The organism is Paenibacillus glucanolyticus NBRC 15330 (assembly GCF_004000885.1).
Lineage (GTDB): Bacteria > Bacillota > Bacilli > Paenibacillales > Paenibacillaceae > Paenibacillus_AQ > Paenibacillus_AQ glucanolyticus.
In genome coordinates, this window is the sequence record NZ_BIMC01000015.1 from 57,672 (window position 1) to 115,342 (window position 57,671).

Annotated in this window: 44 protein-coding genes; 35 read left to right on the forward strand and 9 right to left on the reverse strand. The window is 37.6% G+C overall.

The annotated features are described in order from the left end of the window. Positions 1-346: 346 nt before the first annotated feature. Positions 347-1,165, reverse strand: a complete 819-nt coding sequence (locus PGL02S_RS19945; protein WP_127502923.1) for a type II toxin-antitoxin system PemK/MazF family toxin — start codon at positions 1,163-1,165, stop codon at positions 347-349. Positions 1,166-1,684: 519 nt separating this feature from the next. Here PGL02S_RS19945 and PGL02S_RS19950 point away from each other — a divergent pair. Together PGL02S_RS19950 and PGL02S_RS19955 are read left to right on the forward strand one after the other, a co-directional pair. Then, positions 1,685-2,371, forward strand: a complete 687-nt coding sequence (locus PGL02S_RS19950) for a hypothetical protein (protein ID WP_063477507.1) — start codon at positions 1,685-1,687, stop codon at positions 2,369-2,371. 53 nt (positions 2,372-2,424) lie between these two features. Beyond that, complete coding sequence (locus tag PGL02S_RS19955; protein WP_063477506.1) at positions 2,425-2,661, forward strand: hypothetical protein; 237 nt, start codon at positions 2,425-2,427, stop codon at positions 2,659-2,661. Between the two features lie 49 nt (positions 2,662-2,710). Here the strand turns inward: PGL02S_RS19955 and PGL02S_RS19960 are convergent, their stop codons facing one another. Next, a complete protein-coding gene (locus tag PGL02S_RS19960) occupies positions 2,711-3,100 on the reverse strand; it encodes a hypothetical protein (protein WP_063477505.1) in 390 nt (129 codons plus the stop codon). Positions 3,101-3,585: 485 nt separating this feature from the next. Here PGL02S_RS19960 and PGL02S_RS19965 point away from each other — a divergent pair, with 485 nt between their 5' ends. Next, positions 3,586-4,941, forward strand: coding sequence for a hypothetical protein (locus tag PGL02S_RS19965; protein WP_063477504.1), 1,356 nt, complete (start codon positions 3,586-3,588; stop codon positions 4,939-4,941). Positions 4,942-5,065: 124 nt separating this feature from the next. Here PGL02S_RS19965 and PGL02S_RS19970 read toward each other — a convergent pair. After that, a protein-coding gene (locus PGL02S_RS19970) for an IS3 family transposase (protein WP_127502937.1) occupies positions 5,066-6,138 on the reverse strand; the annotation gives its coding sequence in 2 pieces (ribosomal slippage) (positions 5,066-5,937 and positions 5,937-6,138; 1,074 coding nt in all). Between the two features lie 357 nt (positions 6,139-6,495). On the opposite strand from PGL02S_RS19970, the gene PGL02S_RS19975 reads away from it, so the two are divergent. The 4 genes from PGL02S_RS19975 to PGL02S_RS28545 all read left to right on the forward strand — a co-directional run bounded on the left by PGL02S_RS19975 (position 6,496) and on the right by PGL02S_RS28545 (position 9,112). After that, positions 6,496-6,873, forward strand: coding sequence for a hypothetical protein (locus tag PGL02S_RS19975; RefSeq protein ID WP_063477502.1), 378 nt, complete (start codon positions 6,496-6,498; stop codon positions 6,871-6,873). Between the two features lie 259 nt (positions 6,874-7,132). After that, the gene (locus tag PGL02S_RS19980; protein ID WP_306085059.1) at positions 7,133-7,321 is read left to right on the forward strand and encodes a hypothetical protein; all 189 of its coding nucleotides are present in this window, start codon (positions 7,133-7,135) and stop codon (positions 7,319-7,321) included. A gap of 528 nt (positions 7,322-7,849) precedes the next feature. After that, positions 7,850-8,743: a hypothetical protein gene (locus PGL02S_RS19985; RefSeq protein WP_063477500.1), complete on the forward strand. Its 894-nt coding sequence runs from the start codon at positions 7,850-7,852 to the stop codon at positions 8,741-8,743. 96 nt (positions 8,744-8,839) lie between these two features. Further along, positions 8,840-9,112, forward strand: a complete 273-nt coding sequence (locus tag PGL02S_RS28545; protein ID WP_063477499.1) for a hypothetical protein — start codon at positions 8,840-8,842, stop codon at positions 9,110-9,112. Positions 9,113-9,184: 72 nt separating this feature from the next. Here the strand turns inward: PGL02S_RS28545 and PGL02S_RS19995 are convergent, their stop codons facing one another. The 4 genes from PGL02S_RS19995 to PGL02S_RS20010 form a co-directional block, all read right to left on the reverse strand. Further along, on the reverse strand, positions 9,185-9,496 hold the full coding sequence (locus PGL02S_RS19995; RefSeq protein ID WP_063477498.1) for a hypothetical protein: 312 nt from the start codon (positions 9,494-9,496) through the stop codon (positions 9,185-9,187). A 366-nt stretch (positions 9,497-9,862) separates the two neighbouring features. Further along, the gene (locus PGL02S_RS20000) at positions 9,863-10,234 is read right to left on the reverse strand and encodes a hypothetical protein (protein WP_063477497.1); all 372 of its coding nucleotides are present in this window, start codon (positions 10,232-10,234) and stop codon (positions 9,863-9,865) included. Between the two features lie 145 nt (positions 10,235-10,379). Beyond that, positions 10,380-10,781: a hypothetical protein gene (locus PGL02S_RS20005; protein WP_063477496.1), complete on the reverse strand. Its 402-nt coding sequence runs from the start codon at positions 10,779-10,781 to the stop codon at positions 10,380-10,382. A 989-nt stretch (positions 10,782-11,770) separates the two neighbouring features. Next, a complete protein-coding gene (locus PGL02S_RS20010) occupies positions 11,771-12,043 on the reverse strand; it encodes a hypothetical protein (RefSeq protein ID WP_063477494.1) in 273 nt (90 codons plus the stop codon). Positions 12,044-12,412: 369 nt separating this feature from the next. Between PGL02S_RS20010 and PGL02S_RS20015 the strand changes: the two genes are divergently transcribed. The 4 genes from PGL02S_RS20015 (at position 12,413) to PGL02S_RS20030 (ending at position 17,728) form a co-directional block, all read left to right on the forward strand. Further along, positions 12,413-12,754 carry a hypothetical protein gene (locus PGL02S_RS20015; RefSeq protein WP_063477493.1) on the forward strand — a complete coding sequence of 114 codons (342 nt, stop codon included), beginning with the start codon at positions 12,413-12,415 and terminating at the stop codon, positions 12,752-12,754. A 158-nt stretch (positions 12,755-12,912) separates the two neighbouring features. After that, on the forward strand, positions 12,913-14,175 hold the full coding sequence (locus PGL02S_RS20020) for a replication initiator protein A (RefSeq protein ID WP_063477492.1): 1,263 nt from the start codon (positions 12,913-12,915) through the stop codon (positions 14,173-14,175). A 558-nt stretch (positions 14,176-14,733) separates the two neighbouring features. Beyond that, complete coding sequence (locus PGL02S_RS20025; RefSeq protein ID WP_063477491.1) at positions 14,734-16,281, forward strand: hypothetical protein; 1,548 nt, start codon at positions 14,734-14,736, stop codon at positions 16,279-16,281. Positions 16,282-17,026: 745 nt separating this feature from the next. After that, positions 17,027-17,728: a hypothetical protein gene (locus PGL02S_RS20030; RefSeq protein WP_063477490.1), complete on the forward strand. Its 702-nt coding sequence runs from the start codon at positions 17,027-17,029 to the stop codon at positions 17,726-17,728. A 44-nt stretch (positions 17,729-17,772) separates the two neighbouring features. Here PGL02S_RS20030 and PGL02S_RS20035 read toward each other — a convergent pair whose 3' ends face one another. Further along, positions 17,773-18,195, reverse strand: a complete 423-nt coding sequence (locus PGL02S_RS20035; RefSeq protein WP_174806178.1) for a hypothetical protein — start codon at positions 18,193-18,195, stop codon at positions 17,773-17,775. An 821-nt stretch (positions 18,196-19,016) separates the two neighbouring features. Between PGL02S_RS20035 and PGL02S_RS20040 the strand changes: the two genes are divergently transcribed. From PGL02S_RS20040 to PGL02S_RS20060, 5 genes are all read left to right on the forward strand, one after another. Continuing rightward, entirely contained in the window at positions 19,017-22,001 is a 2,985-nt protein-coding gene (locus tag PGL02S_RS20040; RefSeq protein WP_255308656.1) for a type IV secretory system conjugative DNA transfer family protein, read from the forward strand. Between the two features lie 164 nt (positions 22,002-22,165). Beyond that, positions 22,166-23,077 (forward strand): S1 RNA-binding domain-containing protein, encoded by a 912-nt coding sequence (locus tag PGL02S_RS20045; protein ID WP_063477486.1) that lies wholly within the window; start codon positions 22,166-22,168, stop codon positions 23,075-23,077. Positions 23,078-23,080: 3 nt separating this feature from the next. Further along, the gene (locus PGL02S_RS20050) at positions 23,081-24,226 is read left to right on the forward strand and encodes a replication-relaxation family protein (RefSeq protein WP_063477485.1); all 1,146 of its coding nucleotides are present in this window, start codon (positions 23,081-23,083) and stop codon (positions 24,224-24,226) included. 404 nt (positions 24,227-24,630) lie between these two features. Next, a complete protein-coding gene (locus PGL02S_RS20055; protein WP_063477484.1) occupies positions 24,631-25,944 on the forward strand; it encodes a CHC2 zinc finger domain-containing protein in 1,314 nt (437 codons plus the stop codon). Positions 25,945-26,043: 99 nt separating this feature from the next. Continuing rightward, a complete protein-coding gene (locus PGL02S_RS20060; protein WP_063477483.1) occupies positions 26,044-27,297 on the forward strand; it encodes a hypothetical protein in 1,254 nt (417 codons plus the stop codon). Positions 27,298-27,803: 506 nt separating this feature from the next. Here PGL02S_RS20060 and PGL02S_RS20065 read toward each other — a convergent pair. Then, positions 27,804-28,862 carry a hypothetical protein gene (locus tag PGL02S_RS20065; protein WP_063477481.1) on the reverse strand — a complete coding sequence of 353 codons (1,059 nt, stop codon included), beginning with the start codon at positions 28,860-28,862 and terminating at the stop codon, positions 27,804-27,806. 266 nt (positions 28,863-29,128) lie between these two features. Between PGL02S_RS20065 and PGL02S_RS20070 the strand changes: the two genes are divergently transcribed. The 19 genes from PGL02S_RS20070 to PGL02S_RS20160 all read left to right on the forward strand — a co-directional run bounded on the left by PGL02S_RS20070 (position 29,129) and on the right by PGL02S_RS20160 (position 56,434). Then, positions 29,129-30,088, forward strand: a complete 960-nt coding sequence (locus PGL02S_RS20070) for a PIN domain-containing protein (protein WP_063477480.1) — start codon at positions 29,129-29,131, stop codon at positions 30,086-30,088. A gap of 3 nt (positions 30,089-30,091) precedes the next feature. Further along, positions 30,092-30,529, forward strand: a complete 438-nt coding sequence (locus tag PGL02S_RS20075; RefSeq protein WP_164762883.1) for a 5'-3' exonuclease H3TH domain-containing protein — start codon at positions 30,092-30,094, stop codon at positions 30,527-30,529. A gap of 421 nt (positions 30,530-30,950) precedes the next feature. Beyond that, positions 30,951-31,343: a hypothetical protein gene (locus PGL02S_RS20080; protein ID WP_063477478.1), complete on the forward strand. Its 393-nt coding sequence runs from the start codon at positions 30,951-30,953 to the stop codon at positions 31,341-31,343. Continuing rightward, positions 31,340-31,894 (forward strand): hypothetical protein, encoded by a 555-nt coding sequence (locus PGL02S_RS20085; RefSeq protein WP_063477477.1) that lies wholly within the window; start codon positions 31,340-31,342, stop codon positions 31,892-31,894. Before PGL02S_RS20080 ends, PGL02S_RS20085 begins: the two co-directional genes overlap by 4 nt. Positions 31,895-32,341: 447 nt before the next feature. Further along, on the forward strand, positions 32,342-32,689 hold the full coding sequence (locus PGL02S_RS20090; protein WP_063477476.1) for a hypothetical protein: 348 nt from the start codon (positions 32,342-32,344) through the stop codon (positions 32,687-32,689). A gap of 1,010 nt (positions 32,690-33,699) precedes the next feature. Further along, positions 33,700-34,152: a hypothetical protein gene (locus PGL02S_RS20095; protein ID WP_063477474.1), complete on the forward strand. Its 453-nt coding sequence runs from the start codon at positions 33,700-33,702 to the stop codon at positions 34,150-34,152. 187 nt (positions 34,153-34,339) lie between these two features. Beyond that, entirely contained in the window at positions 34,340-34,579 is a 240-nt protein-coding gene (locus PGL02S_RS20100) for a hypothetical protein (RefSeq protein WP_063477473.1), read from the forward strand. A gap of 17 nt (positions 34,580-34,596) precedes the next feature. After that, positions 34,597-35,115, forward strand: a complete 519-nt coding sequence (locus tag PGL02S_RS20105) for a hypothetical protein (protein WP_063477472.1) — start codon at positions 34,597-34,599, stop codon at positions 35,113-35,115. A gap of 154 nt (positions 35,116-35,269) precedes the next feature. After that, a complete protein-coding gene (locus PGL02S_RS20110; RefSeq protein WP_063477471.1) occupies positions 35,270-36,694 on the forward strand; it encodes a DNA cytosine methyltransferase in 1,425 nt (474 codons plus the stop codon). A 27-nt stretch (positions 36,695-36,721) separates the two neighbouring features. After that, the gene (locus PGL02S_RS20115) at positions 36,722-38,155 is read left to right on the forward strand and encodes a DNA cytosine methyltransferase (protein ID WP_063477470.1); all 1,434 of its coding nucleotides are present in this window, start codon (positions 36,722-36,724) and stop codon (positions 38,153-38,155) included. A 639-nt stretch (positions 38,156-38,794) separates the two neighbouring features. Next, the gene (locus PGL02S_RS20120) at positions 38,795-43,693 is read left to right on the forward strand and encodes a fibronectin type III domain-containing protein (protein WP_127502927.1); all 4,899 of its coding nucleotides are present in this window, start codon (positions 38,795-38,797) and stop codon (positions 43,691-43,693) included. Between the two features lie 322 nt (positions 43,694-44,015). Further along, positions 44,016-44,846 (forward strand): hypothetical protein, encoded by an 831-nt coding sequence (locus PGL02S_RS20125; RefSeq protein WP_127502929.1) that lies wholly within the window; start codon positions 44,016-44,018, stop codon positions 44,844-44,846. Positions 44,847-45,243: 397 nt separating this feature from the next. After that, complete coding sequence (locus PGL02S_RS20130) at positions 45,244-50,013, forward strand: S-layer homology domain-containing protein (protein WP_127502931.1); 4,770 nt, start codon at positions 45,244-45,246, stop codon at positions 50,011-50,013. Between the two features lie 180 nt (positions 50,014-50,193). Further along, positions 50,194-50,631, forward strand: a complete 438-nt coding sequence (locus PGL02S_RS20135) for a hypothetical protein (RefSeq protein ID WP_063477468.1) — start codon at positions 50,194-50,196, stop codon at positions 50,629-50,631. Positions 50,632-50,677: 46 nt separating this feature from the next. Next, positions 50,678-51,145: a hypothetical protein gene (locus PGL02S_RS20140; RefSeq protein WP_063477467.1), complete on the forward strand. Its 468-nt coding sequence runs from the start codon at positions 50,678-50,680 to the stop codon at positions 51,143-51,145. Positions 51,146-51,420: 275 nt separating this feature from the next. Next, positions 51,421-52,965: a DNA cytosine methyltransferase gene (locus tag PGL02S_RS20145; protein WP_063477466.1), complete on the forward strand. Its 1,545-nt coding sequence runs from the start codon at positions 51,421-51,423 to the stop codon at positions 52,963-52,965. A 263-nt stretch (positions 52,966-53,228) separates the two neighbouring features. Then, positions 53,229-53,855 (forward strand): hypothetical protein, encoded by a 627-nt coding sequence (locus tag PGL02S_RS20150; RefSeq protein WP_063477465.1) that lies wholly within the window; start codon positions 53,229-53,231, stop codon positions 53,853-53,855. Positions 53,856-53,933: 78 nt separating this feature from the next. Next, entirely contained in the window at positions 53,934-54,185 is a 252-nt protein-coding gene (locus PGL02S_RS20155) for a hypothetical protein (protein WP_063477464.1), read from the forward strand. A 14-nt stretch (positions 54,186-54,199) separates the two neighbouring features. Continuing rightward, positions 54,200-56,434 (forward strand): phosphoadenosine phosphosulfate reductase domain-containing protein, encoded by a 2,235-nt coding sequence (locus PGL02S_RS20160; RefSeq protein ID WP_164762884.1) that lies wholly within the window; start codon positions 54,200-54,202, stop codon positions 56,432-56,434. Positions 56,435-57,671: the final 1,237 nt, after the last annotated feature.

Below are 57,671 nucleotides of genomic sequence, written 5' to 3' on the forward strand. Positions count from 1 at the left end.
GTTATCTTGCAATTCTATAGAAGAAAATATTTAGAGGGCATGCTCAATTTGTGTTTCTATGGAAGCATTTATTTGATTTTTTTGGGTATAAATACTGAAAAAAATATGATCACTAATATGGGCTTCTTTATTTTACTTCTTTCAACAATGGGATTGGCAATCTATGCATTTTTAAACTTAAGAAAACGATTAAAGCGACAACCACAATAATAAAAGCCCGAATCCGAGGATCCGAGCTTTTGTAGTCCATTGCGGACTTTGATATATACCTTTCGGCAGGCGCTCATTGCGAGCTTGAATAATTACATTTTACCTTTATGTAGTAACTTCGTCAAGAGCACTTATGCTATTTTTGTCCTGCAGCAGCAGTGCGTTGAAGGCTTAGTAACTCATGAATCCCTATTTCAACAGTTTCTTCCCTGGAAGGATCACCCGAAAATAAACCCTTCAGATAGCCTTTCCTTTGAGTAGTATTCATTCCTCGAATCTTAACAAGCTCAATGACTGTCCAATTTGAATCATCGGCAGCTTTACACAAGAGCTGATCATCTACGAGAACATGTTGAACAGGGCGGTTTAGTAGGTATCTGTAAACCGATAATTTTGTCGTAGGGAAACGAAAACCAATGGATGAATCTAGAACATCTCTTAAAAGTGGTTCTTTGAGATGATACTTACGAAAGATATCATTCAACTTTTGAAGCTGGATGCTATCAAGACATAAGGGAACCCTTTTTCCTTGATCCGTTTTCTTCGTCAAAATATGGACACTTCTACGAGATATACTCTGTGGTTGATTCACTTTGGCGATACTGTCTTTCTCTTCTCCAGGAGGGTTCAAAGCGTCGATAACCCCCAGGCTAAATGGCGCTGCTTTTCCCGATCTATCTTTACTAGTTAGCGGGATTACAATAATATGCTCACTTTTACGGTCAGCAGCCCATATAACTGCAAAATGTCTCTTATCCAGAGTACTCCCTTGACCCACAAAATCGCAATCAATTACTTGGCCTTTTGTTAATACTGGCTTGTATTCTTTCGTGTTCATATCTTGTGTAAGAGATCGAAGTTCAATGTTGACAATACGATGGAATCTCCCAACAAGCATGGTTTTAAGTGGTTCAGTAATCGCGTGAATTCTTCTTTTTAGACTCTCTATACTCAATCACACCTTATTCATTTATTACTTATATTATATCACCTTACGGGAATTCACGTTCGTATAGTCATAAAAAACTCTTTAGAAAAGTCTGTACAATTCAATGTTAGTTGCAGTTTAATGATTGTTACTGTTCATATGTCTCTTGCAAAAAAAAAGGGAAGCATGTTACTATGTATTAAATATTACTTTATTGGTGGTTCTGGCACGCGCCGAAGAACCTTTAAGATTAGCGTTTCTCCGAGAGTATGTTCAACCTATTTTAGGTTGAATTCGCATTAACTGCGAACATGTTCTGGGAGAAGCGCTTTTTTGCGTTTCTATCACAACCCAAAATCATTAAAAAGGAGTGTTTAGTAGCATGCACCGACCATTAGTGGCTGTCCCAATTACTGGACAATTTAAGCCAAACATCCTCATCCAATGTATCTATCTAGCTTTATGTAGGATGTCATTTGTAGCGAATAAAGTAATAAATAGATAAGGTTTGCAAGAATTTATAGGAATTTGAGGAGGCTTCAACTTATGAGTGAGAACATGATGAACAAGATTTCAGCTGGATCTATTATCGTTACTAAAGATAAATGTCGATACCTTGTAGTAACTTCAGAGGTGAAGGATTCTGTGAGGATGGGCCCTTTTCTGAACTACAAGCTTATCAATATTGGATCCTGGACACTAAGTGAACCAAGCTTTTCATGTCCAAGCCGGCTTATTGAATGGATCAGCACGAAACATAAGAGCTCTATTGTATCAGTGATCCCAGAAAATGAACTATTGCCAGCTATACCTTGGTCGCATAATAACGATTATGTAACTGAACAGGGCCCATTTGTTGTCGTTTCTGAAGTTGATGAGAAATATGAATTTCTTTGCAATAGTATCGGTGATTTTACAAATAACTTTGAGGATGCGCTTTTATTTTATACGAAAGAAGAAGTTCCTCTCAACAGAGCGGGAGAAAGCATTCGTAGATTTGCTGACTTTCTTCCGATACGAAAAGTTAGCATCCAATCTAATAATTACTGCTTCAATTTCGAAACGAACGCAGACGAAGCAGTATTAGAATCAATTATGGAGTATCTGACCTGTAAGGTTATTGGTTATTCCGATGATGACATTGTTCCCGAACTTCAACAGAGGGGATATTATGCAAAAGTGATTTCAGAAATACTCATAAAACCAGATCAAATACTATCGTCAGATTGGTAATAAGTTTGATGATAGTGGAGTTTGTTCATTAATATTATATAAGGAGAGTACATATGTTTATAGCATCCTATAAAGGCCATCATTGTTGTGTAAGAGAGCATATTGAAAGTTCAACTCCTGAAGAAGCAGCTATGATTATTGCACTGAAAGCATATAATCTCAATCAACCTAGTCTAGTAACTGGACTTTTTCGAGGTATCAAAGTCAGACCCCTTGGCAGTAAGAAAAAATCAGCAGTTTATACGGTTGGAGTGAACTCCGCTGGGCAACAAAAGGTTCTTCCAACATAGTAAAATAGACAAAACAAAAAGAGACCGGATCTTCTTCCGGTCTCTTTTTTTAAATTTTAATAGATATTTTTTCTTCATAGATCTGTGTAACATCTTCTATTGAAATCGATTTTTCGAAGCAGTATTTTGCAATTTGAGTAAAGCTAAAATTGTGAGCAATCGTGACGTTAGATGTAATTATCTGAAGCATGTTAAAATCCTGACTTCGAACCATAAACTTTTCACCCATGAATACTACTAATGTTCTAATGTGATAGGCTTCATGAATGTCCGTTTTGGGTACTCTCTTTGTGTAAACCCCAACATCATATTTATGAGGAACAAAACCATGTTGAGTAGACTGCTTATCATAACATAATAAATTTGCCCAATCCCTGCCTTTTTTCCCTAGACAGTATTCAATACCTTTATAAACTGCATATTTTCCTTCACGTACCATGTATACCAGCCTTTCAATTATCTAAGAAGTATGTAAATAAAAATGACCACGTTTAAAAAAAATTAGCGATACAACATAACTTGAACAAAAAACACCACTGAATAAGCCTAATTGGCTACTCAGTGGTGCTTCCACATTGAAGGTATAGTTTAATTTCTTTTAATATGATTTAATATCGGAACTAATTATACTTTGATCGTATCGATTTCTAGACGAGCAGTCAATCAACCTAAATAATAAGAAATGAGCCATTGATAGTCACAACTAGACAAGACCTTATATTGTTGTATCGAAACGAGTATGCTAATATTATCTCTATAAGTACTCAAATTAAATGGTCTCGGCATGCGCTATAAAGACCTTTCCAGAACAAAACACTTCTTTTAGTGATTTAGCAACTTTCGTTGGAAACTCAACGATTGTTTGAATCCTAAATAGAAGTGTTTTTTTTATGGGCACAATAATAATAAACGGAGGACTTCATTATGATGAATGCATTAAACACGAGTCAATGGGAACAAAATTTTGGAATGAGAATAGATCCTGATTCAAGTTCCTATACGATTTCTGTTACTAAATTCTTAGAGGAAGCACATAAAATAATTACTAAAATCACAGGGATAAAAGCAGAGTTATGTATTGAGAACGGAAGAGATAACGCTTTGATATTGGTATTAAAGAAACCATACATAGCTGTGAACGGACCCGATAAAAGACCATGGCCAATTTTTGAATTGTTTAGGGATCATCACAAGCTTCCCATTGAATGTGGCAATGAATTTGCAAATGAGATTATCGGATGTTTGTTTAATACATCTAGATTTCACATTAACAATACAAAACTTTGTGATATTGGGGAAAGTATGACCTTCACTATTACAGCAAAACCTAGAAGGAGATACTTCATCGTGATTAATCCATCAAGTGACTACTACCTTTATGCTTTTCATCAGGAGTATGGCATTAATTCAAATGATTCCATGTTGTTACTCAGGGATGAACAACCTGAACCTATAAAGCTTTGGGAACAAGATGCACTTGAAATTCCAAAATACGATTATGACTATTTGGTTGCCGAAGAGACTAAAAACAACAACTCTCACAACAAATGTGCTTTTTCAATAGTAGAAAAACATTTGAAAAATCGTCTTTACAGATATTACATGGATATCAATGAGAAACATGAACGATACCGCTCTATTTACATGGTCTCCCCGTTACAGAAATATCCGGATATCACTCTCAACGCATTTGATGAAATCGAGGGAACCCCTGTGAAACTGGAGGGAAGTGAGGAAGAGTACTTAAACCTTACTTATGAAGACTACTCGGAGTTATGGCAGGTGGCTTCTCAAAACGGTTTTATGAGTGAGCTTTACATTACAAAAGCATCCCGAATCATTCATAAACAAAAGCCTGTTTACCAGGACATAGGAAGAGAGCAGCTACAAAACCTCCTCTTGCTATATCCACTTTGGGATCGATTTATAGTTAACACTGATAAGGGAATGGCTTTGGAGGCATTTATAGATTATCTTAATAATTGTGGTTGTGACCAAAATATTGATACCGTAATGTTCAGGTTATCAGCGAACCAGTCTGAATTGGACTTTGCACTCAAGTATGTGAAAGATCATGTCTTAATACAGTTACCTCATACGAAAGAGAAAAATTATCTTATGACTAAAGAGCAGACTACATGCATGGGATACTTAAAGAGTGTTATATCTGATCTCCATGAGCAATGTGTCAATGACTTAGAATTTAATGATTGGCTAAGTGAAAAAAGAATATTTGCCGGCAGTCTCAATGAACTTCTCAATGAACTTACAGAAATTTAAATTCAATTAAGAAAATCGTGAGATAAACTTATGTTAAAGTGGTAACTTAGAAATCGTGGATCGTTTACGGGAGTTGGATTATCGCGTTAAGCAGCATATGCTCGTTTGGATTGTCAACAGAAAATCAAACAACATTTTTAAGGGCTTCATAGCGATACTGGACAGGCGTCATATAGCCTAAAGTTCCATGAATACGATGTTTATTAAACCAGTTGACGTAATCATATAATTCCACTTCTAACTGTCGAAGGCTTTGGAAGTTCATTTGGTTTACGAACTCGGTTTTCATGATTTTGTAGGTAGCTTCAGCGACCGCGTTGTCATAAGGACAGCCTTTCATGCTGAGTGAACGGCCAATATTAAACGTCTGTAGAAGCTCATCCATCTTTTGATTCTTAAACTCGCTGCCACGGTCGGTATGGAACCATTGAATCTGACGCAGATCGCCCTTGACCGTCGCAAAGGCGCGGGAAATCAATGCAGCGTCCTTATTTGGACCTGCACTATGGCCAATGATTTCTCGATTAAACAGATCCATTAGCACACAAATGTAATGCCAACGGTTCTGAACTTTTACATACGTCAGATCGCTGACGACGAAGCGTTTGATTACCGATTGCTCAAACTCACGATCTAGCACATTTACCGTAGTTGCTTCGTTACACGCCGTCTTATGAGGCTTGTATTGAGCTGTTGTGTACGTAGAGACTAGGCCTTGCTCTTTCATCATCCGGCCTATTCGACGTCTGGACACAACGAATCCGCGCTCATTCAGCTTCACTTTAATCTTGCGCGTACCATAGGCCTTACGATTCTTGTGGAATATCTCCACCACAGCTGCGGTGACCTCATTTTCATTTACTTGCTCTTTGGCTTCATAATAGAACGTACTTCTTGCGATTTGCAGGACGTCACACATTGCTGATACCGAGTATTTATCACGGTTGTTCTGGATGATAGCTACTTTCGTCCCATGATCAGCGCGGCTTGCTTTAAAATGTCGTTCTCCATTTTAAGGCGCTGGTTCTCTTTTCGTAAGGCAATGAGTTCATTTTCTTCTGCAGAGCGATTGTCCTTCTCTGAGAACGAACCTGAGGCTTGAGATTGCTTAATCCAACGGTCCAAGGAAGAAGCTGTGAGGCCATATTCCTCTACAATTTCGGCTCTGGGTTTCCCGTTTTCATATAGCTCCACCATTTTTTTCTTGAATTCTGATGTAAATGTCCGTCGTTCTCTTGGCACTGTAGATCCGCTCCTTTAATCTTATCTGCTTATTCTACAAGCCCTTATCTTTATTGTCCAACTAAGTGTAGCCGATCCACGTTTCCCCATACAGGAAAATGGTGATTTCTGACTTGATTAACCCCGGCACTCCGTTCCAGAGTGCCAGGGTTAATCAAACCTTAAGGGAAAGAAGCTATCCTAAATATTTCAATGCTTTATTTATCATGCTATAGTTTGTTAATACAATTGAGTTAACTTAACTTACTTAGGTTAGCAATCTTATACATCCTTTAAAAGATGAAATTAAATACGGACTAGTGAGGTCTTCTTATGGAAAATCCAAATCAATTGTTCTCAATAAAAAAACCATGTAACAATTGTCCTTTTCTGATTGAAAATGACCTGAATTTAAAACCAGGGAGATTGGAAGAAATTATACGGAAATTACATGATAATATTCCATTTCATTGTCACAAAACCATTGACTACAGCAAAGAGAGTATTGAAGATCAAGTTGAAAATGCAAGCTATTGTGGTGGATCTATGGTATACCTGAAGAAATGTAACAATACTAATGTGCCTATGCGCTTAGGCCAATTGCTTGGTTATTTAAATCCAGATGAATTAAGAGGAGAAGAAATTGTAATAGAACCTTTAGGATTAGATGTATATGTCCGACCCAAACAAAATGATCAAGGAAATGACTAATCGCTAATGGAGCGGGAAACACTTTATTTCTACAAATCAAATAAGAAATTTAAAATGCCTAAACCATGTTTAATAATTGTGGTCACCAAGGGTATTACTAAAATTTCCACACATGTAACTAAGTAAAGAAAGCTCATCTGTGAAAGGAGGAGCTTTCTTTTTTATTAAAAATAAAAGCATGATAAACAACTTGTTATAAGAACATTTGTTCTGTTATAATATAAGAACAGGAGTTCCTATATGTAAAGGAGGTATGAAGATGAATAAGTATATTGGACAAAAGTTAGAAATTGTTTATGTGGATAATACTGGGAAAATAACACAGCGTAGGATTGGGGTTAAAAATATCATTGGTCAATTTATTTATGCAACTTGTCTAAATACCGGTAGACCACGTACATTTCGCTTAGATCGAGTTCTTGCGTGGCAGCCAGCGAATGTAGCATAATTACATACACGAAAGAAAATAATTCCCCACAACTTTCTCTTTTTTTCATGCTAAAATAGAAATGTAAATTACTTTTCTTTTTTTGTTCCTAGCATGCGCTTAAGGAACGTTCTTAATTAGAATCACACTTTAACAATAGTGGACTCAAATACCGCAGGGTACATTCCGTCAAAAACGGTTTGTTTGGGTCTTTATTGTTAAGGTGTGATTTTTTTGTGCCTTATTCACAACCCATCATAAGGTTCCCCTAGTCCAATGAGGAGGTTATCTTAAGAAAATAAATCACCAAGAATTTTAGCTTGTAGATAAAATGGAAGAACAGATCATAAACCATTATTAAGAAGGATTATAACTTAATCTATATTAAACCGAAGCGGGATGAGTTCTCCATGAGCAGCAGTTTCTCTATAGATTATGTTAAAGGAGCTGTCTTTTCTGTTTATACAGAAAGGCAGCTCCTTTCTTGTTTCTCGAAGGTGAACTCGTATTGCTACAATTGAAAGAAAAGACAAGGTGGAATACTGAAGGATGATAATATTCAATCGTTTAGGTCTTATAAAACGGAATAATTTAATGATAATCGCTTTTTTGCCTATTGTTCTAATCTTATACCTAATTGCATTAATACTTTATGATTACTCTAAATCTTACATTAATTTCGAATGGTATTGGGGATTGTTATTGCTATTTGGTCTCTGGGGCGGGTTAATTACCATCCTGGGACTCAAAGGATGGAAGCTCATATACTGGTGCAGCATTCCTGTTTTTCTTGCAAGTATGTTTGTAACCATTATTGATCATGGTACACCGTCAAGTGGAGTTACATCAGTGTTATTCATTACTCTATGTGCGCCTGTAAGCACGATAATTGGCGTGGCTCTTCAAATCGCAAGCCGTATACTGAATGGTTCCAATTCTGCATCTGAAAAAAAGGAACCGAGGAAATTTTGGATTGGGAATAATGAAAGTTTAACTATAAAACACTTGTTTTTATCGATACCATCTAAGCATAGTAAACTCATCTATGTTCAAGTTTTATGGGTGAGTTCTTTAATGGCTATCATCATTAATTTAATCTCGGTTGCGAAAATTCATGACGAAACAACTTTTATAAAAGACTTATTACTAAGTGTCATTCAAGCTTTAATTATAGGCACCATCGGTTACAAAGGATGGAAGTCATTGTATATAGGCGCCTTAATTGGACTAATTATAAATGGTTTATTAACGATTGTAAGTTTAATCTTTCCCGCCACGAAGATTAGTCAATTATTTCTTTCGATCGAATACTGGCTTTATCAAATCCTTGGTGTGGATTTAATGACATATCTATTCTGGAATTCAGGAATGAGCTGGCCGATTTTATTAGGAATTTTATTAGGCGGAGTTTTTTTAATAATACAAATAAGAAGAAGGAACTAATGAAGGTTTTTGGAATTTGTGGTTGAATAGGTGAATTGCAAATCCAGATTACGAGAATTTGGATAAACAAGAAAGGAAAGGAATGAATTTTGAGTAATGGATTTTCCTGTGATAACCATTTCGGCGCATGCAACGCGAAATACACTGACTGAACTAATAAATGAGTTCATACGTATTGAAAAATCAACAACTGGCTTGGAATATCAACAAAGATCAAATTTCGTTCGTGGTCAAATAGCAGTCATCACGTCTTTGATTAATGATATATGGGATAGAAAACACCAACAGAGCTATTATGCTTATCTAAATTATTTGGTTCAAAAATACTCACTTCAAGGCGTTTGGAGAATCGTTGAACTTGGAAATTGAGCAGATAATTTCAACCATATAATCCGAATACCCATAATGAAAAAGAGCCCTCTTATAAGCAGGCCCTCTTTCTTAAGTATCTCTGGCTACACGTAATTGTTCCGACAGGGCGATGATTTCATTGTGAATTTCAGATCTTCGCATGTCAGAAACCTCAGAATTATATTGATCATACAGTGCTATTAACAAATCTAAACATGTGAGTTCTATTTTCTGCTCTTCAGATAACTCGGTGGTTTTATAATCTATTTCCTTAAGTCTCAATGAATTATATTTTAGTTGATACTCTTTTTGTTCAACGGGATCATGATGCCGGTGAGCTAAAAACAATAACTGACCTAGCGTTCGTTTAAATTCAAGGTAGTTCTCAGCACTCTTCACCATAGAACAGCCTCCCTAGTGCTTTACTTATTTATGTATAAATGCATATTAGGTTAGTTTCATTATATTATATGTTTTTGTTCAATACAAAAAAGAGCCTGCTACATCCTTAAAGGGATGAGCAGGCTCTTTTTATGATTGATCATTTGTTTCTTTACGTTTACGTATTAGATTTTTTATTTTTAATCCGAATTCGTCCTTTTCCATTGCACTATTTGACAAATGATATAATCGAAAGAACCTATGAATTAGATTATCCAGATCTTCATTTGATTTATCCATGCATATTTCCTCCTAAAAACTAGAGTCCCAACTAATTGATATGTATGTGGGGATTAATTTACATAATCCCCATTGGGCCGACTTTCATTATTGTTCCTTATTATTCTTATTATCGACGGGAGTATCTTGCATAAACTTCTTATAAAGCTTATCTACTTCTGCGGTCTCCTCCGGATCCCCAGATCTAGCTAGGGCGTTTTTGGCCAAGAAAGAGAAACCATTGAACCCGGCAAGAACAGCTGTACCTACTCCTTTAACCAGCGTGGTAGGTTCGAGAAGAGCGGTAGCAGCTAAAGCAGCAAAACCTCCGATGAAGAAATCACCTAGAATACCCAAATTAAGATAGCGTTTCTTACCCACCTTTTTAATATACGGGAAGAGCACACCGTCAATTCGTGCAGAAACAACAGCATTGACAATTCCACCAATTGCAAAAGCAATAAGCAAAGTCACAGTCATTCAAAACCACCTAACCTCTCATTTATTTGTTAGAAAATAAATAAAACCACTACCGAGTTAAAAATTCTGAACTCAACAGTGGTTTATTCTTAGTGTGAATACAATCCAACACAACCATGATTACATTTTACTGACTCTGCACCATCTATTGTTCTACTAACTGAACACTGTCATCACTCAAGATGGATTTTCCCTCATCAGAAGAAGTTCTATAAACTTCAATACTCCACCCAAATTCTTCTTCAGATGAATTCTTCTCTTTCGCCCACTTTGTTTTGACAACCACATCGTCCAAAACTCCAAGTTCATGGAAGTCTTGTGGGGTTATCAACAATTTGTGTCGATCTCCATTAGCCAATTCTAATCCCATGACATAATCATATTCATCCTTGTACAGTCGGATAACTTTACCCACTTCTTTTGTATATCGGTACTCAAATTCTCTCTTCTGAGGATTGTCCATAGCTGTATATTTGTTGTTACAGGCCGTTATAGAAAAAATTATTGTAAAGATTAAAAGGATACCGAAAAGCTTGTTCCTAAGCATTAATAGCAACTCCTTATTTAACTACTTTCCTTCCAAAAACAATTAGGGTTTTCACACGCCTTATCCGAATCACCCTCATAGTCGTTTTAAATCAAAATAAAAAAGGCCATACGACCGAATTCTAAAAGAAGGAGCTAAATGGCCCTTGCCAAGTAGCATCGAATCCATAAGGATTTTAGAATCGGTTAGTCGCATGACCTACCGTAGAAGAGAATTATTTATTTGCTTATATTATAGCTATATTTAATTCATGAATCCAGTAAATTCTTTTGATTTATTTGACAATTTCATTTATGAAAAGCATAATCAAAATTATAAGATCAACACCAGGGGAGCACCCTGAATATACAACCAAGAAGGTTGTTATTCAGGGTGCTCTTCTAATGTTAAAAACTAAGTAGAAGGGAGCTAGTAGGATTTGAATAACGTCAATGATACCAAGGGACACCTTATAAAAAGAAAATTATTTATAATAATCTCTTTGATTTTTGCAATTAGCATGGGAATGGGTTCTGCTTTACTTCATTACCGATTTCCTACTCTTTCATCTCTGATAATTGCCCCTTTCGTAGGTATCGGTATCACTGTTTATTTTGTCTTTCTGTCGAAATTCAATCAGAAAGTGACCGATCATTATGCTTTGATATTAATAATGATCATATTCTCATTTATCTCGACCTTAATAATCTATTAGAGAGGTGGCATATAAAAGCTATAAACATATTAACTTGTAAGAAATAACCCCAAGATCGATTTATTTTTGTAATAGTCGCTGTTGTTACAATCGTCTTACTCCTGCTTTTCCACTCATTATCTCTCGCTCTTGTATCTGCTAACAAATATTTAATTGCAGGAAGGTTTCTAATGGAAAATGAAGCGGGAATGTCACAAAAATCGTGTTAAAAGGCATCGACTTTGATGTATTCCTTAGCGTTTCATACCATATGCCTTTAGAGAGGAAACAAGTCTGCTTCGAAATGAGACTTATATCATCTTATTTTCAAATTTAGCTTTCCCTTTCTATTGGTTAGTTCGTTATCGATTGTCATCTTAACATGCATTAAGGAAAGAAGTTGTACCTCATCAATTAAGGAGTCTTTCCGTTCAAGTGAAGTTTTGATTATTTGTTCAATTTCTATACTTAGTGCCTGAAGTTTCTCCTCTGATAATGCTTCCAGTCGCTCTCTTGAAAGTTCCTGGTCGTTAAATACCCATTGAGCTGAAATCAGTTGACCGATTAAGTCTTGGTCTTCTTCTATCATAAAAAAACCCCCTCAATACATCTTTCATCAATGTGATCGTAACACAATCACACTCAATTCGATAAACATAACGGATCAGTAAACATCGATAGCACATCAGTGTTTATATCCTCGTTTAACCTCTATTTATTGACTATCCAAAGAGAAGCTAGGATAATATAATTAATCTAATAATTACACATAAGGGAAGCACCCTTCTTAGCCACTTAAGGCTTAGAGGGTGCTTTTCTTTTTTTTTGCCATTAATGTTAAGAAAGCCGCATTATTCTGTATACTATCCTCTTTGAATACATAGACCTACAGAAATAAACTGCTTAGGTTCCTATTTATCGTTGATAATTCAGGCTCAAAATTAAGGAGAAATGTAGCATGTTGACCGAAAAAATAAAAGAACTTTATAGAGCAGAAATTGAGTATCTTGAGGTACATCATTCAGGTATAATTTTATCTAATTACCTAGAAGAGTTAGTATGGATAGATGAGGAACTAAATAAATGGAATCCGGAAAGAAACCCGTTTAATATAGAATTCTATCTCTCACTGGAAAAATTAAGGAGCTTGGTGATAAAAAGAATAAACTCAATTATTTTCTCTGAAACCAATACGGAAATCGCGTACTTAACAAGCTGTATAGAAGAACTCAATCAATTACCTCCAGATCGATTTGAAAGAGTGGCATCTAAGCCACCTGTTAAGGCGAGATTTGCTTGAATTTTGTTGTGATGATTATTCTATGTTATATTAATCATGGAATTTTATAAGGAACAACATCAGAAGCACTGATGACAAACCCCCAATAGGGGGCATTTGTCATTCAGTGCTTTTATTATTTTCTTTTTAAATATACAATAGAAGGAGAAATGCACGTAATGGAGGACAAGATTATGAAAGTTATAAGAGGGACGCTACGTCATGAAGCTCTTAATATAATTCAGGTCTTCACACAACTTAAAAAGATGAATCTTTCACAAGAAGAGATTGACATGCACTTAGCACCTAATATTCACCAGTCTGCTAAACGATTGGTACGCCATAAAACACTCCAGCTCTCATTAGAGTTTACTCAACTTGGGAACGAATATAATCAAATAACTCGTCAAGTTAATGAAGATGAAAGAAACAAAGTCCCAATCGATGAACAAAAGTACATGCAGCAAATGATTCTTGAATTAGAATACAAAATGTTAGAAAAAGCGCTGGAAATAAAAAAGATTGAGAATCGCAAAGTCCCTGACACACCGATTGAAACGAATCTCATCGAACACGGACTATTTGGTGCGGGCTCTCATTCAAAAGCAGTGATGAAAAAGAAATACTCCGGTGGATTCGTTCAGCAAACCAGAAACGGATTTAGACGACTCTACTATGAAAATGCTAATGGTGTTTTCTTAGGAATATTTGACGCTCGTGTACTCGCTGGACTTACCAAGCTATATTTCGAAAACGGCGGTGAACAAAAATTTTCATTTAACTTTAACGAGTTGGTTCGAGCAATGGAAACAGAACCTTCCGGAAAGGAATACATGGAGCTGCATGAAAGCCTAATAAATCTTTCACGGACCCAAATCATCATGGAAGAGTATTATCTACCAGGTAGTAAATATCGACAGCGTACAATTCTGTATCATCCGATCGATACTCTTGAGTTTATTTTACGTGATGGGGAAGAGCCAGGCAGGGAAAGGGCAGCAAGTGTTACTTTTCATCGGCACATCCATGATTCCTTACAAGCAGGTAATTTCCTTCATATGAACGTTGTATTATTTAACGACCTTCATAAGCCGATTACAAAACTATTGTATGTTAACATGATAAACTCTTGTGCTCAGAATGTAACATCGTATCATGTCGATACTCTTACTCAACACCTGAATCTACAAACAGAGAATCGTTCACTCGTTGTAAGCGGGATTTTAGATGCTTTTCAAGAGCTTCAAACGATGGATGTAATCAGTTCTTATGAGGTTGTATATGGTCCCAGACGAAGTATTCAATATATTAATTTCGTGCCAGGAGACCTTCTACAGATGAGTAACAAATACCCAATAGAAATAGACAAACATGACAATGAGGTAATCCAAGAGACACTTCAACTCATGTTAACTAAAAATGAGCCGATGCATTCTACTTGATGCGTCGGCTTATTTTTATATATTATCATAATCTATTTATCAATAAAAATATTTTATCATAAACAAGAGAATTAAACTATATACTGAACCCCTAAACAAACTATATACTGAGCCCCGAACTATATACTGAGCCCCTAAACAAACTATATACTGAACCCCGAACTATATACTGAGCCCCGAACTATATACTGAACCCCTGCCCAAAGTATATACTGAACCCCGATTGACCAAACGATTTTAAGAATGCTATTGTCAAGTTAGATTCAACCTGTGGAAAATTCGACCTTTTTCGATTAGTTATCCACAGTGGATAAAATAAAAAGAGCCCTTCAAATGTCAAAGGACTCTTCTCTGGATATCTGTGCTACCAACACTAGATATCCTGGAACATATACGGAGATCACCGGCAGCCACCAGATCTCACTTTCAAAGCTTTCTCTTCCATTTTTAAAAATGGTTGATAGAAGGCCTGCTTTAATATTGTCTTCTTTAACTTTATATTATCAAAATCTAGCTTCTAAGTCCACAAAAAAGCGATAGGAAGGAGGTGCCAGAGGAATGAAAGCACTCATTTTAGGTAATAGATTGGGGATCGTTGAGAGTAAAGCAACTTATCCTGTAAAGATCACTTCCTTATTCTTGAATCAGTTATTCGATATGAATCTAAACTTTAGTAGCAGAATGAAGTTTTCATTTAGAGATGGTGGTACTTTGCGATTAAAAGATCATCTTACTCATGCAGATCTTCAACTAGCGTTTATTCTTTTTCGCTGTTGTAATGCTTACGGGTATATTGATCTTACCAATAGGAAAGCTTTATATCGGCGTCTAGAAAATGAATTTGAGTCTCCTATTAGCGAAGGCCAATTTTATGCTGCTCTCGAAAAATTTTCTCATCATCAATTGATTCTCTCCGAAGAATCAGCAGATGGGGATATTCGACATAGGTTAAATTATTTCATGAACGAGAAAACCAATAAAATTGGCCACTATGTCCTGTTTCATCCGTTTGTATTTACTAAAGTGTTTCATGAATTAACATTGGCAGAGAAGAAATTGATTATTTCAGCTTATGCACAGGCGAGCGGCAGCTCAAAAAAGATCATTACTAGGAATTTGAAACAAGTGGATAAGACTTTTAGACACGCTCAATTTTCCGGTCTTTTGTCTTTTTTACATAAAAGCCAGAAGAGCCATATCTCTGATATTCTCAATAATTTGGCTCAACTTTTACTTCCAGTTGAAACTAAAACTAATGCAAAGCTTTTAGATAGTGTGCAATTGGTTAAAGGGAAAAATGGATATAAAGCAGAATTGAAATTTAATTCAGAATTTTTAATTCCTGTAGTGAACAAAGATCAACAAAAATATTACAATCCTCTGGATGCCTGCTCTCTTTATCCAAAGTTTTTTTCGTTTCTAAAAAGGGAAGCTGATTTCTACGGAATTGGAGAACTCTTTTCAGACCAACATTTGTCTAATCGTCTAGTAAAAAGACTACGGCCGGTAAGTGTCCGTTTAATTAGACATGCTTTTCATGATTTGATGGAATATGTAAAAGAGAAGGGGATCCTGCCTCGTAATCCAGAATACATGATTAAGCACAGTATCGAGGATAAGTTCAATACAATCCTCGATAAAGTGATCACTAAGGTAGGAGCAGATGAATTTGTTCGATATCCTGAAACTAGGGAGGAGCTAGTCAAAGAAAGGAAATGGAGTTTCTCGCAGGCAGCTTTAAAATCAAAACTGGGAATTAAAAAAATTCGGATTCGCATGGAACAAACTATAAAATCACTGAACAGAAGTTACCCTGTTCTGCCTTGGGACGTTTCAGATTATGGAGCGGGTCCCACTACATATCAGTATCAAGAACTACGAAAATTCTTGGATATAGATAGCATAAAGAGAGAGGCATTAATAGAAAAGGTTGATCCATTTTATTACGGTGATCTTGAGTATAATGCACTCTTAGCTATTCGAAACACTAATCCAAAAGTTGTAGAAGATTGGATACGTGGGGAATTACCAAAATTACCTAGATTACCTGGTAAGCGCCTTCTACCATATAACTTCCGGTTAGAGAACCTAGTGTTTTCTAATTAACCCCTCAACCTGCTCTCAAAAATTCTTACTTTTTGAGGGCTCTTTGCATTGCAGCTTATAACTTCCCTAAGGATATTTTTTTTAGAAAAGCCCACTCTTTTGTCTGCAAGAAATAGTTCTAACAAATTGAGGTTGTTGATAACTAAGTTGGCAGCCGGTCTTCTGGCCATAAAATCATATTATTCCAAGTTAATACCTGTGATATTTCTGTGTATAAGTTTAGTCCATCAAATAACATATCTGTTTACTTTATCGTTATCCATGTGAAATGTACTAAATCATATAAAACCAAGTTTATAAAAGTTAATTTATGTTGATAACTTGGTCTTTTCCATTTGATTAATTTCACTTGGTTTTATATTAATAGAATAAGGTACAGCTCAATTTAGTATTCCACATTAGCACTTTTTACTTTGATTTATATTCTATAAAGGCTCCTAAATCCTTTTATTGCTTGACTTTTTAGCTCAAAAATTACCGTAGTGTCGTTTTATTTATTAGTATCTAAAACCTATGTATTATCCTATTATAAGCAGGTGGAGAAATACTTATTCCTTAAATTCCTTATCTAAGACTTTTTTAAATATACTTTTCTTTACAAAACGCTATAGGTTATGGAATAATAAATTCAAGATTAAAATTATTCAAAATATTTACTTTAGGGAAGCACCCTGAACCATAAAACTCACCATTGTGAGCTTATATGTCGTTCAGGGTGCTTTTTATTTTGAAAGGAGCAAAAATTATGGAAAAGGCACAAGAAAGACAGTTTCTTCATAACATGTACTTTTACAATCGAATGTTTAATTTTGAAGTGTACACTTTACTTCAAGCAATGGTGAACTGCGGAGTGAATATTCTTGTTCACGGCAGAAAAGGAGCTGGTGGAGACGAATTACTGAATACCCTCTTTGATTCAAAAACAACAACAGAAGATATCACTATGTATCTTGGTCCAGTTTCTATCAAGGATTTGTACCCTAGAAGAAAAATTTATGATATCGGAGTAGAGCAGCCCGATGGGGAGACTTTTCTACAATCTAATGTTGCAGTAATAAATGGCCTTACTAGAGAAAATATTCAATTTTTTTTAGAGATGTGTAAAAGAGGTCAAGGATTAGCTTCTTTGGAGAGTAATACACTTAATTTCGCCTTGGAGGAAGCGGATGAACTATTAAGGGACAGCACTATTTCGGAGGAAAACTTGAATGCGATCGATTTCGTTCTAACTGTTGAGGCCCATAAGCTCGTATCAATATCCGAAGTAGTAGTAAACCAACTTGGTAAATGTGAACTGCAGCCAATTTCACAGTATGTTGGTGGTAATGAATACTCTTTTAACTCCTTCATGTCAGAAGATAAATTAATTAAAATGCGTAATAACAATTACGAAGAAGCAGAACGATTTCTACTTTCTATTAGAACGTACGAGCCATCTGAAGAATAAAAGAAAAGCCGCGGGATCTTAGGATCCGTGGCTTTTCCATTTTTTTAGTTATTTGAATAGTCATTCACATGAACCAATTCAAATCGTTCTGAATTGTTAAAAAGATCCTGTGGTGAAATACCACTAGAATTGATATTTGCAACTGATTTTTTCGCATCATTTTCAGATAAGACATTTATTTCTTCAGGAAGTTTGAAGAGAAGAACGATAAACTTCTTCATATCTGGCTTATAGAGAGTGGTTAAATCGATACACGTTTCAATACTCTCTTTAAAACCAGTACCTATGTCCGCATACAAAAGGTTTGTTTGATAATCAAGGCTTAACGCTAAGAACTTCTGATCTTGAGAGAATGATGATGGATCAGCGATAACCGAATGAAAAACACGCTTCAACAATGCCAAAGCATCCTCATATTGGAGTGATTCAATGATTTTATTTTTTGGTCTTGGGGGTCCCGGTTTCATCAGGACCTCATACAGATGTAGGATGTTTGTCTGTGACATACTCTTTTTTCCCCCATATTCTAGAATATCCAATTAACTATTGTCATTATAAACAACAGATTTTAATTCGAGAAACAGTAGGGAAAACAGAAGTCAAATAGGGGCACTTGATTAAATTAATTACTATTTACTTGGTTCGAAATGTTTTTTGAGAAGTTGATTGTAAACGTCTTGATGAATTAAAGTGTTCTCTTCCAGATATGATGTGAGATCCTTTGTCGAGATAGATAGGATTGTTGACATTGTCTCCTCCTGAAAAGAAGGTGTATTCTCTTTAATCTTTAGCAATAATTCTTCACGAAAGGCTTTTTCTTTTTTTGCACGTTCATTTTTTGAATGAATATATCCTTTTATGAACATGAAGAGTAATAGGAAGATGATTAAACTAACAATAATTACTGGAAACAAAATAAATCCTCTCCTTACTGTGCTTTTTAGCTGATTTTAAATCTGATAAACCATGGCTTACTTAATCCTAATATCAGTGTACCATTAGAAACCATTAAGTTAGAAATAACAGATTTATATCTACGATTTCTCGAAAGTGTTTAGTTCCATTATAATAAAAGCAGATTGCAAATAATTAATCACTTTGACCTGGAAGCACCGGGCTAACTCCGTTAGGAGTTAGTTCCGTGTGCTTTTTTTGCGTTCGAACGAGGGGGGAGAACAAGTGCAGTAGATTTATCAGCTAAAGCAAACTGATTGTAGAAGGTTCTTTTTCATAGCAATAACTGAAAATCTTCGACTCTAAGAAAGGAGAGATAGAACTGGAGAATAATATGCAGCAAGAGGAAGAAGAAAGATCGATGTCATTGCTAACTGCTCTATATCGAAAATATTGGGTGGATAATCGCGAGCGGGTAATGGAATTTTACCGTAAATATTTCCATACCATTTTTGTTACCTTGTTGATGATATTGAACCTGATGACGGGCTATTCAGCTATCATTATCTATCTTTCGCAATGGAAGCATAATTCAGGCAGTGTCGAGACGTTTCTCACGCTTTTTTTTGAAAGCCCACCTGATTTCCTAATCCAGCTGATGAGTATACCATTCATTGATTTGGAAAGTCATATGATTTGGTGGTGTCTCTTTTTCTTGAATCTACCGATATTTACTTGGTTTTATTCGACTGTAACTCAACCAATTAAAAAGGGATACACTACCTTGATAGACTGGAAAGGTCAAAAAGGACGAATTATCTCAGTAGCGATAAATGGATTTGCTTTACTCGCACATTATTGTGCTGTATTTGCTTGGTACGTGGAGCATTACATGTTTGATTTTTTTGCAGGAATCCAATCTGATAAAGAGTACCTAGCAGTAAAATCAATGGCGAGTTTTGGGTATATCTTGATGGCCGTGCCTGTGTTTATTTGCATAACAGGTTTTTATTTGTTATTAAAACAATTTCTAATGAATGAAGACTTGCGGAAGATGTTCTTTACATGGGAATTCGGTCCTTTGGCAAGACAATCATTCTCATTACGTAATAATAAAGCAGACGTTATTATTGGATGGGATAAGGCGACAAAAAAACCTATTGTTTTAGTTGAGGAATCACGATATCTCCATGAACTTGTTGTGGGGGCAACAGGTACAGGCAAAACCTCTACCACCATTCTAACTAGGATAGTACAAGATCTAATTCGTATCGCAAGAGGAAGAAAGATGGGTGTGTGTGTACTAGAACCAAAGGGGGATCTTATTCGCGATGTTCTTAGTCTCTGCGAGAAATTAGGTATTCCAAAAAGCAAAATCAAGGTAGTAGATCCCACGGATCTAATTCATTCAACAAAGTTTAATCCGTTTGTCGGTCCTTTAGAAAAAGCAGCAGAAACGTTCAGAGGAGTACTCGATGCTCTTACTGGCGACCAAGACAAATTTTTTAAAGATCAACAAGGTGAGACTGCTGCTTTATATACTATGCTCGGTAAAATAAGATACGGTAATATGTTTTCTATTATTCATATGCAAAAAATGTATACAGATCCGCGTTACTTGGCTGACGTGACAGAAGAAGTAAGAGCTTGGATTATAAAAAATTTAGAAAATCCAACGTTAACAGAGGAAACTCGCATTTTATTAGATCGATATGACAGAGTTTGTTCTTATTTTGAGGATGAAGTAATCCAATTAAAAACTTGGAAAGATAAAGATAAAATTATGCCGGTTCTATATCCAGACGGTCATAAATATGAAGGAAGACAAGTAGTTGAGAATTTGAAAGATAAATTTATTTCTGGTGCAAAAAAATATGTGAATGATATCTGTATGAATGCCATGCTAGCTGAACTTATGGTTGCGAACGATGATGATGAAGTACTCGATATCGATAAATTTTTGGATGAGGGTGGGGTTCTTTTAGTCAATACTGCACTGGGAGAACTTGAAGAATTAAGTATGATGTTCGGTCAATTCTTTATTCGTCAGTTTCAATCCGCTGTCTTTAGGAGACCTCCAGAGTTAGATGGATACAAACGGTGCCCTATACTTTTTGATATTGATGAATTTCCTCTTTTCATCAACGAAGCGTTTGAACGTTTACTTACACTTGGTCGCTCATATTATGTAGGTACCCTAATTGCAATTCAATCATTGGGGCAGCTAGAGTCCGTAGTCCGAGGCTATGAAAGAACAATCATGTCTAATGCCTCCAACAAAACGGTATTTGGTCGCGGTCAGATTTCGGATAATGAGTTGTTTAGTAAACAGTTTGGAGAAGAAGCACAGGTAGAGGAAAGTATGAATGAATCCGTCACACCAGTCAGCCAACCGAATCCAAGTTTAGGGTACCGTTATAATACAGCACGCCAATTAGCTCCCCGATTTACGCCAACTGACATTATGGAGCAAGAATTTAAAGGATTCATCGTACAAATGGTTAAACCAGACGGTGCAATAGAAGTACCAATACAAGCATACGGGAAATTTATTTCTGAGACTAAGTTTCTAAAACGATTTGTTAAAATTGGACAGGCTGAATTAGAAACAAGTAAATACAAGGGTCTGGGTGACCCGATGAACTGGATTCAAAAACTTGCGATTGATACAGTGGAAAAGTTAAGTCCATTTGAGTTGTTGGATAAGCTCACCAAAAAAGAACAAACTGAGGAACCTTTATCTGATGGAGATAATAGGGTGGAATCGTCAGAAGAAACTGAATCAATTGCACACGAAATGAATCAGAATCAAAAACAAAATGCACTTCCTGTTAGAACTGATGATGTTGAAGAAACCGAAGTTTTTGATGAAGGTGTCAGTTCATCAGTCGAAAGATATAATTCAAAATCTGCAAATTCAGAACTAATCGATTGGAAAATAGAAATGCCGGCCGCTCCAGATCCTACGGATGACGTTAATGAATATGAAGGAGGGATTCATTTCAATGGAAATAATCCAGGGTCAACAGATTCTCCAGGTGAACAACATATAACTTGGATGGATTTACCTGTTCTCTCTGAACCAAACGCCCAAACTGGAACTGCAATTGAGAATTTGATTCGGGAAGTCACAGTAGGACAAGAACAAACCGCAATGGATCATGGATCACTTGAAGATAAAATAGCAAAAGAGTGGAGTCTGGATGACCTTATGGCATCTGACGCAATAGATGTAAATTCAAGTAATAATCCACATACTCCGCAGGAAACTCATGTTCAACATGAAAAGGTTAAAGAAATCGAATCGGTGGTAAATAACCAAGATGATTTAGTCCCAGAAACATTAACCGGCATCATAATAGAGGAAGACGACGTTTAGTTGACAACTCATTTAGAACCAAATACTATTGAGTTAGTAAATTTATAATGAACGAAAAAGAGGGAGCACCTCTAAGTGTCGGGCCAAAAGCCCGTTCTTAGAGGTGCTCTTTTTCTTCGTCGTCCATCAAATCTAAAAACTTATAACAAGGGAAGGTGCTTTTGATGACAAAACGAACTGTTTCACGACATATCGATGAGGAACTGAATGAGCAAATGGTAACATGGTTATCACTTCGAGAAGCGAAAAACCGTAAACGGGTACTTTATGCTAAGGCGGTTGGCTTGGAGGAGATTTCCCTTGGTGATCTCAGAATGGAGTGCTTAAAGCTAAATTATGAAGGGGTTTACGGCTATCTTCCCCGAAACAAAATCGATGATTATGAATTCAAAGGTCTCCATAATTTTATGGGTAAAACTTTTGAGTTTGTAGTAGAGACCCTTATAACAGAACCAGACGAGCAAGTGGGTACATTTGTAGCTAACCGGATTGAAGCTCTGAAATTATCAGCAAATCGATTCTGGAACAATGCTCAGGTAGGAGAGATCTACGAGGCTTTTATTCGTGGTATTGACCCTTACCATCTTTACATCCTAGTGGAAGGTGTACAGGTTAAGTTGCATCGTTCTGAGGTAGGTTACAGTTTGTATGACGATCTTCGTGAAGTATATAGTATCGGGGATAGCATTGAAGTGAAGATTCTCGAACTCGGAAAACCCAATGAGGAGAATTCTGAAGGCACGCTTCAAGTAAGTGCTAAGATTCTTAATCAGGATCCATGGGACAATATCGGCAATTACAAGGAACGAATGTTTTATCTGGCCGAGCTCAAGCGCATTCATCCAGTTCATGGGATGTTCTTAGAACTTGAGCCGGGGCTGAGTGTGTTGACTTATTTTCCTGCCGGTACACGAGGGAGAAAGTTTAAACCAGGTGATGAATTGGAAGTCAAAATTAAAACAATCGATGTAGAAAAGCGGGAGATCTTTGGCACCATTGTACTCCCACGAAATAAAATCGGGGCAAATAATCCTTCATTTAGGAATAGTGGTATCCGTCGAGGCAACAGAGGTTAATCTATGTCTCAAGAACAGCTTCTATCTTTTGATCAGCACCAACATGCTGGTACAGGGGGAGTGGAGAAGACCTCTTCACTCCTCCTAACGCCACCAGTGGCTCAAGAAAATCCTTATAAAGACTCGTTGTGCCCCAACGATCTAATGGACTTTCTGTTGCCGAACGGAGAGCTTTTCGGATGTTTTGCTGACCCTTATGCGACCATGTATTACCATAATCCAAATGAAGGCCAACGTGCGGGCCGATATTGGCTACAGGAAAGAATCGAAGATGGAACATTTACTGAGCGTGAAATTCGATTGTTGGATTTCCTTTCAAATGTCCGAATTGCAACCCGTAGTCAAATTCGTAGGGTGGTGTTTAAAGAAACCGATGATGATAAAGTTGTCATTGAGTTCTTAAAAAAATGCCGACGGACGGGTATCCTATGTGCTTTTAGCTGGGTAACTCCACTTAAGAATAATAGGAAGAAACCCCTAGTCTACGCACTAACAAAAGCAGGCTATGATGCAGCCGAGATCATTTTAAAACGGAAGTTGGCCGAGGATTTCTGGTTTCAACCGATTGAGCTTCAGGCAGGTAGAGGCCCAGAAATGGCTCCCCTATTCCTTGATCTTGTATCAGCTGAAATCTACAGTGAACTTAGCAAAATTGATCGTCTCATTTCATGGCAGAGAAACCCTCTAATTCGATTGAAAAATGGTCAAGTACATCACCCGACAGCAACTTTCCAGGTTATAAAAGATGCAGGTGAAATGCGGATATTTTGGGTTGAGACTGTTCGAGCAGGTAAGGACTGGGTTGGAAAGGTAAAGAATCGATTTCAAAAAACCCAAAACGCGATAGATCATGTAAATGGATTTCAAAAACCGACTCGTGTGATCGTCGTAGCTGATGGTGATTCAAGGATTCCTTTTTTAGCACAACTTGCAAAGCAGTATATGCCTAATGTTGAAGTTCGATTTACTACGGATGAACGCCTGATCCAAGGCCTTGGTTCTGACACGTTTTTGGCTTGGGATTTTGATTCAAATAGTCTTATTGTCAAGAGAATCGGTTTCCTCCAATCAGGAGCAACAGGTATGACAGCATCCGAATATCTTAACTCTCAAATGAGTGAACCGGATGAAGATGAATTTGAGGAATAATCCCTTTAATCGAACTCAATGACAAGACAACCGGGGAATTACTTCGGTTGTTTTTTGTCATGCTTATGCTTCATTTTATATGGTACACTTGTTCAACGATAAGGAAAAAATCAGTTGGATACTACTGAACGGGAATGAGAAACGCGGCGTCAATGTAGTTTTGACTTAATCGATAGCTCTTCTTTTTCCCATAGAATTATGATATTATATCAATAAATCAAATGATTTTTTATGGGTCTCGCCAAGCGGCATAAGGACTATATGATGTAGCTATTTCTTGTAAGCGAAGAATGGCCATTTAAGGTATTAACACCTCTTAAAAGGGAATTGTTAATGCTTTAAATGGCCTTTTTTGGCTTCTATCACAACCCATTTGAGTATTCTCCAATGAAAGGAAGGATTACATGAAGTATTTGTCTCAAGAAACGATTGATATGGTCAAGAAGGTATCTGTGTACGAACTCGCAGATGTATTGGGGTATGATCTTAGGAGGTCCGGAAACCATTGGAATCTCAGGTGCCCGAACCCAAATCATCAGGAAAAAACACCGGATACTTATATCAAAATTTCTACTGGGTATTATAAGTGTTATGGTGGAGGTGGCTGCGGACCCGAAGGTGATGCAATCAATTTTTACAGTTGGCATCACTTTGAAGGTTATGATTCAAAGAAAGATTTTTATCGTTCAGTTGAGGGAATAGCGAAACTGATGGGGATCCCGGTTCAATATCGAGATGGTACCATCTTGATGGATGAATCGCGACCTACCTACGTCCCAAGGGACAGACCCAAGGTCCCCGTAATTCCGGCTGCTTCTGCTGATGTCTGTGATCGAACCTATCGAAGATTCTTAGATTTGTGTCCCGTTTTTGATGAACATTTAGACGAATGGCTTGGATCTAAACGTCAGTATACACGAGAACAAATTGGTGCTATAGGTCTAAGATCCATTCCTAAAACACTGGACCATGCAAAAAAAATTGTTGATACACTGATATCCGAAGGTTATCAAATTGAGAGAGTACCTGGCTTTACTCAGTTTCTTAGGAATGGCGGAAATCCTAATCGCGAAGAGGACTGGTTTTGGTTAATAGCAGGTAAGGGGAAATATTATATTCCGGTACGCGATGACTTGGGACGAATTATTCGTCTTCGCATCAGAACAAATTACGATAATAAGAAGAAATATGTCTGGTTCTCTTCAGCTCCTGTAAACGAAGGAGATTTTATCAGAAGAGGAGGAGCTGAATCGGGTGCGCCTATTAATGTTGTACTCCCTTCAAAGGTTATGGCCATCTGGGAACCAGGAACTGATATATCTGCAATTTATAAAATTCAGAAAGCACTTATTATTGAAGGAGAGCATAAGAGTTATATTTCAGCGGATCGATTAAATATGCTTGTTTTTGGTATTCCTGGGGTGGGTAACTTTCGTGAGGTGCTCCCACTACTTAAAAAATATGGGATAAAGGAAGTTGCAATCGCGTATGATATTGACGCGTTTCATGATGAGAAAAAACCTACCGGGAAAAATGAACAAGTATTTAAACAACTTGTTAACTTGGGAAAACAGTTAATCAGTGAAGAGGGCATACATACCGAATTATGGGCCTGGAATCCGAAGGACGGTAAAGGATTGGATGATCTTCTTATAAATTTAAAATTTCCTGTTGTTACGGATCTAAGAACAAACGAACGACTACCATTTGCAATTTAAGTTTTGATTTTCTTAAACAATGAATGAGTAATTATAAAAAAAGGGCGAAGCGCAGTGCTCCGCTCTTTTTTTATATCTTTTTAAAGGAGAAGAATAGATATGAATTATTACACTATAAAAGCAAGAGAACATGAAAGATTGTTTTCAAAAAAAGCAAAAGAAGGCATGATGCTTACCACAGGAAATGGAAAAGTGAATTTCATTGAGAGTATCACCAACAAGTATGTTTTCTTTAAAACTGAACAAAGCAAAAATCTAATTAAAGTTCCACGGGAAAAAATAAGAAGTGCTATAGAGTATTTACTCTACAGAAGAGCGGTTACACGAGAGAAGTTGGGTGATTTCTACAAATTTAATAGTTTTCTCATGGGGTTGCTCCGTCAAATGTTCGTACATTTGAGTGACCTAGCCAAGATGAAAAAAAGTTTAGGTAAGAGAAGCATCATGCGTTTAGTACTTAAAGGTACACGTTTTTATTTCGCCGGAGCTGATAGAAGTCCTGGTGATCTTGCCATGATACAGCAGCATGGAGGACGGTTTGTATTGTTCTCTTATTGGAATCTTCGAACGGACAAACACGAAACATGGAAATATCACATCAAAAAATTGGGTTTAAAGGTTCTTTTAGATTCTGGTGAATATAGCATGCATCGATTACGAAAAAGGATCGATGTCGTCCAAGATCGATTGCAAACTATGCAGGAAGGGACGAGCAATTGGTCAAAACAAATCTCTGAACTACGCAAATTAGAGGCTAAAAGCCAACATCCTGTGAGAATAACGGATTACGCAGAGTTTATCTTAAGACATCAGTCTGTTTTGTTTGATGTATTTAACCTAGATAAAACAGGAGATCCGGAGGAATCAATGTTTAATCTGAATTATCTGTATAGAAGAGGGATCAAGGCAATTCCAATTTGGCATCCACAATCCCCCATGGATGCTCTTGATACTCTTGTAAGGGATGGGAGGGGGTTTGATGTCATCGCGATTGGTGGCCTATTAAGCCTAAAAGAAGAAGAGAGGCACAGAATAGTGAACACAGTCATGGAGCGTTACGGGGAGCATCAAAATTTTCATCTCTTAGGCTGCAGCAGCCCCCTTATTTTTAAAGGGGAAACTTTTCAGTGTGACTCTACTGGGGCGCTTATGGGAAGAAGATACATGACGGTTATAACTGAGCATGGTCATATAAAAACAGATGAAGTTTACCCTGAACAAAAATGGACAGAAGAAAAATGTCTTGCTTTCAATATACAAAAGTTGTCTAGTCTTGAAGATTATCATACTACTCAGCAGCTAGAGATACTAATGCCACCGGCGCTAACATCGGAAGCAATTACGTTATTCTAATTCTAGGAGTGATTAATTTGCAACAGATATTAGATACGATACTGAATACACCCTCATATATCTTAATTGCTATTACTTTGGTAATCGTCATTATTTTTGCACGAAAAACCATGAGAATCCTTCGGAAATTCGCAAGTATAGCTTTCTCGATACTTACCATCTTCAAGCTATTACATATGCTGAATTTAATGGACATACTGAAGTAAGACCAAAACGAAAAAACTCCCCAGTCTATATGAGGAGTTTTTTCGTATTTGTTCCTTTGGGCTACTTGATCATAACTCACTTGTTATCAATGAAAGAGATGTATTCCGCCGTTTTATGTTTCAATTTATAAGAAGGATACTCCATCCCGTCTTCAAAAACAAACAGAGATCCCTTCATTAGAAGAGACCTCCGTTATCCGTGCTTTGCGCTCTTGGTCACAACCCATTGCTTCCAAGGAAGTGCGAGCAACCGATGCAAGGTTGCTATGTGGTTATTGTAAATGATTCACAAGGTAAACGTCAAATTTTTCTGCGTTTATGTTGTTCAAATGAAATTATCTTGGCTTTTGATGGTGTTTTGATGGTTTGGGGATAAATGTGTTCATCTGCATATGCTTGTTGGTCCTTCAGATTTATATAATGTTCTTCTGCAGTGTTAGCCCATTCCGGAATATGATCCTCTGTAAATGGACGTTCAGGAATTGTAGGACAATCGAATACTGGCATTCCTTGCGTTCCGCGTTTCAAAATACGATCATACAACTCTTGTCGTTTTTCACTCTCCTTTTTCCATACATCTAAGATGACCTGACCCATACGCTGATTTGGAAATAGTTGAAACCATTTGATTCTCGGCTCTACCTCACCGTAATTGGCGAGGAAAGCCCTATCAATTTTTTTATATGTTGCCCCAGAAGAGAGCACGGCTTTCATTAAATAATAGATACGTCGTAAGATAAATACTTGTGCAGGAATGAGGAAGGTAGACCATCCAGAATACCAATGCTTTAAATCGTTCAAATAAGCCATAATAACAAATGATAGAGTAAGACCAAAAATATATCCTGTTATTTCTGCTGAGAGTTTCGGACCAATTACTTTTAGCAGATTCGGCCGTTTTTCAGGTGTAAATGTTGTGTAATTAACGTTATTAAAGATCCGATTGCGAAAATGATCTACATTATAACGATATGTATAATCAAAGACCTGTGCTCTTCTCGATTGATGAAAAGCCTGAGGTGGGAAGATCATGTAGTACAAATGTAATGGCGATATGTAGGGTGTAGCGTTCCATCTTTCAACTTCCATATCAATGTGTCTCTGACGGATACTTGAAGCAACTTCTACATATAGCCGCTTAGATCCGGTAAAAAAGATCGTGACAATTAAAGCACTGAACACTAATATATTTGTACTAAAAAGAGAATACAATTGATGAAGATTAGAATTGTAATTTGTAAAAAGCTGAAGATTTGGGAAGCTTTTTTCGATTATAAATGCAATTGGATAGGTAGCGATTGTAAGACCACTTACCCAAAAAAGCAAGCTTGAGAAATTAAATTTATTTTTCGTTTTCACTGTTATCACCTCTACAGTGATTATAGATCGGTGTGGAAGGTTTATACAATTTTAGAATGAAGAAAGTGGAAATGTGATCACGAATATGATACATTCGTGATATAACATTTTAAAAACTTCTCGGCGTCAGGCGACATACCGAGTTTTATCTTAGAACCACGATTTAAATGTGTCTAGTAAATGACATTGTCATTTCTTTGCCCATTTATCGTGGTTCTTTTTGTTATGTCGCTTATCAATTAACCACAAATAGGGAGGGAACGAGAATGAAACTACGTGCAAAAATGCCTGTTAAGGCCACGGAGAAAAGCTTGAGAGTATGTTTAGAAAGTGTTTATCGACAATGGAAGAGCAGAGCTGGAGAAGTAAGAAAAGCTGAGTTGACAGATGATGGATGGTTTGAGATTCTCATAGGACCTAACCTTCATCCACAAGAATTTGGATACATCGAGCCAGCTAAGAATCCCATCTCACAAGAGGGAAATATATTTCAAGTATCCATAATAGGTAGTACCTCAGAGAAATTAAAAGCTATCTTTCAGGAATTATCAATGAAGATTATAGAGCACGAAGTAGAAAGTGGTTATATTTCTGAAGTTTTATTATGCAGCGGTGAAGGAATTCAGTTTCAATTGGTTGAAGCAGATTGGCAGCCAATGCAGTCTGGAATGAATCATTTAACTCAAGTTGGTTCTCAAGCGGCGGTACCTTTATCTGAAAATGAAATAAAACTAACTTCAACAGATAGAAGTACAGTAACCCCTCCAACAATGTCCTCATCTCTTTTAATCATTGATGCAATGAACTTATTAGCAAGATGTTACTGGGCAACTGCTTATTCTAAAGAAGAGCATGAGTTAATGAAGTCTTCAAAAGGGAAATTTACGAATGCGATTAAACCACTGACCGAGAAGTTGGTTAAAATGATTCGTAGATTTGCACCTACACATATCGCTGTAGTATGGGATCCACCGGGAGGCCGATCTACATTGTGGAGACGAAGATTAGCAGATTTTTATAAGGCAAACAGAGATAATAAAGAAGATCCAGTACCATTTAAGGAGCAGATAGAGACTGCAAAGTCAGTGTTTCGTGCCATGAACATTCAGCAATTCCATGTAGATACCATGGAGGCAGATGACCTAGCAGGCAGCTTATCTAAAAGGTGGTCTACAGAGATTAATGGTAATTGTCTACTCTGGAGTAACGATAAAGACTACTTTTAATTGTTGGACCCAAATATCGTTCAATTAGTAGAAGATGAGCCATTTGATCTAAAAATGTTCATGCAGAAATATGATGGGATAACACCAACTCAATTTATAGACTACAAAGGTTATTGCGGTGATACGAGTGATAATATTCCAGGTGTTACCGGCATTGGGCCAAAAGGTGCAATTGAATTATTAAAAACATATGGAAGTATGGAAGCAGCAGTATCCGAGATAAATAGGAAAAAAGACGATCCAAAACTTAAGGGGGTCGAGAAAAAACTTCTCATGGGATCGGAGAGCGGGTTGTTGAGCCGGGAACTTGCAACCATTTTACTCGATGTACCGGAAATGAAGGCAGTCGCTTGGGAGGATCTTGCCATTAAGATTAATCGTTCAGGGTATCTTGAGATGATGGCTGAATTAGAAATCGAAGTAAAAAGTAATGCTGCTTGAAGCCCAGAAATTGGGCTTCTTCTCATTTCGTAATGAGCGAAAGTAGCAAGTAGTGTATCTAATAAGAATCATTATCTTGTAGCAGGTGATAAAGCAGGAAGTAAGCTTGACAAAGATACTAAATTAGGTGTTATGGTACTTGACGAAGATACATTTTTATCATTGATCAGTATCAAGGACGACATGGATCAAGTTGATAAATTTGTAAATTAAGTGCACTAGTGATAAAATATTTTTAGATACTTTCATTTTCTGATCCTGGCCAAGCGGCGTGAGGATATTCCGTAAACAATGCACTTCATAAGTGATCAACATCATTTTAATGATGGATTGATTATTCTATGAAGTGCATTTTTTGTTTTTCGGGCAGAGAAGGGAAGTGTCTTTTTTACTATCCCATTATTCCAAGGAGTGAATGAAAATGTCCAAATCTATTAAACCAGAGGTTATGACGAGAAAATTAGCTGCATTAAGAAAAACCAAAGCACGTTACATCAATGCTAACAAAATGCAGTATGCACCTGATGATAATGTAGAATTTGATTTTATGATGCACCTTTATCTTATGCTCGGAGCATATGAATCAGACATTATTCAAATTAAACAAAATGCAGCTGGTGTTCTTAACACACCACAGTCTGACGCAGAAAAAAGAATATCTCTTCTATTAAATGAAGCGGGGTTCACAGCTATGGAACTAGCTCGATTAGAATCATTCGATTTATTAAATCAAAGGTCTCTTCTGATACGAGATATACACCGTCTAATGAAAGTATGTATGGTTGTTACCGCAAGAACTGAGGTTGTTATATGAGTAAAAAATGGTTTACTCCTCTCCATTGGTTGGTTTCGCGCATAGGCGAGATGGATCCGATTGAGGTTGAACAATTTTTGATCAGACTTGCAGAATCTGCAGATCCCCAAATATTAAAGTCTGTTTTTGAAGATGAACTTATTAATGATGGATATTATGATGATGTTCGCTCAAGCGAGTGGGAGAAGACATCAGAGATGCAGTGGGTCTATCGTGTGACGGATACTAGGTTCGATGTGCTGGATGTTGTGAACCATAAGCTAACAGAGGATGGACGAGGGGTTTATCGAATCCGTCTTGTGGAGGTTGAACTAAGCTCTTATACCGAAGAGCAAATTGCAAAGGAAATCGAAGTACATGGTTATACAAACGAAAAACATGTAAGGACTATTTATGGATCAGATACTAATTATATTATCGCTCAATGCATAGCAGAGAATATTGAACCATCTTCAGATGGTCCTGAGTATACAAATCTCATAATGGTTGCTGATGTGCTTTTTCACGAGAAAGGAATTAAGACAGATTGGATTGAATCGATTGCTGTTTAATTCTGAAAGAATCACAAAAAAGAGTCGGGTAAAAAACCGGCTCTTTTTTCATTTAAGGAACTGAATTTTCATCAATGGAATTATTAATACTTGTAATAAAAATAAAGATAACCAAGTTATTAATTATAGAAAGTCTATAAATATCAACTTTCAATTTAGAAATTGCCATGGTACTATAATCACATATATAAGGGGATTTTGGGTTCTGCCATACGGCAAGGGCCATTAGAAAGGCACTTACACCGGTATGTTTGTTCTCACCTTTAAGGAGGGACTTTCTCAAAAGAGAACATATATGTGAGGGGTGTCTTTTTTTATATTCATTCCTTGTTTAGAATATAAAGAAAGGGGTTATATGGGTAGATAAAAGGCATTATTTTGAAACGCAATGCTTAATAGTCTATGGTATAATACACATGCGGTGTTAGCTTGGGGAGGATAAAAAGAGTGATAAAGAAGCATTCAAAGATACAATGGTCTTCATTGATGGGGGAAGAGGAAAACGAGTTTCACGTTCGCTTTCAATTTTCTCTACATAGAAAAATGGATTATAGTTTACTACTAGATGAATTTCTAAAGCGTCTTCAGTCAATTAAAGAGGATGGTAAAAGAATAGTATCGATCGAGATGGAAGTTGAAAATATAGCAAGACAAGACAATGAAGTTATATTCGATTTCTCCATTAATGCATTTTTTGAAGGTGAGTGTACAGAAGAGTGGGCCCATCGAAATATTGAAGCAGCCCTGAAAACTTCACTTGTACCTTTCAATTGGATGAGAATCGGCCGGCGGTAATTTTAGGAAGAAGCTCTCTTCCATATCAAGAAAGCCCTAAACATCCCGCATGGTTAATTAGTCTTCATAAACCCCCAGCGCAGCTTGATGCAAGCTGTGCTTTTTACATTTATTATGGAATTGACATATAGATTTCACTAGTCAATTTTTTTAATTCATGACAGAACAACTTTGTTATTCTCATAATCAATATGATGTGATATAATAAGACGCATAAATTACTTTTACTTTATTTTTTGTCTCAGGCCTGGGTCATAGAGACACTTTCAGAGATTAATTCCCAACACCTATTTTTTAAGGTGACCAAATTCTACTTTTGTAGGCATTCTATTTGAATGGATTGGTCATGTTAAAAAGTGGGTGTTTTTTGCTTTGCTCACTTTCACAACCCAAACCACATTCAAGGAGGAATTTAACATGTCTCAACGTGAACTTGCTATTGCCATCTCCCGCATGCAGCGCAGAAATGCTGCTAAAAACAGGCTGGTAATCATTACTGGATCTGTTTCTAAGTAATTATCATTTCACCTAAAAGAGATGCACTTTTGGGTGGGCATTCAAGAAGGAGCGAGCGACTAATGGTTGCTAGCTCTTTTTTTCTTATCATTAGTTATTTTGGCTCTTCGGATTTAATGGTGGAATGATCAATTGACGTAATCCATTATTTCGTGAAATTGGTTATTAGCGAAGAATAGTAGACTCATTTTGCGCAGGAAGGTGGGAGAAACGTTGGATACTCTATATGAAGAATATTATTTAACCGATGGGTTCGGTAAGTCACTTGGCTATTATAACACCTATGACGAAGCGGTGAACATTTTAAATGTCAATGGTTCCGGAAGAATATACGGGGCGCATTGGATGCCCTCAAAAATCATGGGATTGTTGTGTAGAGTGTGGTCGGAGATAAAAATGTAATCAACCGGATGTGACTGGAAACTGAATCATCTGTTTCCACCATTAAATCCGAATACCCGTTATTTTTAATAATAAAGGAGAGTGGATTTTTTATGCCATTGACTTGGGTGGATCCAGCTATTTTAGTGCAATATCGCGGGCTTACCGTGTATTACACTTATAAGAATGACGATATTAACAATCAATCAGAAGTTTGGTTTTCCTTGAATGATGATGGGACGGACGCCTTCGATGTTAGAGATCTTCCGGTGCCTGATTACATTAGTGAAATGGATTATAAAAAGATCGTCATGAACGCAATAGACCAAGGGAATTTGGCAGAATATATTGCCCTTCTTGAAAAAGGATCACTTCAAACCTTGATTATTCCGAGTGTATGGACAGATCTCGAATTTCATCTTCTACTTGCATTTGCTGATAAATATAATAATTATATTAAACAGGCTAATCGTGAGAATGAAAATTTAACTGGATGGAGACCGGTTATGATGGATGAATTTTACGATACTTACTTCCGTACTTATCTTATTGACTTGTTGGTTTGAATAATTGAATCATACAGTAAAAAGAGCAATTAGGTCGAGTTGATTCGCCTTTGCTCTTTTTATTTTGAGGTGAATCATTCTGATACTAATAACATTTAAAAATCCAGAGAATGTTTAGCTCTATAATTTTGATTACAGATTTCGGCCATGTTGATAGTAAACTTTTTCTAAGAGGTGAAGCACCGAAATGAGTGATTCAGTTTTATTACAACCTTTCGCTAAAAGTGAAGTCCTTGTTGTTCAATTTATGAGAAAAACTTGGAAAATTGAATTTAGTGGCTGGGAACCTATGACGAATAACGGTAATGTTAATTGTTTATGTGGAACAAGAATTGATGGAGATGAGAGATGCCATGTGAGGATAAACGCTGATGTTATCAAAACAATTAATGGTGTTGTTTTTCATCAGGATAACATTTCAATCTAAGTTAAGGAGTGATTAAGATGCCAGACTATTATCATGCTTCTCTTGAAATTGTTAAAGCACAATACCCTACCCATATTTGGGATAAAATAAGTTCTTATATACCAGGTCATTTAGAGGAATGTGAGAACGTATATTGCTATTCAAATGGATATCTGATTAATGGAGAATTTGAAGAACTTGAAGAATATCTAGTACAAGAGGGAATACCTTTTAATCGGTCATCAGAGGGTTTCATGGAGATTTCACCTGAACGCCGTGTTTATAGACCAAACCTTATAGATCAGGTAATCTATCTTAACGAAGAAAGCGAAGCATATGTTACTACAAATTCTTTGCGAGTATTATTAAAAAGGGAACTTTCTCCTCATGAGATTCTAAAAAAAATAAAAGAGCTCTTAGATGAAAAGGATCCACAATATCCTGAGCTTAATAGCTATAAAATTTTGTGGAAAAAGGGAAACGAAATTCCATATGAACCTGACGAAACTATTTCTGATGAGGATGAAACCATTAGTGTAGTTGCTGTTCTTAAGTAGAATTAAAAATAAGTGTGGTTGTGCAGTTTCTTTATAGTAGAGACCTAACGGATCTACTACGTTAGAGATGTGCCTATCAACCCAGTTAAAAGTCGGACGCTGAGTTAATTCGTCCGACTTTTTCATGAATATCTTTAAATGAGGTGTCTATTACATGGAGAACGATGAAATTAAGATGGTTCGAAATTTAAGAACATCGGAGAAAGATGGACACACGAGGCTAATTTTTGAGCCGAGTGTTCTGGAAGAGGCGGGTTTCTCAATCTCCGATCGAGTGAATATCCGAATTGAAAAAACTTCAATAGTTGTTGTCAGAACGGAAGATGAGGATGCAGACGGGGTAATATCACGTCGTATGAGAGCAGGATGGACTCAACCTCGTCCTTTCTTTGATCGTGCGAATCGTAACATCTCTAAGGTTTTAAGAGCGCGGAAACGTATCGATATTGTCATTAAAGATGGTGAAATCGTAGTGACACAAGAACAAGAGACATTTGACGTGTGTTTTGTTTCTGAAGATACGTATCTCAGAGGGCATAGTCTTTCAAAAATCCGTCTTTTCAGTCTACCGTCTGGAGCTGGTATGGCTACATCTGCACTTGTACATGGTACAGGGTTATATGAGTCGGTTGGTGGTGTGGACGTTAGTCAACAAGCAATTGATACATTCAGGTACAATTTCACTTCCGGAGTAACCATTTGGGGTGACATTAAATTTATTAGCCCAGTTTGGATTAATGCAGCTGATGTGTGTTGGATATCACCCGATTGTACGGAGTACTCACTGATTGGGTCTAGAAATATTGGAACTACTTCAGGCCTTACTCCACATTATGCACGACTTGTTTGGGCAACAGGATGCCAAGCTTTAATTATTGAGCAGGTCCCGTCTTATTACCAAACCCGTAGTTATCATCAACTTCGATCATTACTTAAGGCAGCAGGTTTTGTACATTGGTACGAAACTTCATTGAACTCTTTCGATTTCGGATCAGTAAGTTCTCGTCCGCGTGGATTCGCTGTAGCAACAAAAGAAGAGACAGATTTCATGTGGCCAGAAATACCACAAATCCCAGATCGTTTTCGTACTACTGTTGGCCAAGTCTTAGGTAATGAATGGGAATCAGGGGGACAGTGGCATAAGATCCAGGGCAGTCCTATCGAAAAGATTCTCCAAAAAAACAACATTACAAATAACTTTAAATCAACACATACTCTTGTTGATCTTGAGTCAACAAGAATCAATGCGATTCTTTCTTCCTACCGTCGTACGAACGTAACCAGTAGCTACTTACGCCATCCTGATGGTGAGCACTTTCGATATTTCTCCAGTGAAGAACTTCTTCGATTCATGAACATTCCTTCCGAATTTATTTTTCCAGAATGTATCACGGAAACTCAACGGACGCAGCTTGTAGGTCAAGGAGTTTGTGGATTATTAGCACAGGCTATCTCTACTAATTTAGCTGTAGCCATTATGAGTAAACAGGTCAGCGCAACAACAACTGCACCGAGACAGCGAAATGATGATACTGCTCTCCTGATGAACAAGAAAGGGCAGTTAGAATTCCTATTTTAAAACATTGAATTTTTTGGAGGTATGGTAATGAAAACACCTATTATTCATCAATTTATTGGGAAATCAACATATAACGGAGAACGCATTTATATCGATAAAGCCCTACTCACCCAGGCAGGATTTATTCCTGGCACAAGATTTCGTACTGTTACAAGTACTGAAAACAATAAAATAGAATTTACAGTTGATCATGAAGGTGCAAATAAAGTTTCTAAGAAAGTAAGGAACCAGAACTCGATTCCTGTTATCGATAAAACCGGAATCGATATTAAAGGTGCTTTAAAAGATTGTGCACATATCAAGGTTACATTTGTGGAAGGCAGAGTGATCATAGAAGGATTGAAGAATACCGCTACGATCCTAAAAGAAAACAAACACTGCACTTCTGATGGTGAATTAAAAACCATATCTTTTTGTGCTGGTACCGGTATTAGTTCACAGTGTTTGATCGAAGCTGGTTTTAAAGAGATTGCTTCAGTTGAATGGAATCCTAAGGAGGGGAGCGAGCATAAATTCTCTGATATTTATGTTAGGAATCATCCGGAGTCCATAATGTTTAATTTACCAATGCAGCTACTTGATCCAAATGATCTACCATACGCAGATGTGTGGGTAGCAACTCTCGATTGCACTGATTTTTCAAAAGCTTCTAATGGTACTAAGAAGGAATTCCAAACAATGCATTTATTCATGCATTTAATGCGTTTGTTTTGGGGAAAAGAACAGTCAGAGAGGCCTGTATCCATATTATTTGAAAATGTAGGAGAATTTGAAAAAGTCGCTGGAGTGAGTCTAGAACTCTGTCTGAAAGAAGAAGGCTTTAGTGTTACTCGAACGAAGATCGACAGTCTCGATTATGGCAGTCGCACAAAAAGAGAAAGGTTCTTTATGGTTGCGTCTATCTTCGAAGGATTTTGTTTCCCAGAGCCTACTGGAAGGAATAAAAACTCAATAGAAGAAGACGGAGTTCTCTCAATAGATGAATTGGAGTGGATCACTCCTGATGAGAGTGATACACTTAAGTACTTTCTCACAAGGGAAGATAAGGGAATAACCCACAATCACTACATGACTATGTTTGACATTTCGAAAGACGCTTATGTTGGAACTATAACTAAAAGCCATCATAAAATACAACCAGAGAATTGGATCAAGCATCCGACAATTCCTAATAATTTTGCTTATTTAAAAGGAAATCACATTCGAGCTCTTCACGGCATTTCCGAGGATTACTATTTGGGTGATAGTAATAAGTTAGTTGTTGAGAGTATCGGACAATCTGTATGTCTTCAAACCTTTAAAGCAATAGCACAGAGACTTTATAAGTTTCTTTTGAAAAATCTGAATTCTTTAATGAAAAGAGATCAAGAGAACATTCATACTAATAATCATTTTCATAAGAATTTGATTACTGATGATATATTTACTATTGAAGACTCTGGACAACTAGCGATGCTTTAAAATATTACTAAAAAATTGGAGGTTTTAAAAAGCCTTCTTAATTTAATATCCAAGAACAATGTAAGATTTTTTGGTAATCTAAACATTTTCCATAAGAAAGAGCAGCCACCAAATGGGGTTTGACCAAGTTAAAATAAAGATAAAGTAAGACCAATTAAAATACCTTCAAGAGAATGTGTCCATTGTTGTAAGACATGGAGACAACCTTGGAGGTTTTTTTGTGTTGATAACAAGAGTTAGCTTATCCAGTGGTGAAAATGAATGCAAATGTGATGAACTTGGAACTGTAGAAGACATTTCTCGATTGGGCAGACCCAATTGGAAACTTGGATAAGGCAGTGGTATGGAAATGGTTGATGGAAGTTTACACCTGATGTAGATCAATATATAATTGTGTTAATCACATACAGATAAATTGAGGAAGCACCTCAAACTTATGGCTCTGTTGCCATGGTTTGTGGTGCTTTTTTTTGTGAAAAAGTTCTGATTATGTCAGCTCATTGAAAAATTAATTGATATCGATCTAGTAGCAGTTTACTTTTTGCCTATGAAATAGAAGGGGGATGTTTGTTCTCTTAAATTCATACCTTATTTTTTTGTATTAACTAATAGATTTAGCAGGTGAAAGGAGTTCCTTAAATGAGAAGAATGTTAGCAATCGTTTTATTGCTCTGTTTAGTAAGTTCATCGTTTTTTAGTTTAGTTGGCCATAGTAAGGTCCACGCAGATGGATCGAACAATTCCCCTATACTTACAATTACTTCATCAGGAAATAGAACAATAAACCTTAAGGCAGGTTCGAATACATTTACTATTTCAGGCAAGGTGTCAGATCCTGATAATAATAAAGTGACGGTTACTGCAATCGTGGGCGGCATAACCAAAAGTATATTTATATCCAATACAAACTTAACTAAGGATTGGTCGTTAACCTGGGAAACGGCTGAGTTGAACTCTGGTGCATATGCAACGATTAAGGTATCAGCTAATGACGGCATAGAAACCACTACCACAAATTATAACGGTACGTTAACCGTGGACAAGACACCGCTCTATTATTGGGATAAATACACCGTAAAAGAGAAAACACAATTTGAACTGAAATCAGGAAAACAAGAGACCGTTTATCAAGGAGACGTGTGGGCATACCAAAATTATAGTTTTGACAAAGATACTGGACGTTGGGGGGTCCATAATCCAAGACTGGTACAAGCGGGGGAATACGGATCATTTGTCCTTGACCGCTGGGGAACATTGACCTTTATCTCCTATTTGGGTGTTGTGTGGAATCCCAATACTAGGGAGAATGAATATGGTTGGTCGTATACATCCATGATTATACAGGAAGTATCAACCGGTGAAAAAATAAAAGATACGCTTCTAAATGAAAATATAATAGATGTTGATGGTACATATCCCGACAACGGACTGCATCAAGATGGTTATTGGTACGTTAAAAAAGCAATAAATAATCGTATTCCTGTCGTTACGCTAAATCAAGAGAGTAAGGTTATTAATGCGAGTACCACTGAGGATCTACAAATAAACGGCACAGTTAAGGATGTAGAAAACGATAATGTTCAAATCTCGGTAACGGTGGCTGGAATCACAAAGACCACTTCTGTTAATGCATCATCTACAGCAAGAGAATGGGTGCTCAGATGGACTAAAGGTGAGTTGCCTGAAGGAACTTTTATAGATGTCTTTGTAATTGCGGATGATGGAAAGGGTGGCGCAGTAGCTGCTGTATACGACAAAAACATTCTTATCGATAAAACAGGGCCATCTGCTCCAACTATATCGGTCAGTCCAGAAGGTTGGACCAATCAAAACGTTCAAGTTAACGTCACTCCCGGAATTGATTCAATCTCTGGAATAAGTAAAACGGAGTATAGTATCAGTAACGGATCCTGGCAGACCTATACTGCACCGCTTACGATATCAACTGAAGGGATCACATCAATCAAGGCACGTTCGATAGATGGTGCTGGCAATGCAGGAGCGTTACAAGCAGTCAAAACCATGATTGTTAAGAATCCTCCAACAACTCCTTCAATTAAATTGGATTCTGGCTCGATCTATAGCAAAGGATGGTATAAAGGACCTGTTAACTTTGACATATCGGGTAGTACTGGATATGGGAACATTCAATATGAATATAAAATTGGTGATGGTCCCTTTCAGAGTGGTACTTCAGAAGTGATTGACTTGGAAGGAAGAACATCAGTAACTGCAAGGGCAATTAATGAGGCCGGGATCGGAAATGAGACACAAGCTATTGTTCAGATTGACAAAACGGGTCCTACTGCGACATTAACGCCTAACAGTAGTGAATGGACTTCAAACTCAGTAAGGTTGAAGGTCGATGTAGTAGATGAATACTCAGGTGTTTCTCAGGTCAAATATAAGGTGCTACCAACACCAATGTTTCCATCAAAAGGATTTGAAGTTCTTGATGATGATGAAATTGTAATCGCGAATGAAGGTGAATGGTATGTTCACTTGTTTCTAGAAGATGAAGTAGGAAATCAATCTTTTTACTCATCCCAAGCATTCAAAATTCAGAGCCAACCGGCATCACCTGAAAACGTCAGAGCTACAAATGTGCAAGAGAATCAAGTTACTATCCAGTGGGATCTACCACAAGGAAATGTCTATACGGATGGTTATGTATACGAAATAAGGAATACCGTTACAGGTGCAACTTATAGCGTATCATATCCAGAAAATCAAATAACTGATTATAGTGTCGTTGGTGGAAGAACATATGAGTACATTGCGACTGTCAAAAATCATGTTGGCCAATCTTCAGCGGAAAGCATTTCGGTTCTCACAAAACCGGACGGACCGGAGCAGATGCAAGTGCAAAAAGTGGGCCGCGATTACAGTAAAGCACTTCTTACGTTTATACCATCAGTAGGTGCGGACTCCTATCGAGTTATCGTTAAGGACAGTGCTGGAAACAATTTGATCGATGAGATCATTAACACTAACAGTTATACAATCAATGGTTTGCTTGCAGGTTCAAATCACAATATTACTGTTCATGGTATTAATAGTACTGGACAGGGACCTGGTAACAGTATCAGTTTTTTATCTCTACCGGATACACCGGGAGGGTTCTCTGGTGCGAGCATTGAGGAGAATGCGATTACGCTAAAATGGCTCACAGTTACAAGTGCTACTTATTATGATCTGGAACGTTTCACGGATCTGATATATGAAGGACCGGATCTTGAGTTTAAAGATATTGGATTGGACTCTGGAAGCATCTACGATTACCAAGTTACAGCTGCTAATGATACGGGGGCTGGGGAATACGCTGAGCTAACTAACTTGATTACACTTCCAGCTAAACCAAGCAATGTACAAATTACTGGAGCAACTGAAAACAGTATGACCATGCAATGGGACTTAGTAACGGGAGCAGACAACTATCTTCTAGAATCAAACAGAGGAGATCGTGAGATTGTTTATTCAACCCAGCATACTTTCCAAGGGTTAGATCCGGGACAAGAGTACGAGTATACATTAACGGCACAAAACCGGAGTGGACAAGGGAAGTCCGTTAATATAACCGGTGTAACAATTCCAGAGCAGCCACATGGTTTAAATGTTGAACAAATTGAAGAAACGACTGCTGAAATAACGTGGAACTCATCGGCAGGAGCTGATAAGTATATGGTCCGGATAGAAGACAAGGAATATGAAGTTTCCGGGAACAGACTGCAGCTGAACGGACTTACGGGCAGTAAGTCATATCGTTTTACAGTATCAGCCGGTAACAAATCTGGTTATGGGGTATCTGCGGCCAGTGAATTCTTGACAAAGCCGTATGCACCTTCTGATTTATCTATTCAATCAGTAACCAAGGATGCAATAACGTTGATTTGGGAACAGGATGAAACCGCGATTGGTTACAAGGCCGTGATATCTGGATCAGTGGATGTAATGGATGTTTCGAAAAATGAAGTTACTTTCAAGCATCTTGAGCCAGGGAAGACCTATGGATTCGAAGTACGGACAATCAATGGATCCGGAGAAAGTATTCCAGCCAAGCTCTCGATAACCACCAAAACTCTTCCAGTAAACCCAGAAAGTATTATTGTTACGGTTGAAGAGGATCAAGTTATCATTGAATTTACTCCTGTGGAAAATGGGCTGGATCACGTTTTGATTGATGAAGTTGGATCAGAGATATGGAGAGGTACTGAGGGGCCAATAAAATTGTCTCCTGTAACACCAGGTAAAGAATATCATTACAGCATAGTAGTTGAAAATGAACAAGGTGTACCTTCTGACCCGTCCAAAGTAGAGTTTATCACCATCCCTTCAAGCCCGACCGGAGTAGTAGTCCAAGGGATAGGAGAAAACAGTATCGTGTTTGATCTTCGTGCCGCGAACAAGAAGGGTGTCGACTCGATAATAGTCTATCGAGACGGTGAAGAGATTCGCGTAATAAATTCAAGCGAAAATGCCTTTACTGATAACAATCTTGAGCCCGGAAAAGAATATTCATATGAATTTAAATCTCGAAATAAATCGGGAACTAGTAGTGCCGGGATATCTTTCGATGTACAGACTACACCAGGTGCACCCAACGGAATAAAAGTAAAAGGTGTATTTGAGACATCTGTCACGTTTGATTTGTCAAAGGCAAAGACACAAGGTGCTGATAGTATCAAAATACGTCGCAACGGCGAAGAGTTGAGAGTAATAGAGATTAGTGAAAAAGAGTTTATCGATGGAAGTCTTGAAGCTGGTAAGAAATATTCTTATGAGTTCTTGGCACAAAACAAATCAGGAACCAGTAAATCAGTCGCCTTTGAAGTAGAGACAAAGAAGATGCCTCCAGTTGCTGGCGGGGGCGGTAATGAATCGAGCAACGGTAATCCAGAAACCGGAAAAACCCCGAATCATGAGAAGCCGATTCCTGAAGAGATTAATGGAGACACATCTGATGGTGATGAAAAGGACAAACCAAGTCCAGGTAACCAGTCCTCATTTAAAGACATTCAGAATAGCTTTGCAAGAGAATACATTAATGAGCTTGCCAGTCGGGGGATCGTAAAAGGAACATCGGAAACCTACTATGAACCGGTAAGACCGATTACAAGGGTAGAATTTGTATCTATGATAGTTCGAGCCCTCAATCTCGATAGCACTTCACAAAAAGAAATGGAGTTTAAAGATATTAATCTCAAATTGTGGTATGGCAAGGAGCTGCAAGCTGCTTGGGATAACGATGTAGCCCATGGATTTAGCGACACGATATTTAGACCACATGATCTTATTAACCGGGAACAAGCATCTAAGATGCTTGGTAACGTGCTGAAAGCAAAGAGTGAGAACGGTAGCCCAATGTTTACAGATGACGATAAAATCGCAAGTTGGGCCAAAGGAGAAGTAATTGGCTTAAGTCTGAAACAGTTGATTACCGGTTACCCGGATGGATCTTTTAGACCAAAAGCTAATCTTACGCGTGCGGAGAGTGCAGCACTGATTTATCGGATGATTACTTTGGATGAAAATATTTAGTATTGTCTCATTGAGGATGAAGTTCTGCTGGTCATATAATGATCAGCAGAATTTTTGTGATGATTGATCCTGATATTGGTATAGACTTTTACGAACTCTGCAGCTAGTCAGCCAATTGGAAACACTTTTAAAATACAGAAGTATACTACCAAAACAGCGGCTCAATGAATATTGGAGCTGCTGTTAGTTTTGATTTTAGATAGTGCTTAGAATAGACAACCAAAAAGGATAGGGATAATTCCTCCAATTCCCTAAGTAGATTTTCTCTATAACTCGGCTGATGATACAATAAGGTTTATTAAGGAAAATTTGGGGGAAGCAAATGAATAGATTAGTCATAGATATGACCACGTTTGAGGAAACACATCGCTCATTTATTGAGGGTTTTGGAATTATGGGGAAGGAACATCTTATGCATGACTATATAATTGGCCGAGATAAGGAAGAACTATCAATTGCAGATTTCTTGTCTTATATCGGCAGAGAATCAGTACCTATTATAGATCAACCAATTCTTTTAAATTCTTTACATATTACAACCAATGACGATCGATGTTCCTCCATCCTGAGGACAGGTATTAAGGATCTTCAAGGAGCTGTCACAGAAGAAACTCCATTACGGAAATTTCTAAAAGAGAGAGGCATTACTATCGATGTTTCACAGGGAGAGCTCCATGCTGATGGCATCCATTACCCTTTGAATCGAAATGCGAGTGGTGCATCAGCTACCAATAACAATGCTCAGCTAGAATATGTCTCCTGGAAGCTGTTCAAAGACTTCCCGGTTTGCGGATTCATTTGCTCGCCAAATGTCCTCGCATACGGAGGGTATGTGGATCGAAGGCCGGAGTTCTTAAACAACCTAGCGAATCTCCTGAATCGACCCGATTTGGTTGAAGAATGGGAGACGGTAACCCAAACCCATATCCTAAAATTCGGACTCCCTCTAAGTAAATATGAAGCGCCCAATGAAAAGGTTGTAGTTGGCAATCTTCTTCTCAAAACAACTTACGATTACATATTCAATGGAGGTCCAGTTAGCGACGTTTATTCATTTCTCCCACCTCATGTTGAGGTTGATCCGGAAGAGATCTGTGCCATTTATAGTGTTGAGGAGTACCATCAAGCATCACTCAGTCTTAAACAAAATTGAAATTAGATGATCCTTGGAATCAGAGATTTCGTGTTGTATAATCATACTAAATGAATACCACAAATGAGGAAGCACCTCAAACTTATGACCTAGCGGTCATGGTTTGTGGTGCTTTTTTTGTCTTTAAGTTATTTAGTACCTCGAAGTGCATTACACCTTTTCCAGGCTTGCAAGTCAAAAATAATGCTGAATTCTTTGCTGAGATCTTGATTTTCCTTTAGTGTCAGAACATTGTCTGATATTAACGGAAGGACAAGGGCCTTCAAAACTCACATAATGTTATACCACATTAAGAGGAGGATAGAATTGAGATTATTGTTAGAGATATTCCCTGTTAGATTGAATCAGAGTTGATATTAACTAACAGATATCTATTTAAAAAGGAGAATATATACCATTGAAGAAGTTTAAGAAATTTCTTTCGACAATTTTAGTTGCAAGCATGAGTTTAAGTATGTTCGTAGGTTTTGGAAGTAAAGAAGTTGAGGCTGCAGTAGTAAGAAATAATCATGGTGATTCTGGACTGGTTATGAAGGCTGGAGCACAGATTACACCTTCGTATGACGGTTCCAAACTAGTATATTGGTCTAGCAATGGAGACGGACCATTACAGTATTATGAAGTTTCAAGTAAAACGGTAAAGTCGTTTTCAACGGCTGCTGGTCAGAGAAATAAAGGAGTATCTTTCTCAAAAGATGGAAGTAAAGTCGTTTGGGTGAGAGGCTCGAAGATCGATACGGCTAGCACTGACCAAGCTGTTTATATCTATGACACGGCTACTGGTGTCGAGGAGAAGATTAGTGGTACAGATAAAGTATTAGGATGGCCTACTATAACTCCGGATGCTAGTAAAGTAGCGTATCTTGCAAAAGACGGTAGTACTAGTGGTTTGATCAAAGTGTATGATGTTTCGACCAAAACACTAGAAGTTCTTAATTTGCCAACAGGTTCACATAATCCTGTGAACTCTATGCATCCACAACAACACACTACGTTATTGTATACAGGTGATGGGAATAGTCTATTAATCTCGTACACAACTAACACCGCTAACAGAATGCAGTCTATAGGTACATATAAGTATGATGTTAATAGCGGTACTTTTGATACTGTATTAACACCTTCCTCGAAATATTATTCTTCGCTTTCTAACAAAGGTGGCCAGGGTATTATTTCAACGAACTCTGATGGAAGCAAATTTATTGAGTATGTAAATAGTACTGTGTCTGAAGGTGCAGGATTTTATTTGGTTGATTCCGCCAGTGGTAATAGAATTCGGCTAACTCAAGAGGAAGTGTTTCCTCAATATGGAGCAGGAACGTTGCTTGAGGATGCGAAGTATGTGACTTTGCCGAATGTAAAGGGAATAATGGCTACTAGCACTCTAGAGGTTGTAGATCCTGAATTATCGATGGGCTATTACAAATTCTATGGTCTATCGGGAGATGGACAGAAATTATTATCTTTAACAGGAACCTCCGCCCTAGATCTAGTAGAATACTCATTTTCAGATTTGACTGATGGAACGGGTTTTGTGGCACCTGAAAGTGCAACAACTATAACAGCTAGTGTTCCTGGTGATTTCGAGACTGGTAAGATAGAGTGGACTCCGAATCAAACCACATCTGAATTCGAATTGTATATCGACGGTATTTTAAGTGCAACTTTTACTACAAAGAATGTAAGCCCCACTCAGAATGGAACTATAACTTATAATCTATTAAGCTATCCATATTCTGGGGCAATAAAGTTAAAGATTGTAGAGAAAAATAGCAAAGGTTCTGTAGAAAGTAATACTTTCACACTGAATGTGGTAAACTTGCCAGCAAAGCTTGGTAATATAGATAGTTATGTTACCAGTTATGTAGATTTTATGGGTCAGAAGTGGTCGTTAGTTGGTGATAACTATTTACTTAAAGTTAACCCTACTAGCTCCTCTACACCATTTGATAAAAATGGTAGCGGAATATATGATCCTACAAGTGCAGATAATATCGGCGGATATTTGAAGAACTGGTTTGAAGGAAATGCAACTCCAGAGGAACAGGGCATGGTTTCTTTGCATACTTGGAATGTACCTCAAGATGCCAGTCCTTCCAATTCATACACAGTTAGATCAAAAATTGGATTGCTTACCTCGCACGAAGCCAATACTTTAAAAGCAGGTAAAATCCTGAATATGACAGGAAGCACTTCGGTATGGTTAATGAATACGTATGGTGGTACTGGTTATAGTACAATGACCATGAGAAAAGAAGGAAACTTCATCAAAACTAGCAATTCAAATGCGACTGCCACATATATTGCTACATTGCCTGCGTTACATCTACTACCGACTGTTAGCGTTTCTGGAGGGGATGGGTCATTCTCAAATCCATTTACATTAAGTACAGTTCCTGTACAACCACAAGTTCCGGCAGTTACGAATTTGGTAGCGGTTGCTGATTCTCACGAAAAAGCAAGCTTAACGTGGGATTCAGTTCCAAATGCAACAGGCTATGTAGTAAAGCGTGATGGTACAGTTGTAGGTAATCCAACGAGTAATTCCTTCTCTGAAACTGGATTAACCGCAGATACTAACTACACGTATACCGTTAGTGCTAAGATTGGAACAACTGAAGGTCCTGTTACATCTGTAATGGTGAAGACTAAAACTCAAGTACAAATTCCTCAGGTAACAAACTTGAAAGTAGAAGAATTGAGATTTGGGTATGTTAAGATTAGTTTTGACCCAGTTGCGGGAGCAACTAACTATGCTATGAAGCGTAATGGTTCTAACATAGGAAGTGGTTATGAAACTTTCTTTGTTCATAACGGACCAATGGTGACAGGCACTGATTATACTTATGAAGTTCGTGCTAATGTTAATGGAGTGCAAGGACCTGCGGGAAGTATTACAGTTACTGCTCCTGAAAAGGTACCTACTCCTACAAATGCTGTAGGAGTTTCTAATAGTCCTACGACTGTTAATTTGAGCTGGGATTCAGTTCCAAATGCAACTGACTATATTGTGACATTGAATCCGAGCACTATTAGAGATGTAATAACAGAAACAACTGCGACTAGCTATGAGCACACAGGACTTCGTCCTGACACAACTTATTACTACCATGTACAAGCGCGTATAGGGGATGTTTATAGTGATCCTGTAATCGTTCCTGTAAGAACTATGGCATCTATTCCTTTGACTGCTCCACAGGATTTTAAAGTAACAGGCAAGACGGATAAAACTGTAAGCTTCTCTTGGACTTCTGTTCCGGGTGCAACAGGCTATGAAATTAAAGATGTGGCATCAGGAGCTGTTCTCTATGATGGAGGTACTGTAACAGTTGCAACCATTTCTGGTCTGAGTCCAAGTACTGACTATACATTTGAAATTGTAGCTAAGGATGGTTCTGCACAAACCAGCCCTAGCAGTTCTGTAAGTGTAACTACAAATGTGGAAACTATTCCTTACCCTGCTGGGTTTACTGTGACTAAGGTAACTTATGATCAAGTAGACCTTATCTGGGAACTTGTTCCGAATGTAGATAGTTACACTGTGTATAGAGATGGAGTTGCATTAGACACTATTGATTACACGTTCTTTACGGATAATACTGTAACTGAAAGTACTAAGTACATTTACAGTGTGGTAGCAAATAAAGGTGGACAATCTTCTCAAGCTGCCTTGAAAGAGGTTAATACCCCTGCCAGACCTATTGATGGTCAAGCACCGGGAATGCCTACAGGTTTGAAGGTTGTAAGAGCTTATGCAGATAAGGTTAAGTTGCAATGGGATATAGTTTTGGATGCTTCCGAGTATGAGGTTTATCGTAACGGAACTAACCTTGTGTATAAGGGGCCTTTGTCTGTCCTTACAGACGACACCACTGGTCCAGAAGAAACTTATGCATATCTCGTGGTAGCAGTTAACCAATTCGGTAAAACAGCTGGAGCACCTGTTAGTGTTACAACGCCAGCAGAAGCTCCACAGATCATTATCACTCCAGTACCTAGTCCGGCTGAAGGAACTATTACTTTTAACTTTAAAGTAATTCCTGAGGTAGATAAGTACTATGTAGAGCGTAACCCTCAATGGACCTATACGTCTAATGGAGATGGGACGTTCCGTAGAACTTTCGTAAACTCGGTAACGGGTGAAGTTAGGGATTATGGTAATGTAGCTGTTGAAGATGGAAGTCTGCCATTCTATGAAGAAGGCGTCTCAGCAGGTCAGAACTATCACTATGAAATCACAGCCGTAAAGACAGCTGCTGATGGTACTCCGGAAGTTGTTGGAGAAACTGAAGTTTCTATTGATACTCCTACCGATGGTAGTGGTGTAACTGTACCTGATCCAAATGGAAATGGTGGTGGAGGAACTAATCCTCCAACTACTCCAGGAGATGGAAACAACGGTGGTGGAACAACTCCACCGACAAATCCGGGAGATGGAAATAATGGTGGATCTAACCCTGGAACTGGCGGTAATGTAAGTCCTACTCCTCCAAGTGGTGGAGCTGGCGGCTCAACAACACCTCCTACATCTGAAGGAACCGGAGAGAACGGTAAAGATACCTCCGAGGATGGGAAAGGGGCTGAAGGTACGGATGCCCCTGACAAAACTCCATCTGAATCCGTTGAGTTCACTGATGTAGAAGGAAGCCATTTCGCAAGCGATGCCATAAAAGAGCTTTCATCGAAAGGGATTATTACTGGCTACAGTAACGGAACGTTCGGACCAAACAAAACTGTAACAAGAGCAGAATTCGCAATCATGTTGAAGAGAGCATTAGGACTGTCTGGATCATCAGATTTCAGTTCTAAGTTTACAGACTTTAATCAAAATGCTTGGTATGCAGAAGAATTATCAGTTGCTCTCCATCATAGAATCACGAAGGGATTCACCGATAAGACGTTTAGACCTAATGATCTTATTCCTCGGGAGCAAGCATCTGTGATGATCTCCAATATTTTGAGAAACGCTGGCATCAACAATGATGGTACTGCACAGGAATTCAAAGATAGCAAGGACATTGTTGCATGGGCCTCTGAAGACGTTAAATTAGCTGTTGAGCAGGGAATTATTAAGGGCTATGCCAATAATACCTTCCTACCAAAAACTAATATCACTCGTGGTGAGACAGCTGTGCTTATTCAACGATTACTGAAGGTTATCGAATAGGCCTGTTAAAGAAAATGTATTCACTTTTTATTTGAAATAACTGAATTGATACAAGTAAGAAAACAAGCCCTTGTCTATGACAAGGGCTTGTTTAGTTCTATCCTCAGTTGTTAGTCGAATATATAATGCTCATTTATAATTAGAATTGTACAAGTCTATTAGAAAAGGAGAGATGATGATTTGATAAAAAAATATTTGGAAGCTCGTATCCATATACCTATTAATGAAACTAGAGGAAACTATGTTAATGAGAAGGTGGATTGGATCGTAAATGATTTACAACAGTTCCTCAGTATAAATAATGGCATTATTATCGATCAAGAAGTCTTTGAAAAGGAAATTGTTTATACCTCGTCGAGAAACGAGGATTTCACGAAAGAAGAAATTCTAAGTTTCATTGAAAATTGGATGACAACAAAAGAACCGTTTGCGTCTTTTTCAGGGCAATTATATGAATTTGCTAAGGATGATATATACGAACTCTTAATCAATAATTTTGATGGCAAGCATCCTAATCAAGCACTGCAATTTTTTGATGAAGACGAAAAAATGACTATCATGCAGCGGCTTAATGTCCGTATTGAGAAATTGATGGGACTAACACTGACAGAGTACTAGATGTAATCATTTATAAGAATTTTATAATACTGTGGAGGGAACGCATATGAAAAAGAATATTTCTGTAATTATCAAATTAATAGTTATTATGGCTCTGCTCTCTGCCTGTGCATCAAAAGAAACAACAGGAGGTCCAGCAAGGGAAAACAACATGGATGGAACGTTAACTGAAGTTCAATCTAATGTGTCTGAAAGTATCGATAGTTTTATACCGGTAGGTGAACTAGCTAGAATTTATTATCTCCAACATAACAGTGGTAACAATTATCAGGTTGGTCTAAGAACACATCAAAATGAGCTTGTGTGGATTCATATATCCACTTCTCAAGTGTACTTAAAAGAAGACATTGATTATTCATATATCGAACGAGTCGAAGACAAAAGTGGTGCTTTTGGGATAGGTGCTTCTTATATTATAAACGTAAAGGTGGGTACGCCAGTAGGTGGTGGAAGGATAGCACACGGGAAAATACGTTACCAAACAACAATGATCGTAGGTGGAGAGATGGATTAATTGTAAGACAGCTGGCTATCATCCGAACAGAAAATAAAACGTACGTAAGGGGAGGAAGCATTTATTAATGCTTACCTTCCTTGTTTGATTTAAATATGATAATCTTATATTAAATGAACTTTGATCAAGGCTCCCGCCATGCGGCTAAAGGAGCATTTTAAGAGCGCTATTTCAAACGCCTAATCCATTTTTCATGTCATGGAGTGGACGTTTGGAAGAGCGCTTTTTTGCGTTCTATCACAACCCAATCATTCCAAGTTGTAGGAGGAGAATCAATGTTATTAAAATCAAGAAGAGCCAAAGTATCTCAACGCGGTGTTTATTTACAGGACAAAATACTTCAGGAAACTGTCTTTCAACCTGGATCACATTATCGTTATGTCATCGACCAGAATTCAAAAAAAGTCATTATTCTTTCATCTGAAAATAATACGGATAATACAGTATCTAAGCGTCAACTAAAGGAAAGTGTTAAGCCTGTAATTGATATACGGGATAAAGAGGCGCTTGAAGCTTTTAATGGATGCGATTATCTTCAGGTAGAGATTTTCGGAGAGCATGTAGTTGTACAAGGCTACGTTGCCTCCAAAGCATCTGCGTTAGATAAGTCAGCCCAAACGCCAAAAAAAGGTTCCAAGCATAAAATCGCTTATATAAGTGATTTTATTGCAGTAAAGAAGACCTCCGAAATTGTTATGTCTCGGAAAACTTTGCAGAAAGCTGCAGGTTTACTTGGATATGAACAAATGGAGTTCGACCTATTCTTTGGAGAAAACGTAGCATCTGAATCCAATTCATTTCTTCAACCTGCACTTCATAATCTGGAAATCCCGCTTCATGTTGCAAGCTTATTCAGTGGCGCGGGTGTCATGGATTTGGGGTTCTTGGAAGCGGGTTTTGATGTAGTTTTTGCATTAGAGCTTAATCGGGATGCTGTCGAGACTTATCGTTATAATATCGGAAATCATATTATGCATGGAGATATCACGAAAATTGATAAAAGCAAAATTATAAAAGCTCCTGTAATGATTGGTGGGAGTCCTTGTCAGGGTTTTACTAACGCGAATAGAAATACAAATTTTTTAGACAATCCAAACAATCTCCTTGTGAAGCATTACATTGAGGCAATAAAGGCTAATGAGAATTGTAAAATTTTCTTTCTAGAGAATGTACCTCGAATTCTTACGGCTGGAAATGGTCAGTTCAAAGATGAAATTTATTCTGCACTCTCAGATTTTGAGATTACATCTGGTGTTATATCTGCAGCTGATATGGGCAGTCCACAACTGAGGGACAGAGCCTTATTTATTGGAAGTAAGATAGGCAAAATCGAATTACCAACTCCGATATTTGAGAGTAGTACGTATCGAACTGTACGAGATGCATTCACAGGATTGAGAGATGACATACCTAACCAATTAGATGTATCCAAAGCTAAGTCAGAATCACTTGAAAGAATGAACTATGTTCCTCCAGGAGGAAATGTTTTTGACATTCCTGAAGAGATTCGTCCACGGGGTCAGCAATCCAATATGTATAAAAGGTTGGAATGGGATAAACCATCCATTACGATCGTAAATCCAAGAAAGTCTTGTATCCTTCATCCAGATAAAAATCGTATTCTTTCGGTTAGAGAATGTGCTCGTTTATTTGATGTTCGTGATAACTTTGAATTTAAAGGTGGTCTTTCATCAATGCAGCAGCAGATTGCAAATGCTGTACCTGTTCGCTTAGTTCGATCAGTCGCTGAAGTCATAAAATCAGTGATACACCGTTTTAACGAAAGTTTACGTTCATATCAAGGTCTGCAACTGGTATGAGAAATGAATGCTAAATAGTGTTATCTTTATTAAGAAGGAGTAATGACTTCTCAATAGATGAAAATAATGCTACTATAAATGCATAAATAATTACTAGCAAATGCTTCCGCCACGCGGCAACGAAGCTTTCATTTTTATTTCGCCAACAAATGGCGCCTATTTCTGTGAATTACACCTTTTATGGGTGGAATCAGATAGGCGCTTTTTTTGTTGGCTTTTTAGCTATTAAAAGCGTGATGGCATTTTTCGAGGAGGCGATATGCATGGAGGGACAACTTTCATTTATTGTTGAAGACAATTCATTATTGATCACCGATAAGGAAGTTGTGACATGCCATGATAAGTTTAAGGATATGGAGTTATTTATAGAACAACCTGATCCTTTTATTGAGGCTAGCAAAAAGTTCTTTTTTATTGAAGAAGGAGAACAAATTGAGTTAGATGAACTGATTTTACCCATAATAGAGGAGGAAAAAGAGTCTATGAGTTTTCAAGAAATTGTTAAGATATTGAAAGACAGTAGTAAGTATACAATACTGATGTTTGATGACCTTACCGGGTTTCCAATATCGATACAAATTACTTTGAGTAAGGCAGCGATTGCTTCGTTTGCTCAATATCCAGAGGCATTATATCTAGATTATAGAGTAAAACGTCGTCGAACAAATAGCCAGTTTGTTTTTCTGCCCAATAAATCATTTATTATTTGGGACGGGCACATAGATGTAGATACCAATATGTGGGGGAAGTGGACTCGACCTTCTGTTGCATCTATTAATGTTCGCAGAAGTAAATATAATAAACTGGATAAACAGTATTTAGTAGATGGAGTTAACTCAACAGAGCAGCAACCAATTATTGAGTATCTTCCAATGAATGCAATAGCGTAGTTTTTCTTAATAAATATTACTAATTAGGACCCTCTGACTTTTCTTGTCAGGGGGTCTTGTAATTGAGGAGTGGGAAATATGGACCTTTTACTTACATTTATTGAACCGCAGCATGCGATGGAAATTGAAGATGCACTAGATGATGCGGGTTATATATGTAGGATTATTCATACGCCTGAATGCTTACTTGATGTGAATGTCTTCTTTTGCAAGACTGCATTACTAGTTATCGAGCCAGCTGATGAAGTGTATGACCATTTAATTAGTCTACCGGTTGCCTGTGTATTTCAAGCATCTATGGGCCGATACGTGCAAATCGTCCTGGATTAGAAGGGAGCTTAATTGTGGAGCAGTTATCATTATTTACAGAAGAAATCATTAAGGCTAATCCTACAGCTACTTTTACAGGTACTATACCATCCATAAAACCTGCTGGTGAATCAATACGAAAGGTGATTGAGAATATTAAAGAAGCCTACTTGGATCCCAGTAATAGTAGACCTTGGGTTGTGACAACATCTTTTGGTAAAGACTCGACTTTGTTATGTGTCTGTACCTGGGTAGCGTTGTTAGAAACACCTCCTGAACATCGTACTAGAAGGATCTACTTCATAAGTTCTGACACGGGTTTAGAACATCCAAACTTAACACAATATGTCCGAAAGAGTATACGGTTGATGAATGAAAGTGCTAAGGAACAAGGTCTGGATTGCTTCGAGGCTGTATTAGTAGAGCCGGAAGCTAAGGAGAAATTTGCGAGGAAAGTAATAGGACACGGTCTAGTGCTACCAACTTCAAAAAGCCCTTTTCGCTGGTGTACAGATAGATGGAAGATTGCCCCTGCAGAGCGTTTTATTAAGCTTCTAGTAAAGCGATTTGGTGAAGTATGCGTTATGACCGGTGTTCGTCATGCAGAATCCATTAAGCGCTCAAACTCGATCTCTAAGCATGGCATGAAAAATCAGTTTATATTTCCAAAAACGAAACCAGGGAAAGATAAATCGAGTGATCAAGAGAATCGCATTATTATTAAAAATCGATTTGAAAGTCATCCAATTGCCGACATCCGTGACAGTGATCTGTGGGATTACCTAATGCAATGGTCCAAATTTCCGTGGGGTGGAAGGTTTTATGAGATGTACTCTTTCTACTCAGACCAAGGAGAATGCCCGATGCAAGTGCAAGAGATGAAATCGACCTGCGGGCAAAGTAGGAACGGGTGTACTCTTTGTATGATGATTCGCGATGATGGAATGCTTGAACATTTCAAATCAAACAATGAAGCATGGGCATTTCCTGTATCTGAGCTTAGAGCTTTGATACAAAGATCTATGTATGACGCTAGATTACGAGAGCCGATACGGAAGTCGAGAATAAAACGTCTTGATACAATAAGCCCATTTACAGGGGAGAGATACGAAGCTCAAGAACAACTTGATATTTTCACTGTTCATGAAGAGAAAGAAGAATTTTCTTACGAACCAGTTTGTCTTGACGGGTTACCCGCATATCCGGATCTTGCCCTTGGGAGCTATTCCTTAGAAGCCCGAATTTTTTTGTTGAAAAATGTTCTTCATTATCAAGCTGAGGCAGAAATGGAATTTGTTACTCCGGATGATATAGAATACATAAAAAAAGTTTGGTCTGAAGAACTTGGATGGGACGGAGATGAGACAGACATCCGACCTGAAAAGATCCAATACGAAGGAGCACTGGTATTAGATGCAGAGTATAGATTGAATCATACCGAGACAACCATTCCTAATCTTGTTGTTGATCCTAGGTACTACTTGGCAGAGGAAAGCGGAGTTTCCTTAGATGTAATTAAAAATCTTAATGTACTAAATCCTGATCCTAAAGCTGAACATCGTTTTATCTATTATGTAACAATTGATTTTGGCGGCGGTGAGAAAGATATATGGAGTACATTTGAAAAGTCTAAACGTAAAACTGGTTATGCTGTTCCATACTATTGGCAACCAGTAACTGCATCATCCGGATCCTCGAACATTACGGATTACTGGAATAACGTCACTGTAATAGTGTGTAGACCTGAGATCTGTAACTTAGCCGATGCACAACAATTTGTAGAATCTTATATTGCTGCCGGTGAAGATATTATTGAACCAGAAGTAACAAACTGGGAGCGTATATATTGGAGCATTATCAAAGATAAAACAATTGAAGAGTCACGGAGATTTATTCTTAGATCAGGCAACCAACCAGGAGAGATTCCAGATTCTATAAAAAAATATGTTGGACTTATTGATGAAGAGATCACCATCGCTTCTTTAATTATGAAATCCTCAGTAAACACTGTTCTTTTTCGAATCGATCCGGAAGATGCTAGACGAGCTTGTGAAGCATCAACCTTATGGAACAAGGTGGTCGGAATTAAGTTATCTGGATATGATAACGGCCAGACAGTCCGAGAGTTTATCATGACGAAAGGATTACATCCAAGAGTGCTGCCGGCACCTATTATGTATCTTTATAACCTTTCAGAGAAAGAACTGTTCTGGAATTATCAGATGAAGCTATATGGGGAAAACGATGTCATTGATATCTGGCATTGTTAAACAAGTGCGCCTATAAGGGCGATTAGGAATTCAGCCTTTGGCAAGGCTGCGGGAAAAGCTCATATTCATCATCCCGTCACCAATCACTTACTTGCTCGGGGAAACCAGAGCGGGGACTGTAGCATGTGATTAAAGGTATAAGCCGTCAAAACTACTCAGATGAAGCAGAATACCAAGGTGAAAAGTGTAAACGAGGATAAAGGCTGTATTGCTTGAATGATAGTTCGAGGGGATTTAACATCGTCCGTATCGAAACGTAGTTGAAACGGTATGTGGCATCTGAGAGTGGCATCTGAGACAGTGTCTGATTGTTTGGCACAGTCCTCACGAGCCGAGGCCTCCCAAGCCCAATAAGGGTTAAAGAACGAAAGTCATATCCGACATTACACAAGCTATGTTCCTAATCGTACTAAATGGGGATTACCTAAGTGGGACGGCCATCTTTGGCTATGAGGGATAAACGCAACAGGGTTATGGCCTCTGAATATCCCATATGGTAACGGAGTTCTAGTAGTAGTCGGAGCGTGGGAAAACCACAGTACACTTATACCGAGGGGTATAAGACACTAATAAAACAAAAAAGGATCGAGCGATATGCCCAAACCTTTTCGGGGAAGATTACTTACGGATTTCATTTCGGCTACCTGTTAGCTCGATGGCTTTGTAAGAACTAATACCTAGAATTGGATTCAGGATGTTTTTGAGTAGATCAGTGTTAATTCGAAAACTCTTACCTGAGTGGGTGTAGCCTGAAAACAATACTTTTTGAGGCTCCATTTTCATATTCTCACATCCTTTAGTGGCCTTAATTCATTCTAACATAAATTAAGGAATATCAGTGATGGCGAAGGAGAACAGTTCATCTGGATTAATACAAAATTGGGAAGGAGCGAGAGGCTCTATGAGAAATCCAAGTGTAGTCAATGATCTTTAGATATTCACTAAATAGAGATCAGATGGTAATCTTGTCTTTTTAAAGATAATGGGCAATTTCCAAACCTATTCTGCAATTCGTTATAAATTGGCTTGAAATCAGGATTGGATTCTTCTATTATAGAGTTAGTTATATTTTTTGAAAGCCTCTTGCCATGCGGCATAAAGAGGAATTTACTTGTTGAAATACGCCCTGTGGGTGACTCAAGCATACATTGCTTATGTCATTCGCAGGGCTTTTTTGCGTCCAAATTGGTGAAGTTAGCTGCACTAAATTTTATTTTGATGATTCTACTAATTAGGA

Coding starts and splice junctions, on each gene's coding strand:
- PGL02S_RS19950 (WP_063477507.1), top strand. CDS start 1,685: ATGAGTGAGAACATGATGAACAAGATTTCAGCTGGATCTATTATCGTT.
- PGL02S_RS19955 (WP_063477506.1), top strand. CDS start 2,425: ATGTTTATAGCATCCTATAAAGGCCATCATTGTTGTGTAAGAGAGCAT.
- PGL02S_RS19960 (WP_063477505.1), bottom strand. CDS start 3,100: ATGGTACGTGAAGGAAAATATGCAGTTTATAAAGGTATTGAATACTGT.
- PGL02S_RS19965 (WP_063477504.1), top strand. CDS start 3,586: ATGATGAATGCATTAAACACGAGTCAATGGGAACAAAATTTTGGAATG.
- PGL02S_RS19975 (WP_063477502.1), top strand. CDS start 6,496: ATGGAAAATCCAAATCAATTGTTCTCAATAAAAAAACCATGTAACAAT.
- PGL02S_RS19980 (WP_306085059.1), top strand. CDS start 7,133: ATGAATAAGTATATTGGACAAAAGTTAGAAATTGTTTATGTGGATAAT.
- PGL02S_RS19985 (WP_063477500.1), top strand. CDS start 7,850: ATGATAATATTCAATCGTTTAGGTCTTATAAAACGGAATAATTTAATG.
- PGL02S_RS28545 (WP_063477499.1), top strand. CDS start 8,840: ATGGATTTTCCTGTGATAACCATTTCGGCGCATGCAACGCGAAATACA.
- PGL02S_RS19995 (WP_063477498.1), bottom strand. CDS start 9,496: ATGGTGAAGAGTGCTGAGAACTACCTTGAATTTAAACGAACGCTAGGT.
- PGL02S_RS20000 (WP_063477497.1), bottom strand. CDS start 10,234: ATGACTGTGACTTTGCTTATTGCTTTTGCAATTGGTGGAATTGTCAAT.
- PGL02S_RS20005 (WP_063477496.1), bottom strand. CDS start 10,781: ATGCTTAGGAACAAGCTTTTCGGTATCCTTTTAATCTTTACAATAATT.
- PGL02S_RS20010 (WP_063477494.1), bottom strand. CDS start 12,043: ATGATAGAAGAAGACCAAGACTTAATCGGTCAACTGATTTCAGCTCAA.
- PGL02S_RS20015 (WP_063477493.1), top strand. CDS start 12,413: ATGTTGACCGAAAAAATAAAAGAACTTTATAGAGCAGAAATTGAGTAT.
- PGL02S_RS20020 (WP_063477492.1), top strand. CDS start 12,913: ATGGAGGACAAGATTATGAAAGTTATAAGAGGGACGCTACGTCATGAA.
- PGL02S_RS20025 (WP_063477491.1), top strand. CDS start 14,734: ATGAAAGCACTCATTTTAGGTAATAGATTGGGGATCGTTGAGAGTAAA.
- PGL02S_RS20030 (WP_063477490.1), top strand. CDS start 17,027: ATGGAAAAGGCACAAGAAAGACAGTTTCTTCATAACATGTACTTTTAC.
- PGL02S_RS20035 (WP_174806178.1), bottom strand. CDS start 18,195: ATGAAACCGGGACCCCCAAGACCAAAAAATAAAATCATTGAATCACTC.
- PGL02S_RS20040 (WP_255308656.1), top strand. CDS start 19,017: ATGCAGCAAGAGGAAGAAGAAAGATCGATGTCATTGCTAACTGCTCTA.
- PGL02S_RS20045 (WP_063477486.1), top strand. CDS start 22,166: ATGACAAAACGAACTGTTTCACGACATATCGATGAGGAACTGAATGAG.
- PGL02S_RS20050 (WP_063477485.1), top strand. CDS start 23,081: ATGTCTCAAGAACAGCTTCTATCTTTTGATCAGCACCAACATGCTGGT.
- PGL02S_RS20055 (WP_063477484.1), top strand. CDS start 24,631: ATGAAGTATTTGTCTCAAGAAACGATTGATATGGTCAAGAAGGTATCT.
- PGL02S_RS20060 (WP_063477483.1), top strand. CDS start 26,044: ATGAATTATTACACTATAAAAGCAAGAGAACATGAAAGATTGTTTTCA.
- PGL02S_RS20070 (WP_063477480.1), top strand. CDS start 29,129: ATGAAACTACGTGCAAAAATGCCTGTTAAGGCCACGGAGAAAAGCTTG.
- PGL02S_RS20080 (WP_063477478.1), top strand. CDS start 30,951: ATGTCCAAATCTATTAAACCAGAGGTTATGACGAGAAAATTAGCTGCA.
- PGL02S_RS20085 (WP_063477477.1), top strand. CDS start 31,340: ATGAGTAAAAAATGGTTTACTCCTCTCCATTGGTTGGTTTCGCGCATA.
- PGL02S_RS20095 (WP_063477474.1), top strand. CDS start 33,700: ATGCCATTGACTTGGGTGGATCCAGCTATTTTAGTGCAATATCGCGGG.
- PGL02S_RS20100 (WP_063477473.1), top strand. CDS start 34,340: ATGAGTGATTCAGTTTTATTACAACCTTTCGCTAAAAGTGAAGTCCTT.
- PGL02S_RS20105 (WP_063477472.1), top strand. CDS start 34,597: ATGCCAGACTATTATCATGCTTCTCTTGAAATTGTTAAAGCACAATAC.
- PGL02S_RS20110 (WP_063477471.1), top strand. CDS start 35,270: ATGGAGAACGATGAAATTAAGATGGTTCGAAATTTAAGAACATCGGAG.
- PGL02S_RS20115 (WP_063477470.1), top strand. CDS start 36,722: ATGAAAACACCTATTATTCATCAATTTATTGGGAAATCAACATATAAC.
- PGL02S_RS20120 (WP_127502927.1), top strand. CDS start 38,795: ATGAGAAGAATGTTAGCAATCGTTTTATTGCTCTGTTTAGTAAGTTCA.
- PGL02S_RS20125 (WP_127502929.1), top strand. CDS start 44,016: ATGAATAGATTAGTCATAGATATGACCACGTTTGAGGAAACACATCGC.
- PGL02S_RS20140 (WP_063477467.1), top strand. CDS start 50,678: ATGAAAAAGAATATTTCTGTAATTATCAAATTAATAGTTATTATGGCT.
- PGL02S_RS20145 (WP_063477466.1), top strand. CDS start 51,421: ATGTTATTAAAATCAAGAAGAGCCAAAGTATCTCAACGCGGTGTTTAT.
- PGL02S_RS20150 (WP_063477465.1), top strand. CDS start 53,229: ATGGAGGGACAACTTTCATTTATTGTTGAAGACAATTCATTATTGATC.
- PGL02S_RS20155 (WP_063477464.1), top strand. CDS start 53,934: ATGGACCTTTTACTTACATTTATTGAACCGCAGCATGCGATGGAAATT.